Origin of the sequence: Reyranella sp., assembly GCF_036558665.1 — a bacterium.
GTDB lineage: Bacteria > Pseudomonadota > Alphaproteobacteria > Reyranellales > Reyranellaceae > Reyranella.
Genome location: NZ_DATBFE010000124.1, coordinates 57,672 through 99,960 on the forward strand (window position 1 = coordinate 57,672; position 42,289 = coordinate 99,960).

Below are 42,289 nucleotides of genomic sequence, written 5' to 3' on the forward strand. Positions count from 1 at the left end.
GGCTTGCTCGGTCCAGTAGGCCTTGCCTTCCAGCATGTAATAGTCGAACCCGAGCTGGTCGAGCTTCTGTTGCCAGCCGGGACGCGGCGAAACTGCTTCGCGCCTCATATGTCAGCTTGCGCTGCTGCCATGCGCGGCGGCCGATCCACCGAAGCCGCCCCGCTGGCTGGTGGTGGCCTGGCCCGGCGCCGCCGCGCCCGGCGCAGTCGTTCGCGGCGCCGAGAATGTCGCGCCCCGATAGAACGGATTGCCCCAGAACCAGAAGCCCGGCCAGCCACCCACCGCCGTGCCGATGCCGGGCGTACACGAGTAAAGCAAGGCGGCGCCCGCCACGCCCATCAGCACGAGCTTGACCGCGCGCGAAGCGCGAGGGCCGCGGGCATCGGGATTGGACTGAGACATGAAGATCAGCTCGTGAGGCAGGCCGCATTGATGAGGCCGAAGCAGGCGGCGAACCCGCCGGCGGCGATACCGGCGGCATTGCGATCGGCTTCGACGGCCTCCTTGAGATGCGGCAGCAGCAGGCGCATGGCGACGTGCACGATCACCTGCACCGCGAGCGCCACCAGCGCCCACAGAACGAGGTCGATCAGGCTCGCCGAATGAGCGATTGTGTTGGCGAGCGGCATGCAGAAGCCCAGCAAGGCGCCGACGAGGGCGATGGCCGCGGCGGAATTGCCGCCACGGATCAGGGCGAACTCGCGCCACGGCGTGATCAGGACATAGATCCAGAGGAAGAGCGCGGCGAGAGCGAAGCTCACGATGATGTAGCGCAGGAAATTCGGGAAGACGGCGACCAGCCAGGCAAGCTCGGGCATCGCCCAAGTGTCCGTCGCTCAGCCGTGCATGGTCAAGCCGCCCGACACACTGATCGTCTGGCCGGTGATGAAGGCTGCATCATCGCTCGCCAGAAAGCACACCGCGCCCGGGATATCCTCAGGCTGGCCCACGCGCTTCATCGGGATCGCACTCACCAGCGCGGCGCGGATCTTCTGCCCGCGCTCGTCCGCGCCGGCGACAGCCGCCAATAGAGGTGTATCGGTCGGGCCTGGGCAGACCGTGTTGAGGGTGATGCCTTTGCGCGCCACTTCGCGTGCTACGGTCTTGGTAAAGGCGATGAGGCCGCCCTTGCAGGCCGAATATACCGCCTCCAGCGAGGAGCCGACGCGCCCTGCATCCGAGGCGATGTTGACGACGCGCCCGTGACCCCGAGTCACCATGCCCTTCAGCACCACATGGCTCATATTGAGTGCGCCCCTGAGGTTGATGGCGATGATCTGGTCCCAGAGGTCGGGCGTGGTGTCGACGAAATTGACGAAGCGATCCCAGCCCGCATTGTTGACGAGGATATCGGTCGGACCTACCTCGTTCTCGAACTGCATGATCGCCTTGCCGACGGCCTCGTAGTCGGTGATGTCGACGCCCGAGGCCAACCCCTTGATCTCGACCGCCACCTTTTTCGCGCCGTCGATGTTCTTGTCGAACACGCCGACGCGAGCGCCGTAGCCCGCAAAGCGCCGGCAAATGGCGCCGCCGATCGCACCGCCACCGCCGGTGACGATGACATTCTTGCCGTCCAGTCCGCGCATGATCTTCTCCTCAGAGCGGCGAGTAGGGATCGAACCTCGGTTTGCGCTTCTCCAGATGCGACGCGAGGCCTTCCTTCACCTCGGTGCCCATGAAGCCCAGCATCTCGAGCGCGGTCGAGGCATCGAACGACGGTCCCATCATGCGCAGCCAGTTGTTGAGCGCGTACTTGGTCCAGCGGATCGAGGTCTGGGCGCCCTCCGCGAGCTTGCTGGCGACCTCGAGCCCCTTGGCTTCGAGCTGGTCATCCTCGACGCAAAGCGATACGAGGCCGATGCGCTCGGCCTCCTCGCCGTCGACCGATTCGCAAAGCAGCAGATAGTACTTGGCCTTGGCCATGCCGCAAAGCAGCGGCCAGACGATCACCGCATGATCGCCGGCCGCGACGCCGAGCCGCGTGTGGCCGTCGATGATGCGCGCCTTCTTCGAGGCGATGGAGACGTCGGCCAGGATGCCCGCAACGAGGCCCGCGCCGACGGCGGGTCCGCGCATCGTGCTGACGATCGGCTTGGAACAGTTGATCACGTTGTAGACGAGATCGCGCGCCTCCTTCCACATCGCAAGCAGCGCGTTGTAGTCCTTCATGTTCTTTTCGATGATGTCGAAGTCGCCCCCGGCGGAGAAGACCTTGCCGCCAGCGCCCTGAATGATGACGCAGTTGACGGTGTCGTCGCCGTCGATGTCGCGCCAGACGTTGACCAGCTCGCGGTGCATCAGAGCGTCGGTGGCATTGTACTTCTCGGGCCGGTTCATCGTGACCCGCAGCACCTTGGGATGCGGGCGATCGAACAGAAGGCGTTGGTAGCGCTTTTGCCAGTCGGACATGCGGTCTCCTCCGTTTGCGGAGAAGCCTAACGCCTGGGCTGGCGTCCCGCTAACGCTTGTTGCCGGCGCTCCAGTTGCCACCGGAGGCGAAGCGCACGGCTTCTTCCGCGGCGCGAACGAGGGCGCGCGCCTTTTGCACGCTCTCCTGATACTCGGCCTCGAGATCGGAGTCGGCCACGACGCCGACGCCTGCCTGTACATAGAGCGTGTTGTCCTTCACCAGCCCGGTGCGCAAAAGGATGCATGTATCCATCGAACCGTTCGAAGCGAAATAGCCCGCGCAACCGGCATAGATGCCGCGGCGCACCGGCTCGACCTCGTCGATGATCTCCATGGCGCGTACCTTGGGCGCACCCGCGAGCGTGCCGGCCGGAAAGCCCGCCTTGAGGGCGTCGATCGCTTCCAGCCCCTCCTGCAGCGTGCCTTCGACGTGGCTGCTGATATGCTGGACGTGGCTGTACTTCTCGATCGTAAACTGCTCGATCACCTTCACCGAACCGATCCTGGCGACGCGGCCGACGTCATTGCGCGCCAGATCGAGCAGCATCAGGTGCTCGGCGCGTTCTTTCGGATCCGCGAGCAGTTCGTCGGCCAGGCGCTTGTCTTCCTCGGGCGTAGTCCCGCGCGGACGGGTGCCTGCGAGCGGCCGGATGGTGACGGTGTTGTCGCGCAGCCGCACCAGGATCTCGGGGCTCGAGCCCACGATCGAGAAGTCGCCGTAATCGAAGAAGATCAGGAACGGCGAGGGATTGATCCGGCGCAGCGACCGGTAGAGTGCGAGCGGCGCCAGCTTGAAGGGCAAGGAAAAGCGCTGTGACGGCACGATCTGGAAGGCATCGCCGGCGAGGACGTACTCCTTGCAGATGTCGACCATCTTCTTGAAGGCGTCCTTGGACATGTTGGCCTGCGGCTCGGGCAGGCCGTCCAATGCGTCGGCATTCTCGCGGCGATAGGGCAGGGAGCGCTCGAAGTCGGACACGGCATCGGCCAGCCGTTCCTCCGCGGCCTCGTAGGCGGCGCGGGCTCCGATGCCGGCCTGCGGCCAGACCGGTGTCACCATGATCACGTTGTCTTCCAGCCGGTCGAAGATGCAGATCAGGGTCGGGCGCACCATGATCGCGTCGGGCAAGCCGACCGGATCCGGGTTCTTGTCGGGCAGCCGTTCCATATCGCGTACCATGTCGTAGCCCAGAAAACCGAACAGGCCCGAGGCCATCGGCGGCAGCCCCGGCGGCAGTTCCATCTGGCAATCGCGAATGAGCGCGCGCAGCGTCTCCAGTGGGCGGCCCTCGAGCGGCTCGAACGCATGCGCGTCGGTGCGGGCACGGCGGTTGATTTCCGCCCTGTCGTTGCGGCAGCGCCAGATCACGTCCGGCTTGAAGCCGATGATCGAATAGCGGCCGCGGACGGTGCCGCCCTCGACCGACTCGAGAAGGAAGGAATTGGCCCTCCCGTCTGCCAGCTTGAGGTAGGCCGAAACCGGCGTCTCGAGGTCGGCCACCGCTTTGGTCCAGGCGAGCTGCGGCTTGCCCGAAGCGTAAATCCTGGCAAACGCGTCGTAGTCGGGCGCGAGGGACATGGCGTTATTGCGGCTGCTGCGACTGGAAGGCGGCCTGGAAAACCTGCTCGTTCACGGTCACGCCGTACTTCGCGCGCAGCGCCGCGAGAAGCTGAGCCACCAGATCGTTGGCGATCATGGTATCGAGCTGGCCGCCGAAGCGATCGAGTTGAGCCTTCTCCTTGACGAGATCGACGGGCTGGATCTCTTTGGTCCTTACGATGACGTTGCCGTCGCCGGTGCGCACCGCCTGCACCTTGCCGACCGCAAGCTTGAACAACGCCTGCGTCACCGGCGGGCTGAGATAGTTGCCTGTATCGGCATCGAAACGGGTGACCGCCTTGGTCGTGCGCATCTCCAGGCCGAGGTCCTTGGCCACCGCGCCGAGGTCGCTCCCTGAAGTGGCCTTTTCGACGGCCTCTTTGACTTTCTGGTTGGCAAGCTTCTTGCGTTGCTCGGCCTCCCAAGCCTCCGTCACCTTCGTTTCCACCTCGGAAAGCACAGGGGCACGGGACGGCGTGATCCGGTCGGTGTGGACGACGAAATATTCGCCCTTTCCGGTTTCGAGGAGGTCGCTGTCGCTGCCTTCGCGCGTCGAGAAGGCGGCCTTGATGAGCTCCGCGGCGCCGGCGCCGATCACGACCTGCTTGCCCGACGGGTCCTGTCCGCGCGCATCGACATTGTCCACCGAATGGACCTTGAGCCCCAGCGCCTTGGCAGCGTCGGCCATCGAACCGGCCTTGCCCATCTCGCGGTCGAAGTCGTTCACCAGCTTGATGAGCTGATCGGGCGCGAGCTGGTTCTTGAGCTCCTTTTCGAGCTTGTCCTTGACCTCGTCGAAGGGTGTGAGCTTGCCGGGCTCGATCTTGTTGATGCGCACCACATGCCAGCCGAGCGGCGATTTGATCGGCTCGGACGCGACACCCTCCGGCAGCTTGAAGATGTCGTCGGCGAGCACGCCGGCCGGCAGGTCCTTCTTCTGGATGGAGCCCAGCTTGATCACGCCATCGGTGCTGCCGGTCACCTGCTTGGTCGCGTCCTCCAGTGACTTGCCGCCCTTCACGGCGGCGATGATGGCGTTGGCCTTGTCTTCGCTGTCGGTCATGGCCTGATCGACGTCGCGCTTCTCGGGCGTGCCGAATTCGGCCGCACGGGACTCGTATTCCTGCTTCACCTGCTCGGGCGTCACCGTGACCTGGTCCATCACGTCGGCATTGGTCATCATCACGTAGGAGAAGGAGCGGTACTCGGGGATCTGGAAGCGGGCCTTGTTGGCGTCGAAGTATTTCCCGAGTTCGTCCGCCGTCGGCTTGGGGACGGCCGCGACGATCGAGTCGGGCACGTAGACGGTTTCGGCGACGCGCTTCTCGCTCTCCATCTTGAAAATGTCGTCGCGCAAGACCCTGGGAGCGAGCCCCTCGGTACGCACCGTGCCGAACAGTTCGGAGGAACCGATCTCGCGCCGCACGTCGGCGACGTACGCAGCTTCGTTGATGCGCGCCTGCTGCAGGAGATTGCGGTATTTGACCGGATCGAACTTGCCGTTGGAGCCGTGAAAACTCGGATTCTGGGCGATCGTGTCACGCACCTGGTCGTCGCCGACCACGATGCCGTAATCCTTCATGGCGGTGTCGATCACCGCCCGTTGCACGACATCCTCTAGCGCACGCACGTTGAGGCCATAGCGGGCGGCCTGCTCGGTGTCGGGCCGCTGGCCCGTCTGGCGCTGAATCTGGTCGAGCTGACGGTTGAAACGATCACGCACCTCGTCGATGGAGACCGCCGTGCCGCCCACCCAGCCGTAGACCGGAATATGGATGCCGCCGACGTGTGCGACTTCGGTGTTGCGGCCGCCCATGCGCAGCATGTCCCCGATGCCCCACAGCGCAAAGCTGACGATCAGCGTGCCGAGCAGCAGGGTCATGATGATGTAGCCGGCGTATTTTCTGAATCTGTTCACGTGACGAGCTTCGCGAGGAAAGGGCGGCCAGGGAGCCGGAATGGCGCGGCGCATGCCTACCACCCGTCTACTGGACAGGCAACCAACCGGCCTTTACCGCAAGCCTTGCGGCGGCTAGACACGCCGGCACGCAAAAAGAGGAAAATCGATGGCGCGCACGCGACGGCCACTGATCGCCGGCAACTGGAAGATGAACGGTCTGCGAGCCGACGCCATCGTCCTGGCCAGGGACATCGCCGGGGGTTTCAGGCAGGCCGGCTGGACCGACCGCGACCTGCTCGTCTGCCCGCCCGCCACGCTCGTTGTGACGGTTTCCGAGGCGGTGAGGGGAAGTGGCGTGCTGGTCGGCGGCCAGGACTGCCATGCCGAGGCAAGCGGCGCGCACACCGGCGACATCGCCGCGGAGATGCTGCGCGACGCGGGCGCGAGCTGCGTCATTGTCGGTCATTCGGAGCGCCGCACAGACCATGGCGAGACCGACGCTGTCGTGCGCGCCAAGGCACAAGCTGCATGGCGTGCAGGCCTGCTTCCCATCGTTTGCATCGGCGAGACACTGGCCGAACGCGAGTCGGGACGTACCTTTGCGGTGCTCGCCAACCAGCTCAAGGGCAGCATCCCAAACGGCGCCACGGCGGCGAATCTGGTCGTCGCCTACGAGCCGGTTTGGGCGATCGGCACCGGCAAGACGCCAACGACCGGTGAAGTGGCTGACGCCCACGCGCACATTCGGAAGGAGCTGGGCGGCGTGATGGCCGAGGCAAGCGGAGTCCGTCTTCTCTATGGCGGCTCGGTGAAGGCCAGCAATGCCAGCGACCTGTTGGCGGCCGACGACGTCGACGGTGCCTTGGTAGGCGGAGCCAGTCTCAAAGCAGATGAGTTTTTGGCTATCGCCAAGGCGGTCCAAAGGAGCTAGAAGCGCCGGCTTGACCGGGAGCCCAAACTAGAAGCTGGACGGAATGGACGCGGTACGAGGCTTTCTGCACGATTGGCGAGTGGTGCTGCTGATCATCCATGTCGGGGTGACCGCTGCGATGATCGTCGTCATCCTGCTCCAGCGCAGCGAGGGCGGCGGCCTCGGCATGGGACGTACGGACGCACTGTTCTCGGTGCGCGGCCAGGCCAACGTGTTGTCGCGCATGACGGCGATCTTCGCCGGCATCTTCTTCTTCCTGAGCCTGCTTATGGCGTGGAGTGTCGGGGGCCCGGCGCGTTCCTCGACCTCGATCATGGACAAGCTGCCGGCCGGCACGTCCGCTCCTGCCGCGCCCGCGCCCGGTGCGCCGGCCCCGGGTGCCACTCCTGGTCCGCCAGCGGCGCCCTCCGCGCCGAACCGCTAGGAACAACGACTTTGGCCGACCGTTCCCTCGTCGAAGTACACCGGGCGGGGGCGATATCCCCATGGCCGCACCCACCCAGATTTAGTAGTCTGTAGGCCCATGACGCGCTTTATCTTCATAACGGGCGGCGTGGTTTCCTCGCTTGGGAAGGGTCTATCATCGGCAGCACTGGGGGCGCTGCTGCAGGCGCGCGGCTACCGCGTGCGGCTGCGCAAGCTCGATCCCTATCTCAATGTCGATCCCGGCACCATGAGTCCCTATCAGCACGGCGAGGTGTTCGTCACCGACGACGGCGCGGAGACCGATCTCGATCTCGGGCACTACGAGCGCTTCACCGGCGTCGATGCCCGACAAAGCGACAACGTCACCACTGGCCGCATCTATTCGACAGTGATCGCCAAGGAGCGACGCGGCGAGTATCTGGGCGCCACCGTGCAGGTGATCCCGCACGTTACCGACGCCATCAAGGAATTCGTCGTCGCCGATAGCAGGGACGAGGATTTCGTCCTGGTCGAGATCGGCGGCACGGTGGGTGACATCGAAGGTCTGCCGTTTCTCGAAGCGATCCGCCAGCTCGGCAATGAACTGGGGCACGAGCGCACCATGTTCGTCCACCTGACGCTTCTGCCCTGGGTACCGACCGCCGGAGAGCTCAAGACCAAGCCGACCCAGCACTCGGTCAAGGAACTGCTGAGCGTCGGCATCCAGCCCGACTTGCTGGTTTGCCGCTCCGGCGACAAGGAAATCCCGGCCAACGAGCGGCGCAAGATCGCGCTGTTCTGCAACGTCAGGCCCGAGCGCGTGATCGAAGCCCGCGACGTCGATACCATCTACCAGGTCCCCATCGCCTATCACGATCAGGGCTTCGACCGCGAGGTCTGCCGCTATTTCGGTCTCGATGCCGACAAGGAGCCCAACCTCGATCGCTGGCGCGGCGTGGTGCGCGGCGTGCGGGAGCCGGAAGGCAAGGTGACGATCGCGGTCGTCGGCAAGTACACGGTGTTGCTCGACGCCTACAAGTCGCTCAGCGAGGCGCTGACCCACGGCGGCTTTGGCAGCAACGTCAAGGTCGGGCTGGAGTGGATGGACTCGGAGATCTTCGAGCGCGACGACGCCGTCAGTCACCTCGACAACGTGCACGGCATTCTCGTGCCCGGCGGCTTCGGCGAACGTGGCACCGAAGGCAAGATCCATGCAGTGAAGTTTGCGCGCGAACGCAAGGTTCCGTTCTTCGGCATCTGCTTCGGGATGCAGATGGCGGTGATCGAGGCCGCGCGCAACCTGCTCGGGATCGAGGATGCGTCGTCGAGCGAGTTCGGACACACCGAGCACGCGGTCGTCGGACTGATGACCGAATGGATCCGCGGCAACCAGCTCGAAAAGCGGTCCGCCAACGGCGAGCTGGGCGGCACGATGCGACTCGGTGCCTATCCGGCCCACCTGCGGCAGGGGACCAAGGTGCACGAGATCTATGGACAGGACGTGATCAGCGAACGTCATCGCCACCGCTACGAGGTCAACGTCAACTACAAGGACCGGCTGGAACAGGTCGGCTTGCGCTTCTCCGGCATGTCGCCCGATGGCATCTTGCCCGAGATCGTGGAAATCCCCGATCACCCCTGGTTCATCGGTGTCCAATACCACCCGGAGCTGAAGTCCCGGCCTTTCGCGCCGCATCCGCTGTTCACGTCCTTTGTCAGCGCGGCCAAGAACCAGAGCCGGCTGGTCTAGGCAGTCGACCGCCGGGTCGCATTTCGGTCACGTTTTCGGCTGAGGTTGGAGTGCATGACTCGCGTTTTCTTCCTCGTGGTTCTCGCTCTCGCAACGGCGGCCGGCGGCGCCCACGCGCAGTCGAACTCGCGTGACGGGAGGCCGGAACGGCGCGACCCGATCTTCCTCAGGTTCCCGGAAATGGCGCAGCGCTACTGGGTCAACACCGAGACCATGGCCGCAAGCCACAAAGCGGTCGCCATCCCGCTGCCGCGTCAGTGTGCCTTCGTCTATGCCGACTCCTATACGCGCGGCCAGATGAGCGAGCGCGAGGTCCAGGAGACCGCGGTATCGGCCTGCAATCGCAAACTCGCCGAACTCGGGCCGCTCGGCGAGAACTACACTGTCAAGTGTCAGTGCCAGGTGGTGATCAGCGACAATTCCTACCTCGTGCCGCGCGATATCATGCCGGACCAGGCGTACGGCCCGGTCTCGATCTTCTACCGCGACAACCAGGGGAGCATTGCCCGGTTGAACGGCACGGCGCGCTATGGCGCCTTGATCGGCCACGACCGGTCGGTGACGTTCACGGTCGACAATATCAAGGCCGAGCCGGTGTGCGAGGGCACCTTCACCAACGAATCGACGGGCGCCGGCCGGTTTTCGCTCTCCTGCTTCAATGGCAAGTTCGGCGGCAAAGGCAGCTACGACAGCCGGCTGGGCGCGCCGAACGACCATATCGTCGGCCGTGGCCAGACTGCCGCCGGGCAGCCGATCGTGTTGGTGATAGGCCTTCCGGCGCAACTCGCCGCCAACATGTACGGCGGCATCTGACATGACGCTCCGGATGCTGGGCACGCTGCTGTTGCTGTCGATGCCGGCCGCAGCCTTCGCCCAGAGCGCAGGCGAGGTCGAGCGCTGCTTCCACAATCCATCGGCATGCTCGTCGAGTGCGCCGGCACCGGCCGCACCTGCGCCAGCCGCCGCGCGCCCGCCACCATCCGCGCCCGACTACGCGACGGTCCTGAAGAGTCCCGAGGCGGAGCGACGCAAGCTGCAGGAGTCCTTGCACACGCTCGACAAGTACAGCGGTCCGATCGACGGCAATCTCCAGTCCGACGCCTCGGAGAAGGCGATCGCGAGCTGGCAGAAGGGGCATGGCTATGCGGCTATCGGCAAACTGACACCGAGCGAAGCAGTGGCCCTGAACAACGAAGCGGCGCGCGTACCGATCAAACGCATCAACCCCGCACCAGCTACCGCGGCTCCATCGCCAGCGCCTCCGGCTTCGTCCAATGCCGATGCCCTCAAGGCTCTGCAGGCTCGCCTTGCCGAGCGCCGCCGGGCAGCCGAACCCAAGGCACAGGCCGCTGTCCAAGCCCTGGTGCGCGACCTGACAGCCTATATCGCCGCCGATGGCAAGGGCGTCGCAGGTGAGCAGTTCGCCGCCTTCGCCAAATGGTATGCCGACAACAAGGCGGCGGGCCGGGGCTTCGGCGACGTCAAGCCCACGGTCGAGGACTACGGCGACGCCAGGTCCGGCGAAGCGACGACGGCGGAGATCACCTTCCAGACCCTGCAGGGAGACGCCACCGTTTCCCAGTGCATGATGTTCGCCTGGGTCGAGGCCACGCCGCGCAAGGACACGCAGGTATTCTCCTGCGATGATGTCGCGGGCCTCGAGAAGTGGAAGACCGACGAGTCGCTGAAGAGCGCGTGGCGCTAGCCGCTAAAGCGTGGTGACGCCGATCATCGAATCGCGGGTCACGAGCGTCGCGAGTTTCGCTTCATCGAGGGCTTCCGTGCCGGCAGGCCGCATCGGCAGCACCAGATAACGCATGTCGGCCGTCGAATCGTGGACGCGCACGGTCACATCGTCGGCGAGATGCGTGCCGAATTCCGCGAGCACGGCGCGGGGTTCATGGACGGCGCGGCTGCGATAGGCACGGCTCTTGTACCAGTCGGGCGGAATGCCCAGCACCATGCGCGGGTAGCAGGAGCAGAGTGTGCAGACTACGAGATTGTGCACCCGGGGCGTATTTTCGACCACGATAAGCCGCGTCGGCTGATCCATCTGCACGCCGGCTTGCTCGGCCGCGGCGCTGCCGTTCTCGAGCAGCCGCGCCTTGAAGGCGGCATCGACCCAGGCGCGCGCCACGAGCCTGGCGCCGAGATGAGGCCCCCGCGCATCCATTCGCTCGACCGCCTCGCGAATCTCGTCCGCGGTGAGAATGCCCTTCTCGATCAGGAGCTCGCGGACCGCGATCTCCAGCATCTTGTGATGGGTGAGCGTGTCGTCGTGGTCGGGCCGCGGCGCATGCGGAACGGGCCCTCCGTGCGTATGGGTGATGTCGTCCATCATGACTGCGTCCTCACTGCGGGCTCGAGCCAGTGCTCGTAGAGTTCGACGTCGATCGTGTCCTTCGCCGGCCCCCGGTAGTCGGGCCAGATGTCCTTCTGGACGAAACGCACGCGGTAGAGGACCTGCTTGGGCTCGCCGCTGCGCCCGTAGGCCAGTTCCTCGGGGTTCCGGAACTCGCCGCAGATACGCTCGACCGTCCCCGACTTGCCGCGAATGTAGTAGGGCGTGCGAATATGGCCCGGCGGATTGCCGCGCCGTACATTGACCGGGGCGCCGACGGCAAAACGCGGCCTCATGGCTTGTCGATCCTCGGCCCGTCCGGCCGCCGTTCGATGTCGGCGAGCTTGCCGCGCAGCTCCTCGATGCTGATGGTGCCGCGGTGGATCAGCGCCGACGTGATCGAGCTGATCCAGCGCTCGTAGTAGCTCAGCCGATCGTAGGCGTCCCCGGGCAGGGATTCGATGCCCTTGCGCAGTTCGTCAACGGTGAAACGGCGCTTGCGCGAGAGCAGTACCATCAACGCGTCGACGCGTTTTTCCCAGAGCTGGTAGTCGTGTTCCACCCGCTCGACTGGCCCCGCCTGGAGGCCGCCCATGTCATGAATGCCACGCATGAACCGACTATAGGAAAACTGCGCCGCGCCGTCACTTGCCGCAGAGAAGACGCGCGGCTAGACAGGCCGCGCCCAAACCGGAGAAATGTCCCATGAGCGCCATCGTCGATATCCGCGCACGAGAAATCCTCGACAGCCGGGGCAATCCCACCGTCGAGGTCGAGGTCGAGCTGGAAACCGGCGCGATGGGTCGGGCGGCGGTGCCGTCGGGCGCATCGACCGGCGCGCACGAGGCCGTCGAGCTGCGCGATGGCGACAAGAAGCGCTACGGTGGCAAAGGCGTCCTAAAGGCAATCGGCGCTGTCAATGGCGAGATCATGGATCTCCTGTCCGGCCTCGATGCGGTCGATCAGATCAAGATCGACCGCGCCCTGATCGATCTCGATGGCACGCCCAACAAGGGGCGGCTCGGCGCCAATGCGATCCTGGGAGTCTCGCTTGCCGTCGCCAAGGCGGCCGCCATGGATAGCGGCCTGCCGCTGTTTCGCTATGTCGGCGGCAGCCAGGCATCGCTCCTGCCGGTACCGATGATGAACATCATCAATGGCGGCGCACACGCCGACAATCCGATCGACATCCAGGAATTCATGATCATGCCCGTGAAGGCCGACCGTTTCGCCGATGCGCTGCGCATGGGCTCGGAAGTCTTCCACGCGCTGCGCAGCCAGCTCAAGGACGCCGGCCACAACACCAATGTCGGCGACGAAGGCGGCTTCGCTCCCAATCTTGCCACCGCCGACGAGGCGCTTGCCTTCATCATGAAGGCGATCGAGAAGGCAGGTTACAAGCCCGGCGAGGACGTAGTGCTGGCGCTGGATCCGGCGTCGACCGAGTTCTTCAAGAGGAGCAGGTACGAGCTCGAAGGCGAGGGGAAGTCGCTCGATGCGGGCGGCATGGTCGAATACTACGCCGGCCTCGTCAGCCGCTATCCGATCGTCTCGATCGAGGACGGCATGGCCGAGGACGACATGAAGGGCTGGAAAGCGATCACCGACAAGCTCGGCAGGAAGATCCAGCTCGTGGGCGACGACCTGTTCGTCACCAATCCCAAGCGCCTGGCCGACGGCATCAGGAACGGTCTCGCCAATGCCATCCTTGTGAAGGTGAATCAGATCGGCACGCTCACCGAGACCATGGACGCCGTGTCGATGGCCCGCAACGCAAGCTACGGCGCCGTGATGTCCCACCGCTCGGGCGAGACCGAGGATTCAACCATTGCCGACCTCGCGGTGGCGACGAACTGCGGCCAGATCAAAACCGGGTCGCTGTCACGCTCGGACCGGCTCGCCAAGTACAACCAGCTTCTGCGCATCGAGGAGCAGCTCGGCACGCAGGCCCGCTATGCCGGCAGATCGATCCTGCGCGGGGCCTAGGACGTCCTGAACGCGACCTCGTAGTGGGTCGCGAACTCGTCGAAAGTGGAAAGCGCAGCGCGGCCTTCCGGTTCGACGATCGCGGTGGTGACATGGTCGCCGGCGAAGGCTTCGATCGAGTCGAGCGAATCCCAGAGCGTCAGGACGACGAACTCGGTTTCGCCCTCGCCCTCGATCCCTCGCCGCAGGAGCCAAGCGCCGCGATGGCCGGCCAACCGGCCGAGCGACGGGAAGACCGTCTCCGTCGCATGCTTCTCATAGGCGCTGGCGGTCGCGGCCGGCGCCCGGCCGCGCCAAAAGCGAACGATCATGTGAGTAGACTCCCGAGATTTCACCCTTTCTGGCGAAAGCGCTGTCGCCAGTATTGGCCGAAATTGCCGCGGGGGCGCGAACGTTGACAGTCTTCGCCGCGCGGATTTGAGTCGGCACATGGCGCGTCGCGATTGCCGCAACTCGACACGGTACTGGTGGGACCGCCATCTCCCGGGACTGAGCCTGCTCTGCGCCGACTTCACAACCCACGAATATCCGCCTCACACCCATGACGCGCTGGTCGTGGCGGTAACGGAGCAGGGCGGGTCCGTGATCCGCAGCCGCGGCCAGGTCGAGGACGCACATCCCTCGACGCTGTTCGTCTTCAATCCGGCTGAGCCGCATGCCGGCTGGATGGGTTGGAGCAAACGATGGCAGTACCGCTCGATGTACCTGACCCACGCCGCGCTCGATCAGGTGGCGAAGGACCTTGGGATCGAGTCGGTACCGTATTTCACGCGTAACCTGTTCGGCGATCCCGACCTGATCGAGGGGTTCCTCGCGATGCATCGCGCCATCGAGCAAGGGCGCGACGTTTTTTACGAACGCGAACTCCTGATCGGATCGTTCGGCAAGCTCTTCCGACGGCATGGCAGCGGTCGCGATCGCATCAAAGCCGCTCCTCGCGATCGCGTATTGTTCGACCGTGCCGCCGAGCGCATGCGGGCCGAATACGGCACGGAACTTCGGCTGGAGGATCTCGCCCAGCAAATCGGCCTCACGACCTTCCAGCTCATCGGACTTTTCAAGCGGACGGTCGGGCTGACGCCGCATGCCTACCTGACCCAGATCCGCCTCGGCATGGCCTGCCGTCACCTGCGCCGCTCGTCGGCTTTGGCCGAAGTCGCGACGGCCGTCGGCTTCTACGATCAAAGCGCCCTCAACAAGCACTTCAAGCGTTGCTATGGCATCACGCCGCTCCAGTTCGCGCGTGCGGCGATGGCGTAGGCAATTTTCGCCAATACGGCTGGTTTGCACCGCCGTATCAGCCCTGGATGCATCTCTTTTGCCATGAGCATCCTGAAACGCTGTCGCTCGAAACCGAGATCGTCGATGCGCGGCCCGGCCGGGTCGTTTTGGCACAGTCGCCCTTCTATCCGGGTGGAGGAGGGCAACTCGCCGATCGCGGCGTCATCCGCTGGAAGAGCGGTGAAGCGAAAATCGTCGGCTTCGAATACTCGTCGGGAAAACTCTGGCACTTGCTCGATACGCAAAGCGACGTGGCCGGCGGCGCCGTCCAGGCTGCCGTCGATCCGGATTTCCGGCGCAGGATGCGCCAGCTCCATACCGACACGCACATCCTGAACGCGCTCGTCTTCCGGGCCTTCGACGGCGCCCTCGTCACGGGCGTGCAGATGGCAGACGACGGAAGCGCGCGCATGGATTTCGACGTACCCTATGCCGACAATGATCGTCTGCGCGCGCTCGAGGGGCCGATCAACGACCTCATCCGCCAGGATATCCCGGTGCGCTTCGCCTACGTGCCGATGCACGAGGCGCAGGCCGAGCGGGGCCTGATCCGCAGCCGCTCGGTGGCGCCGCCGCCGACTCCGGACGGCAAGGTTCGGATCGTCGAGATCACGGGCCTGGACCGGCAGGCGTGTGGTGGGACGCATCTCGGCTCGACCGGCGCTTCGCCGCCGATCCGCATCCTTAAGGTCGACAACAAGGGTCGTCACAACAGGCGCGTGAGGATCGCCCTGGCCGAATAGGCTTGACTTTGCGACACCATATGTTGCCTTATCACCTCAGGCACACAGCATATGTTGTTGAGACCACGACAGATTTTGGCGCCAGTGATCTTCGCCACGGTGTTCGGCTATTTCGGCTATCACCTCGTGAACGGCGATCGCGGCCTGCTGGCCATGGTTCATCTCCAGCGCGAGAATCAGATCGCCGACCAGAACCTCGCCGAGGCCGAGGCGACACGGAAGATCTGGGAGCTCCGGGTCTCCGAACTGCGCAACCAAAGCCTCGATCCCGACATGCTGGACGAGCGTGCCCGCATCCTGCTGAACTATGCCGGCAAGGACGAGATCATCGTCTTCACGCCAACACGATAAGGCCGGTTCGCCTCGCGGCTGCCTGAAACAAACTGTCCGATGCGATTGTGCTCAAGCAAACAATCGCTCAATTGTTGCGGCGCACGCAGGCGAGTTCTGAATTTTTCCTGATAGATCAATGACATCGACGGCGGCAGTGCTATAAGCCGGACACGGGCTTTTGGAGGGGACTGCCATGGCGAAGCCGGTCGCGAAGGCGAGGGAGGAAACGCTTCCAGCCAAGACCAAGTCTGCGTCGAAGTCGTCCGGGCCGGGCAGCAACAGCGTCAGTCCCGATCAGCTCAAGGGTTTCTACCACGACATGCTGCTGATCCGCCGCTTCGAGGAGCGCGCCGGCCAGCTTTACGGCATGGGCCTGATCGGCGGCTTCTGCCATCTCTATATCGGCCAGGAAGCCGTCGTGGTGGGCATGCAGTCCACGATTCGCGGCAAGGATTCCATCATCACTTCCTATCGCGACCACGGCCACATGCTGGCCGCAGGCATGGATCCCAAGGGCGTGATGGCCGAGCTCACCGGCCGCAGCGGCGGCTACTCGAAGGGCAAGGGCGGCTCGATGCACATGTTCAGCCGCGAGAAGAATTTTTTCGGCGGCCACGGCATCGTCGGCGCCCAGGTGCCGATCGGCACGGGTCTCGCCTTCGGGCACAAATACAACGGCGACGACAATGTTACGCTTACCTACTTCGGCGACGGCTCGGCCAACCAGGGCCAGGTCTATGAAGCCATGAACATGGCGGCGCTCTGGAAGCTGCCGGTGGTCTACATCATCGAGAACAACCGCTACGGCATGGGCACCTCGGTCGAACGCGCCTCGGCCATTACCGAGCTTTATCGCCATGGTGAGCCGTTCGGCATTCCCGGCGAGCAGGTTGACGGCATGGACGTGCTGGCCGTACGCGCGGCCGGCGAGAAGGCGGTGGAGCACGCGCGCAGCGGCGCGGGCCCCTATCTTCTCGAAATGCAGACCTATCGCTATCGCGGGCACTCGATGAGCGATCCCGCCAAGTACCGGACCAAAGAAGAAGTGGACAAGTATCGCAGCGAACGCGATCCGATCGACCATGTGCGCAAGCTCCTGCTCGACGGCAAGATGGCCGACGAGGCTGCGCTGAAAGCCGTCGACGCGGCGATCCGCAAGACCATTGCCGATGCCGCCGAGTACGCGCAGCACAGTCCCGAGCCCGATCCCGCGGAGCTGTGGACCGACGTGTTGGTCGGAGCCTGATTCATGTCGACTCCGGTTCTGATGCCCGCCCTCTCTCCCACCATGACCGAGGGCAAGCTCGCCAAGTGGCACGTCAAGGTCGGTGATGCGGTCAAGTCGGGGCAGGTGATCTGCGAGATCGAGACCGACAAGGCGACGATGGAAGTCGAGGCGGTCGACGAGGGGACCGTGGCGCAGATCCTCGTGCCTGAAGGTACCGAGGGCATCGCGGTCAATGCGCCGATCTGCATTCTCGCGGCCGAAGGCGAAAGCATTGCTGATGCCGCAAAGGCCGCGCCGCCTGCGGCGTCCGCAGCGAAGGCGGATGTTCCCAACACCGCGGGCGCGCCGAAGGCCGAGCTTCCGCCGAAACCGGCCGGGCCGCCGATCGTCGCCGCACCGGCCGCGGAGCCGGAATGGAAAGGCAAGACCGTCCGCCTGACCGTGCGCGAGGCGCTGCGCGACGCGATGGCCGAAGAAATGCGCCGGGACGACAAGGTCTTCCTGATGGGCGAAGAGGTCGCTGAATATCAGGGCGCCTACAAGGTGAGCCAGGGCCTGCTCGAGGAATTTGGCGCCAAGCGCGTGATCGATACGCCGATCACCGAGCATGGCTTTGCCGGCCTCGGCGTCGGCGCAGCGTTCGCAGGCCTGCGGCCGATCGTGGAATTCATGACCTTCAACTTCGCCATGCAGGCGATCGACCAGATCATCAACTCGGCGTCCAAGACCCTCTACATGTCGGGCGGCCAGATGGGCTGCCCGATCGTCTTTCGCGGCCCCAATGGTGCTGCATCGCGTGTCGCCGCCCAGCACTCGCAGTGCTATGCTAGCTGGTATGCGCATTGCCCGGGCCTGCGCGTGCTGGCGCCCTGGAGCGCGGCCGATGCAAAGGGCCTTCTGAAGGCCGCCATCCGAGATCCCAACCCGGTGATCTTTCTCGAGAACGAGATTCTCTACGGACAGCAGTTCGAGGTGCCCGAGGACCCGGACTTCGTGCTGCCGATCGGCAAGGCCAAGATCGAGCGCCCGGGCAAGGACGTGACCGTCGTCGCCTTCTCGATCATGGTCGGCAGGGCGCTGCAGGCGGCAGAGGAGCTCGCCAAGCAGGGCATCGACGCCGAGGTGATCAACCTGCGCAGCCTGCGCCCGTTCGATACCGAGACGATCGTCGCCTCGGTGAAGAAGACCAATCGACTGGTCTCGGTCGAGGAGGGCTGGCCGTTCGCCGGCATCGGCTCGGAACTGGCGGCGCAGATGATGGAACATGCCTTCGACTGGCTCGATGCGCCGGTCAGACGTGTCGCCGGCCTCGATATTCCGCTGCCCTACGCGGCAAATCTCGAGCGGCTGGCACTGCCGCAGGCAGAAAAGATCATCGAGGCCGTCCACGCGGTCAGCAATCGCTGAGGGCAGGGGGGAGCATGTCGATCAACATCCTTATGCCTGCGCTCTCACCCACCATGACCGAGGGCAAGCTCGCCAAGTGGCACGTGAAGGTGGGCGACACCGTGACGTCAGGGCAGGTCGTGTGCGAGATCGAGACCGACAAGGCGACAATGGAAGTCGAGGCGGTCGACGAGGGCAAGATCGGCCAGATCGTGGTCCCTGAAGGCACCGAGGGCGTCAAGGTGAACGCCGTCATCGCGATCCTGCTCGAGGAGGGCGAGACGTCGGTGCCGGCCGGCGCGGCGGCAGCTTCGCCGCCGCCTCAAGCACCGGAGGCGAAAACGGAACCTGCTCCAGTGCCGGCCGCGCTGAAGCCTGCTGCAGCCACAGCGGCACAGCCGGCCGCGGCGGCGGCCGTGGCGCGCGGCCAGCGCATCTTCGCGTCGCCTTTGGCCAGGCGGATCGCAGCGGAGAAGGGCGTCAATCTCGCGGCCATCAAAGGTTCCGGCCCCAATGGACGCATCGTCAAGGCCGATGTCGAGGGAGCGAAACCGGGCGTGGTGCCGGCACCGACTGCTCCTTCTGCGCCGCGCCCGATGCCGGGCACTCCCGCACGGCCGCTCATCACGGCGCCCGGCGACCAGCGCGTTCCGCACACGGCGGTACGCAAGGTCATCGCCCGGCGCATGCTCGAATCCAAGCAGACCGTCCCGCACTTTTATCTCACGGTCGAACTGGAGATCGATGCCTTGCTCGCGGGGCGGCAGGCGATCAACGACGTGGCGCGCAAGCTGGGCGCCAAGGTCTCGGTCAACGACATGATGATCAAGGCCTGCGCCAAGGCGTTGCGCGACCATCCCGAGTGCAATGCCTCCTGGACCGAGGACGAGATGATCCAGTATGGCGCCGTCGACATTTCCGTCGCGGTGGCCACCGATCGCGGCCTGATCACGCCGATCGTGCGCAATGCCGACATGAAGGGGGTGGCGCAGATCTCGGTCGAGATGAAGGATCTCGCCGGCCGCGCCAAGACCGGCAAGCTCAAGCTCGAGGAATTCCAGGGCGGCGGCTTCACGATCTCCAATCTCGGCATGTTCGGTGTCAAGGAGTTCGCCGCCATCATCAATCCGCCGCAGGCGATGATCCTCGCCGTCGGCGCGGGTGAGGAGCGGGTCGTGGTGCGCAACGGCGAGATGGCGGTACGTCAAATGATGAGCTGCACGCTCGCGGTCGATCACCGCGTCGTCGATGGGGCCATGGGCGCGCAGTTCCTGCAAACCCTGCGAGCCTACGTCGAGCAGCCCGCCGCGATGCTGGTCTAGGAGCCCGAGCCATGGCCGATACGAACTTCGACATCGTTGTCGTGGGTGGTGGACCGGGCGGCTACGTCGCTGCAATCCGCGCCGCGCAGCTCGGCATGAAGACCGCCGTCGTCGAGCGCGAGCATATGGGCGGCATCTGCCTCAACTGGGGCTGCATTCCGACCAAGGCGCTGCTACGCACCTCGGAAGTCTATGGACTGATCAAGCATGCCGATTCCTTTGGCCTTTCGGTCAAGGACGTCTCCTATGACGCCAGGAAGATCGTCGAGCGCTCCCGCAAGGTCGCCAGCCAGCTCAGCAACGGCGTCAAAGGATTGATGCGCAAAAACAAGATCACGGTATTCGACGGCACGGCCAGGCTCGACGGCACCGAGGGCGGCCAGCGCAAGCTCGCCGTGGCGATGAACGACAAGAGCAAGGTCGCGCTGACGGCCAAGAACGTGATCCTGGCGACAGGCGCGCGCGCAAGGCAGCTGCCGGGACTGGAAACCGACGGCAAGCTTGTCTGGAGTTACAAGGAGGCGATGGTCCCACCGGAGTTCCCGAAGTCCCTGCTGGTGGTCGGCTCGGGCGCCATCGGGATCGAGTTCGCCAGCTTCTTTCGCACCATGGGCGCCGAGGTGACGGTGTGCGAGGTTCTCGATCGCATCCTGCCGGTCGAGGACGAGGAGGTCTCGGCCTTCGCCAGGCGCGCTTTCGAGAAGCAGGGCATGAAGATCCTGACGAGCGCGACCGCATCCATCGTCGGGAAGGGCGCCAACAACGTCACGGCCGCGATCACTTCTGCCGGCAAGACGCAGGAAATCACGGTCGACCGCGTGATCAGTGCCGTCGGCATCGTCGGCAACGTCGAGAATATCGGCCTCGAAGGAACCAAGGTGAGGGTCGAGAAGACTCATATCGTGATCGATCAGTGGGGCTTCACCGGCGAACCCAACGTCTATGCGATCGGCGATGTCGCGGGGCCGCCGTGGCTTGCGCACAAGGCCATGCACGAAGGCGTGATCGCGGTAGAGAAGATCGCGGGCGTGAAGGGCGTGCACCCGATGGCCACGACCAACATCCCGGGCTGCACATACTGTCTGCCCCAGGTGGCGAGCATCGGCCTCACGGAGACCGCGGCCAAGGCCAACGGTCGCCAGGTGAAGGTCGGCAAGTTTCCCTTCATCGGCAACGGCAAGGCGATCGCGCTTGGCGAACCGGAAGGCTTCATCAAGACCGTGTTCGACGCCAAGACCGGCGAGTTGCTGGGCGCGCACATGATCGGTGCCGAGGTGACCGAGCTGATCCAGGGCTACAGTGTCGCCAAGACGCTGGAGACGACCGAGGCCGAGCTGATGGCCACGGTGTTCCCGCACCCGACACTGTCCGAAATGATGCACGAGTCGGTACTGGCAGCCTACGGCCGGACGCTCCATATCTAGCCGGCATGGACACTGCGCTCGACAAAGCTCCGCTTGGCCGCGCCGAACGCCATCCCGAGAAGGCGCATCGGCCGGACAATCCCGTTCCGCGCAAGCCGGAATGGATCCGCGTGCGCGCGCCCAATTCGCCGGAGTATGCCGAGACCAGGCGCCTGATGCGCCAGTACGGCCTCGCGACGGTGTGCGAGGAGGCCGCCTGCCCTAACATTGGCGAGTGCTGGAAGCACAAGCACGCGACTTTCATGATCATGGGCGACGTCTGCACGCGTGCCTGCGCGTTCTGCAACGTCGCGACCGGCAAGCCCGGTGCCCTCAATCCGCATGAACCTGCAAATATCGCGGAGGCCGTCGGCAAGCTCGGCCTCGGCCATGTGGTCGTGACCTCCGTCGATCGCGACGACCTGGAAGACGGAGGAGCCGGGCACTTCGCTCGGGTGATCGCGGCGCTGCACGGGTCGGCGCCCCTGACCACGGTCGAAGTGCTGACCCCCGATTTCATGCGCAAACCCGGGGCGATCGAGACCGTTGTCGTCGCGCGACCCGACGTGTTCAACCACAACCTCGAAACCGTGCCGCGCCTCTATCCAACGATCCGGCCGGGCGCGCGCTATTTCACCTCGCTTCGCCTGCTCGCGCGCGTGAAGGAGATCGATCCGGCGATGTTCACCAAGTCCGGCCTGATGGTGGGCCTCGGCGAGACGCGCGAGGAAATTCTCCAGGTGATGGATGATCTGCGCGCCGCCGACGTCGATTTCCTGACGGTTGGTCAGTACCTTCAGCCGACTCCCAAGCATGCACCGCTCGATCGCTTCTGGACTCCCGCCGAGTTCGAGGAGCTGGCGGCGCACGCGCGAGCCAAGGGTTTTCTGATGGTGTCGGCCTCGCCGCTCACGCGTTCGAGTTATCATGCCGGCGACGACTTCGCCCGCCTGCGTGCCGCGCGCGCGGGCCAGCCAAGATCCTGAAGCGCCGTGGCGACGACGCGGCATTCCGAGCGAAAGATCGTACCCTTCGCTCCCCAGCAGATCTTTGATCTGGTCGCGGACGTTCCGCGCTATCCGGAATTCCTGCCTTGGTGCACGGCAGCGCGGGTCCGCCGGCATGAGGCCCCCAACGTCGAGATCGACGAGGTCGCCATCGGCTTCGGACCGTTCCACGAGAAGTTCGTCTCTCGCGTCATCCTGAGGACCGAGGATGCGGGCCAACTGCGTATCGAGACGGTCGGCATCGAAGGGCCGTTTCGGACCTTGTCGAGCCGATGGACGTTCCAACCCCATCCCGGCGGAACGCAGATCGATTTTTCGCTCGAGTTCGAGTTCCGGTCACTGCTCTTGCAGCACACGGTGCGCATGCTGTTTGCGGAGGCGGTCAGGCGCATGGTGACGGCCTTCGAGGTCCGCGCCCGGCAGCTCTATGGCAAGGTCAGCGTTCCGCCAAGGACGCCAGCAGCGCAAGTGCGGTGATCACCGAAACGCGACGGATGCCGTCGCGGTCGCCGTTGAAGATGTGGCGCTCGGCGATCGGCTCGTGGCCTTTTCTCAGCGCGCCGAAGTGCACCAGTCCCACCGGCTTCTCGACCGTACCGCCACCAGGGCCGGCGACACCCGTCACCGAGACCGACAGATCGGCCGCAGAATGCCGCAGTGCCCCGGATGCCATCGCGCGGGCGACCGGTTCGCTCACGGCGCCGTGCTTCGTGATCACGTCCCAGCGCACGCCGATCATGTCCCGCTTGGCTTCGTTGGAATAGGTCACGAAGGCGCGATCGACCACTTCGGATGAGCCTGCGATCGCCGTCAACGTGGCGGCGATCAATCCTCCCGTACACGACTCGGCGGTGACGACCTTCAGCCCGCGACGGCGACAGGCATGCAGCACGCGCTCGGCCGCTTCCCTCAGCTCGTGATCGAACATCAGCTCCTCGGAATCTCGACCGTGGCGACGGCCTGGGCTGCAATGCCCTCGCGTCGGCCCGTGAAGCCCAGGCCCTCGGTCGTCGTCGCCTTGACGCTCACGCGATCCGGGGAAACGGCGGCGATCCGCGCGATGCTGGCAACCATCGCCTCGCGGTGTGGCCCGATACGCGGCGCCTCGCACACGAGGGTGAGATCGAGATGCACGATCCGGCCGCCGCGCGCCGCCACGAGGTCGACTGCACGATGCAGGAAGCGATCGGAGGAAACGCCGCGCCATTGCGGATCCGATGGCGGGAAGTGCTGGCCGATGTCGCCGGCGCCGATCGTGCCGAGCAGGGCGTCAGTCAGGGCATGAAGCGCCACATCGGCATCGGAGTGCCCGGCCAGCGCCTGCGTGTGCGGAACGGCGACACCGCACAGCATCACCGCGTCGCCGGGAGAGAAGCCGTGGACGTCGAAGCCGAAGGCGGTGCGAGTCTCCACGGCAGTTGCGCGGCGGAGGTCGTCGGTGGTCGTAATCTTCCTGTTGTCCTCGCTGCCTGCCACCATGACCACCTTCAGTCCCGCCCGTTCCGCGACGGCCGCATCATCGGTCAGAGCCGTCGCTTCGGCTTCGGCCAGAGATGCTACGGCCCGGTGCGCGGCAAGCAGCGGGGCGAAGCGAAAGACCTGGGGTGTTTGCGCCCGCCACAGATTCGCGCGCGGCACCGTCTCGGCTACGGCTCCCTCACGATCCGTCCGCTTCACGGTATCCGCCAAGGGCACACCGAGGACCGCTCCATCGATGCCGGTCGCCGCCGCCGCCGTCAGGCAGGCCGTTATATCCGCAGGCCGGACAAAGGGCCGTGCTGCGTCGTGGATGGCGACAAGTTCCGGCTCATCCTCAGCCAGCGCTTCAAGGCCCTTCAGGACCGATTGCTGGCGGCTCGCGCCGCCCAGCACGGGGCTGGACAGTCTCAGGTCCCGGCTGGCGGCGGCATAAAAGCCCTCGTCGCCCGGCGCGATGACGACCCGGATGGCACCAATCTCGGGCGCCGCACGATAGGCAAGGAGGGTGTGACGCAACACGGGCTGGCCATTCAGGATCGCGTACTGCTTGGGCAAGGGACCGCCGAAGCGGTTGCCGCGGCCGGCGGCGACGATCAGGGCGGTGCAAGTCGGCACGGACGTTTAGATAACATCGGCGTGGCTTGGGCGCACTTCGCCCCTCTTGCGCACCGGGGCTGGACCCGCTAATGCTCGGCACAATAATTGTGCACTGCACAAGTTGCCTATAAACTGATCACCAATGCCGCAGCAGCCCCGTCTCCGCCCTCTCGATATCGGTCCGGTCCGCATCGACGACCCGGTCATTCTGGCGCCAATGTCGGGCGTGACCGACATGCCGTTCCGCCAGATGGTAAAGCGCGGCGGGGCCGGGCTCGTCGTATCGGAGATGATCGCCTCGGCGGCGATGGTCCGGGAGAACCGCAAGACCTTGCTGATGGCGAAGAACTCGCCGGAAGAATTCCCGATGTCCGTGCAGCTTGCCGGCTGCGAACCCGAGGTGATGGCGGAGGCGGCCAGGCTGAACGAGGATCGTGGCGCGGCCATCATCGATATCAATTTCGGCTGCCCGGTGAAGAAGGTCGTGAACGGCCACGCCGGCTCGTCGTTGATGCGCGACGAGGTCCACGCCGCGAAGATCCTCGAGGCAACCGTAAAGGCCGTCACGCTCCCGGTAACGCTGAAGATGCGGACGGGATGGGACTCCGGCAATCGCAACGCACCGACGCTGGCGCGCATCGCCCAGGAGTCGGGCATCAGGATGCTGACGGTGCACGGTCGCACGCGCTGTCAGTTCTACGACGGGAGTGCCGACTGGGCATTCATCCGCGAGGTGAAGGCGGCGACCACTTTGCCGGTGATCGCCAACGGCGACATCGACTCGCTCGACGACGTCGACCACGCGCTGGAGCAGTCGGGCGCTGACGGCGTCATGATCGGCCGCGGGGCGTACGGGCGGCCGTGGTTCCTCAACCAGGCGATCCATTATCTGCGCACCGGCGAGCGGCTGCCCGAACCGTCGCTGGCCGTGCAGTACGCCGCTGTGCGTGGCCATTTCGAATCGATGCTCGAGCACTATGGGCCCGAGACGGGCGTGCGCATGGCGCGCAAGCATCTTGGCTGGTACTCCAAGGGCCTGCCGGCCTCGGCTGAATTCCGCGCCGCCGTGAACCGCGAGACCGAACCGGACAAGGTGCGCGCCCTGCTTGCCGCGTTCTTCCTCCCGGCTGTCGAGCGTCAGGCAGCGTGACCATGGTTCTGCGGCCTCTCAAGCGCGCCAGCCTCGCGAGCGACCAGTTTCCGGGAGCCATCCTCGACTCGCTTACCGAAGCCGTCATCGTCGTCGATGGCGACGGCCTGGTGCATTACGCCAATCTCTCCGCCGAGCAGTTCTTCGGCGTTGGACGGGCGCGCCTGGTGGGTCATCCGCTTCGCCAGTTCATCCCCGACGACACGCCGCTCTTCTCGTTGCTGGAGCAGGTTATGGCGAGCGGCGGCGCCGTTGCCGAAAGCGGTGTCACGCTGTCGTCGCCGCGCATCGGCAGTCATTTCTGCGCGCTGCGTCTTGCTCCGATCGTCGAGACCGAAGGTCTGGTTTCGATCTCCCTGGTGGAACAGTCGATGGCACGCAACATCGACCGGCAGATGTCACATCGCAGCGCGGCGCGGTCGGTAAGCGCCCTTGCCGCGATGCTCGCCCACGAGGTCAAGAACCCGCTGTCCGGAATCCGCGGGGCGGCGCAACTGCTCGAGCAGTCGGTGCCCGACAGCGAGCGCGAGCTCACCAATCTGATCTGCGAGGAGACCGACCGAATCGTGGCCCTGGTCGATCGCATGGAAGCCTTCGCCGATGGTCGTCCCATCGAGCGCGGACCGCTCAATATCCATCAGGTTCTCAACCATGTCCGCCGCCTGTCGCAGAACGGCTTCGGAAAGGGCGTGCGCTTCATCGAAACCTACGATCCGTCGCTGCCCGACGTGGTCGGCGACCGCGACCAGCTCATCCAGGTCTTCCTCAATCTGGTGAAGAACGCCTGTGAGGTCCCGGGCGAGGGCGAGCGCGAGATCGAGCTTTCGACGGCCTACCGCCATGGGCTGCGTCTGGCGGTGCCCGGCCAGCAGGCGCGGGTCAACCTGCCGCTGGTCGTGTCGGTGCGCGACAATGGCCGCGGCGTACCGGACGAACTGCGCAGCCACCTGTTCGACGCTTTCGTGACCAACAAGCCGACCGGCACGGGCCTCGGGCTGGCCCTGGTGGCCAAGATCGTCAACGATCATGGCGGCGCTGTCGAATACGACAGCGAGCCGGGCCGGACCACTTTCCGGGTCATGCTGCCGCTGCAGCCGCAACAGCCCATGCCATGAGCACCACCGCCACCATCCTGGTTGCCGACGACGACCGGGCGATCCGTACCGTCCTGCATCAGGCGCTCGGCCGCCAGGGCCATGTCGTTCGCAGCACCGGCGCTGCCGCCACGCTCTGGCAGTGGGTCCAGGAAGGCGAGGGGCAGCTCGTGATCACCGACGTGGTGATGCCGGACGAGAACGGCCTCGATCTGGTTCCGCGCATCCGCAAGCTGCGGCCGGATCTGCGGATCATCGTCATGAGTGCGCAGTCGACCCTGCTCACGGCCGTGCGGGCCACCGAGCGGGGTGCGTTCGAATATCTGCCGAAGCCTTTCGACCTCAACGAACTCGTCTCGGTCGTGAATCGGGCGCTCACGGCTCCCGCATCGTCGGCATCGCGAAGCATGCCGCCGCCCGAGGAGGGCGAGCGCCTGCCGCTCATCGGCCGTTCGGCGGCGATGCAGGAGATCTATCGGGCGCTCGCCCGCCTGATGACCGCGGACCTCACGGTCATGGTCGCGGGCGAGTCGGGCACCGGCAAGGAATTGGTCGCACGCGCGCTGCACGACTACGGCAAGCGGCGCAAGGGGCCGTTCGTGGCCCTCAACATGGCCGCGATCCCGCGCGAGCTGATCGAGAGCGAGCTGTTCGGGCACGAGCGCGGCGCCTTCACAGGCGCGGTGCAGCGCTCGGCCGGCAAGTTCGAGCAGGCGGCGGGTGGAACGCTCTTCCTCGACGAGATCGGCGATATGCCGCCCGAGGCGCAGACGCGCCTGCTGCGCGTCCTCCAGGAAGGCGAGTACACGACGGTCGGCGGCCGCACACCGATCAAGGCCAATGTCCGCATCGTCGCCGCTACGCACCGCGACCTGCGCCGTCTCATCCAACAGGGGCTTTTCCGCGAAGACCTGTTCTATCGCCTCAATGTGGTGCCAATTCGTCTGCCACCCTTGCGCGAGCGACTGGATGACATTCCGGAGCTCGCCAACCACTTCCTGCGCATGGCTACGGTCGACGGGCTGCCGGCGAAGGTCCTGTCGCCGGACGCGATGACACGGCTGCGGCAGCATCGCTGGCCGGGCAACGTGCGTGAACTGGAAAATCTCATGCGGCGCCTGTCCGCGCTCTACTCGGAAGAGGTGATCGGGCCGGAGACCATCGAGAACGAGCTCGCGGACGCCATTCTGGCGCCCGAACCGGAGGCGACGGCCGGTCGCGATGTGGTGAGCGACTCGACGTTGATGGATGCCGTCGATCGTCACCTGCAAGCCCTGTTCGCGGCGCACGGCGACCGTCTGCCTCCGGACGGCATCTACGATCGCGTGATTTCCGAGGTGGAGCGGCCGCTGCTTTCGCTGGCGCTCGGCGCCACGCGCGGTAATCAGTTGCGGGCCGCCCGCCTTCTGGGGCTCAATCGCAACACCTTGCGCAAGAAGATCAAGGACCTCGACGTCCCGGTGGTTCGCGCGCCGCAGGTTCGCCGAGGCGGGTGACTTTGGTGACAGCATCGCCGGGCGTTTCACGCTTCAGCGAGCGTATGAATGCGATCGGCCGTGCTTTGACCGGCCGGGTCGCGGCCATTTCGCTTGCGACGCTCGCCATCCTTGCCGGCGCGGCGACCTATGCCTGGTTGACCGGTTTTGCGCCGGCAAGCTTCAGCACCACGGGCTGGATGACCGGCCTCCTGGTTGCCGACCTGGTCGTCGCCACGGCTCTGGTGGCGGTCTTGGCAGTACGGCTGACGCAGCTCTGGCTCGATCGCCGGCGCGGGGCGGCAGGATCGCGGCTGCACATGAGGCTGGTGTTGGTGTGCAGCCTGTTCACGGTGACGCCCACGCTCATCGTCACCATCATCCTGTCGCTGCTGGTCATCAATCTGACCGATTTCGTGGTGAAGCCATCGCAGGCCGCCTACGAGACGGCGCGCGCGATCGGCGAGCCGGTGCGGCGGGCGCGTGAAGAGGAAATCCTGCGCGACATCGCGGCGATCTCGGCGCCGCTGCAAAGCCTCGGCGTCGAGGCGCTGCGCAACAAGGAGACGACGGCCAAGACCCTGGCGCAACTCATCGAGGGCCGGCCGCTGGTCGAGGCCGACGTAATCGATGCCGACAAGGGCCTGATCGCGCGCGCCGTTGCGCCCGATGCGAAGCCCATCGCGAACCCTGTTCCGGCGGCGAAGTATCTGTGGCAGGCCGTCAACCAGGCCCGTCCGGTGCAGTTCGAATCCGAGCGCGGCGCCTACTTCGTCATGCAGCTCTTCGTCGACGAGCCGCTCTTCCTGGTGACCGGTCACGCCGTCGATCTCCGCGTCGTCGACTATATCAAGAGCATCGACTTCGCCGGCAAGTTCTACGCCCAGATCGAGCAGGCGCTGCGGCGCAGCCAGCTCATCATCTTCGTCGTCTGCGGAGCGATCGCGCTTCTCATGCTGCTGGCGGCGGTCTGGCTCGCGATCCAGGTCGCGACCCGGCTGACCGCGCCGATCGGCGGCCTGATGGCGGCCGCGGAGAAGGTTCGCGGCGGCGATCTCGGGGCGCGGGTGGAGGAGGGGCCGCCGAACGACGAGCTTGGCCAGCTCGCGCGCTCGTTCAACCGCATGACCAGCCAGATCGAGCAGCAGCGTGGCGAGCTGGTGGCCGCAAACGAGGAGCTCGATCGCCGCCGCCGCCTCACCGACGCGGTGCTGGCCGGCGTGTCGGCGGGCGTATTGAGCGTCGACGGTGCCGGCATCATCACCCGCAGCAATCTATCGGCACTCGATCTGCTCGCTCTACCCGAGGACGGCGTTCTTGGCCGCCAGCTGGTCGACGTCATGCCCGAGATCGCGCCGCTTGTGGCCCAGGCGGCCGAGCGCCCCGACCGCCTGACCCAGGGACAGATCGAGATCGTGCATCGCGGCGTGCGCCGCATCCTCCTGGTGCGCATCAGCGCGGCCTCCGACTCGGGCTCGGTCGTCACCTTCGACGACGTGACCGAGCTCATGTCGGCGCAGCGCATGGCGGCCTGGGGCGACGTGGCGCGCCGCATCGCCCACGAGATCAAGAATCCGTTGACGCCGATCCAGCTTTCCGCCGAACGCCTGCGGCGGCGCTATCTCAAGCAGATCAAGGAAGACCCGGAGACGTTTTCGACCTGCACCGACACGATCATCCGACAGGTCGGCGACATCGGCCGAATGGTGGACGAATTCTCCTCCTTCGCCCGCATGCCGCGGCCCACCGTGCAGCCCGAGGATGCGCGCGAGCTCTGCCAGCAGGCCTTGTTCCTCCAGCGCAGCGGCAATGCCGACATTCGCTACCACGCGCATCTGCCGGACCATGCCGTGCCCTTGATCTGCGACCGCCGACAGGTAGGGCAAGTGCTGACCAACATCCTGAAGAACGCCGCCGAAGCGATTGAAGGGCGCGACGCCCGTGACACTGAATCGCTGCCGCCGGGAGAGATTTCACTCACTCTCCATGACGACAGAGCGAGCGTCCGCATCACCGTCGAGGACAATGGCAAGGGACTTCCCAAGGAAGGGCGCGATCGCCTGACCGAACCCTACATGACGACGCGCAGCAAAGGTACCGGTCTCGGCCTTGCGATCGTCAAGAAGATCATGGAGGACCATGGCGGCCAGCTCCTCCTCGAGGACCGCGAGGGTGGCGGGGCGCGCATCAGTCTGGTATTCCGACGAGACGCGAAGGAAGTCGCGTCGGTTCAGTCGCGCGCGACAGCCGCACAATGATCCGTGAACTGTCGCGGACTGCTTGAAGAGTCATGGGCCACGATATTCTCATCGTCGACGACGAGCGCGATATCTGCACGCTGATCGCGGGCATCCTGGAGGATGAAGGGCATACCGCCCGGCGCGCGCACAACAGCACCGAGGCGATCGATGCGGTGCGCCAGCGTCGGCCGGCGCTCGTGATCCTCGACGTCTGGCTTCAGGGCAGCGAGCTGGACGGCTTACAGCTGCTCGACGTCATCCGCCGCGAGGAGCCCCCCATCCCGGTAGTGATGATCAGCGGCCATGGCACGATCGACACGGCCGTGTCCGCCATCAAGAGCGGTGCCTACGACTTCATCGAGAAGCCGTTCAAGGCCGACCGCCTTCTCCTGGTGGTCGATCGTGCGATCGAGACCGACCGGCTGAGGCGGGAGAATGCGAGCCTGCGCCGGCGCGCCGGCGGCGAGGTCTCCTTTGTCGGTTCTTCGGCCGCAGCCGCCAATGTGCGCACTCAGATCGAGCGTGTGGCGCCGACCGGCAGCCGCGTCCTGATCGGCGGTCCGTCCGGCGTCGGCAAGGAGACCGTGGCGCGGCTGATCCACCAGGGGTCGAAGCGCGCCGACGGGCCGTTCGTCGTGGTCAACTGCTCCACCCTGCCGGCGGAGCGACTGGAGATCGAGCTTTTCGGCACCGACGGCGAGACGGACCAGGACACGCTGCACGTCTCCGGCGCCTTCGAGCTGGCGCACGGCGGCACGTTGCTCCTGAAGGAGGTTGCCGACTTGCCGCTCAGCCTGCAAAGCCGGTTGGCGCGGGTCCTCCAGGAGCAATCGTATCTGCGCGACTCCGGCAGGACGCGCGTGGAAGTCGACGTGCGCGTGCTTGCTTCGACGGCGAATGCCTTGCAGGACCGGATCACGGGCGGCCAGTTCCGCGAGGAACTGTTCCATCGCCTCAATGTGGTGTCATTGCGGGTACCGCCGCTCAGCGAGCGTCGCGAGGACATTCCTGAGCTGGCGACCGATCTGCTGCGACGTGTCGCCGACGCCACCGGTCTTCCCGAGCGGCCGCTCGGAGAGGACACCTCCGCAGCGCTGCAGGGACACGACTGGCCTGGCAACGTGCGGCAACTGCGCAATGTCATCGAGCGCCTGCTGATTCTCGCGCCGGCCGGCGGCGGCGCAATCCGGGCGGACGTGCTGCCCAACGACGTCAGCGAGGATGCGCCCTCGGTGCTGCGCTGGGAGAAGGGCGGCGAGATCATGCAATTGCCGCTGCGCGACGCGCGCGAGGTGTTCGAACGCGAATACCTGCTGGCGCAGGTCACCCGCTTCGGCGGCAACATCTCGCGCACGGCCACGTTCGTCGGCATGGAGCGATCGGCGCTGCACCGGAAGTTGAAGTCACTCGGCCTGCATGGAACAGGCGGCGATGAGCGCGTGGGCGTCGAGCCGGCAGCCTGAACGAGAGGGGAGAAGAAGGTTCATGGCGCGTTACGCCTATGTCAACGGCCGCTATGTCGATCATCGCCAGGCAACCGTCCACATCGAGGATCGGGGCTATCAGCTTGCCGACGGCGTCTACGAGGTGGTCGGCGTGCGTGACGGCAAGCTGATAGATGAGAAGCCGCATTTGGATCGTCTCGACCGCTCGCTGAAGGAGCTGCGAATCGCCTCGCCGGTGTCGCGCAAGGCGCTGGTTTTCATCATCCGCGAACTGATGCGGCGCAATCGACTGCGCGACGGCCTGGTCTACATGCAGGTGACGCGCGGTGTCGCGCGACGGGATCACGGCTTTCCGACGACGGCGGTGAAGCCGGCCCTCGTGCTCACGACCAAGAACACCCGTCATCTGGACGCCGATGTCGGCCCCGGCATCGCGGTCAAGACCCAGCCCGACATCCGCTGGGAGCGTTGCGACATCAAGACGGTGGCCCTCCTGCCGAATGTGCTGGCCAAGCAGGCGGCACGGGAGAGCGGTGCCTATGAAGCCTGGCTGATCGATTCAACCGGCTGCGTTACGGAAGGCGCCTCGACCAATGCCTGGATCGTCACCAGGGACAGTGAACTCGTCACGCGTCAGACCGATACCGGAATCCTCGCGGGCATCACCCGGGGCACGCTGAAGTCGATCGCCGACAAGCTGCAGCTCAAGCTCGTCGAGCGCCCCTTCAGTCTGGCCGAGGCGAGACAGGCGCGGGAAGCATTCATCACCAGTGCGACGTCGTTCGTCACGCCCGTCGTCAGGATCGACGGCGAGCCGGTGGGCGACGGCGAGCCCGGCCCGACGGCGCGAAGGCTGCGCGAGGAATATGTCCGGTTCGCCGACGCCGGTGAGGCGGTCACTTGAGTGCAATCGCCGCCTCGCGGCCGCCGCGCGCCATCCTGTTCGATTGGGACAATACGCTGGTCAATACCTGGCCGACCATCGTCGAATGCTATCGTGATACCTTCACCGCGCTCGGCCTGCCGCCGTGGACCGAGCAGGAAGTGCAGGAGCGGGCCCACGGTTCGCTTCGCGATGTCTTTCCAGCCTTGTTCGGCGAGCGCGCCGGCGAAGCCGAGCGAGTGTTCTATCGGACTTTCCACCGCATCCACCTGGAGCGGCTCGAACCGTTGCCGGGGGCCAAAGTGCTGCTGGCCCGTGCGTGCACGATAGGCTGCTACGTCGCGGTCGTGAGCAACAAGGTCGGAGACAATCTCCGCGCGGAGGTCGCGCATCTGGGCTGGGGCCGATGGATATCGAAAGCGATCGGCGCCAAGGATGCCCGGCGCGACAAACCGGCGCCCGATCCGATCTATCTCGCTCTCGACGGCACGGGAATTGCCCCCGATGAAAGCGTATGGATGGTGGGGGACACACTTGCCGACCTGAAATGCGCCCACGCCGCCGGTTGCCTGCCGGTCTATTTCGGAGGCGTGGAACAGATTTCGGAGCGGCTGAAGGAATTTCCTCCACGTCTGCACGCACGCAATTGTCATGAACTGGCGGCATTGCTTTGATGGGAACGTCGCCTATATTTGGTGCAACTCGGTAGCGGGAAGAGACCCGCGCCCTCAACCGGTGGCCGTCAGGTGTGCCGGGCGCCCAGCAAGAGGCCAAAAAACATGAGCGAAAAGGCACAAAACGTTCAGGATGTCTTCCTGAACCATCTGCGCAAGAACAAGACGCCGGTCACGATCTTTCTGGTCAACGGTGTCAAACTGCAGGGAATCGTCACCTGGTTCGACAATTTCTCGGTGTTATTGCGCCGCGATGGTCATTCGCAGCTCGTCTACAAGCATGCGATCTCGACCATCATGCCGGTCACGCCCGTGCAGTTGTTCGACGGGGACAAGGCCGAAGGCTGATTTGACCGACCATATCGAGCGCAACGGACACGACAAGCGCCAGCGTACGCCGCACGATACGGCGCGACCCGCCATGGCTACGGCGGTGCTCAGCCCTTATTGGTCCGCGGAACGAGCCGATCGACGCGACAGCGGCGCCAAGCTGGAAGAGGCGGTCGGTCTGGCGCGCGCCATCGACCTCGATGTGCGGCTTGCGCAATCCATACCGCTGCGCCGGATCGCGCCGGCGACGCTTGTCGGCAAGGGCGCCGTCGAGCGGGTAGGGAAGGCCGTGGAGGAACAGGGCATCGGCCTCGTCGTCGTCGACGACAAGCTCACACCCGTCCAGCAGCGCAACCTCGAGAAGGCCTGGAACGCCAAGGTCATCGACCGCACCGGCCTGATCCTCGAGATCTTCGGCGAGCGCGCCCGCACGTATGAAGGTCGCCTGCAGGTCGAGTTGGCGGCGCTCGATTACCAGCGCGGCCGGCTCGTGCGATCGTGGACCCACCTCGAGCGTCAGCGCGGCGGCTTCGGCTTCCTGGGCGGCCCCGGTGAATCCCAGATCGAGATCGACCGGCGCCTGATCGGCGAGCGCATTATCAGGATCAGGCGCGATCTCGAGGCGGTGAAGCGCACCCGCGCCGTCAATCGCGCGAGCCGCCGCAAGGCGCGCCTGCCGACCGTGGCGCTGGTGGGTTACACCAATGCCGGCAAATCGACCTTGTTCAACCGCCTGTCCGGCGCCGATGTAGCGGCGAAGAACATGTTGTTCGCCACGCTCGATCCGACGATGCGCGCGATCAGGTTGCCCAATGGCCATGAATGCGTGATCTCCGACACGGTCGGCTTCGTGTCCGATCTGCCGACGCATCTGGTCGCCGCCTTCCGCGCAACTCTGGAAGAGGTGATCGAAGCCGATCTGATCGTTCACGTCCGCGACATCGCCCATCCCGACAGCGCGCGCCAGCGTGCCGATGTCGAGGAGGTGCTGCGGATGCTGGGTGCGATCGAGGAGGGTGGCGGAACCCCCGTGATCGAGGCGCTGAACAAGATCGATGCACTGCCGGCAGAGCAGAACAGTCTCCTGCAGACGAAGGCGACAACGGGGGCCGAGCGCACCAGGCAGTTCCCGGTCTCGGCGCTCAGCGGCGAGGGCGTCGACGCACTCCTGCGGGCCATCGAGGGATTCCTCGGCCGCGAGGCGGCGGCCCGCGAAGTCTCGGTGCCCTTGAGCGACGGCGCGACGATTGCCTGGCTCTACCGGCACGGTGAGGTGCGCAGCCGCCACGACGACGGCGAGACGGCCCGGCTGACGGTAGCGCTGGATGCCGCCGCCGCCGCCCAGTTCGAGCGGCGGGTGGCGCGTTGACACCCTCGGCCAGCGCTTCCTATAAGCGGCGCGGGTTCGTCAAACGAAGGAAAAGGCCATGAAATTCAGCCCGTTACATGATCGGCTCCTGCTGAAGCCGATCGCCGCCGAGACCAAGACCAAGGCCGGCATCATCATTCCCGATACGGCCCAGGAAAAGCCGATGCAGGGCCAGGTCGTGGCCGTGGGCAAGGGCAAGCGGCTCGACGACGGCCGCCTGCAGCCGCTCGGCGTCAAGGTCGGCGACAAGGTGATCTACGGCAAATGGTCCGGCACCGAGGTCAAGCTCGACGGAGTCGACCACGTGATCCTCAAGGAAGAGGACCTGTTCGGGATCCTCGGCTGACGACATGCTGAGCGACGGCGATGTCCAGCGCGTCGCCGAATTGATGCGCGAGACGGCGGCAGCCGAGCTGCTGCCGCGGTTCCGCAATCTCGCCCAGGAGGAGATCCGCCAGAAGCGGCCGGGCGATGTCGTCACGGTGGCCGACATCGCCTCCGAGCAACGCCTCGCCGCGGGGCTGGCGAGGATCCTGCCCGGCGTGCCGGTCGTGGGTGAGGAAGCAGCCGAGAAGGATGGCGGGCTCCTCGACCTGATCGGCCGTCCGGGCGAGAGTTGCTGGATCGTCGATCCCCTGGACGGCACTTCCAACTTCGCGGCCGGCCGCGACCGATTTGCCATCATCGTCTGCCTCGTCCATGGCGCCGAGACGGTCGGTGGCTGGATTCTCGATGTGCCCAACGGCCGGATGGCGATCGCGGCCAAAGGGCAGGGCGTCACGCTGGAGGGTGTCGCCGTGGCCGGTCTGGCGCGACGACGGCGCCCGCCGCGCGGCTATATCGGCTATCGAATGCGCAAGGAATTCGATCGTCAGCTGTCGCCCGAACGGCGCCGCTCGCTGGGCAGCCTGACCTCGCTCAATTGCGCCGGTCGCGAATATATCGAGATCCTGGCCGGCCGATGTGAATTCAGCCTCTATCGCCGGACCAAGCCTTGGGACCATGCGGCCGGCGCATTGATGGTCACCGAGGCCGGCGGTGTCGCCGTCCGGTTCGACGACACGCCCTACGGGCCGGCGGGCGGCATCGAGTCGGGGATCATCACCGCCGCGTCTTCTGAGGTCCTGGAAGAGGTCAGATCGGCATTGGACGCCGTGCGGATGCCGCTTTTGGCGAGACGGCCACCATCTTAGCCTATCCCTTGCTCTTGGCCTCCTGCCAGAGCGACTCCATCTCCTCCAGCGTCGCCTCGGCCGGCTTGCGGCCCTGATCGGCCAGGCGGCGCTCGATATAGCGGAAGCGGCGCTCGAACTTGTCGTTGGTGCCGCGCAGCGCGGCTTCGGGATCGACCTTGCAATGGCGGGCGAGGTTCGCCACGGCAAACAGGACATCGCCCATCTCGTCGACGATGCGCAACTGGTCGAGCGGTCCGGCGGCGATTTCGGAGCGGAGCTCGCCGAGTTCCTCCTCGATCTTGTCGATCACCGGCCCGGTCTCCTTCCAGTCGAAGCCGACCCGGGCCGCCCGCTTCTGAAGCTTCTCGGCCCGCAACAGGGCGGGCAGGGCGCGCGCCACTCCCTCCAGAGCGCCTGTCGGTTCGCTTCCATTGCGGGTTCTCTCGGCGGCCTTCCGGGCTTCCCAGGAGATAGTCTGGGCGTCCGCATCGGCGATCTTGAGGTCGCCGAAGACGTGCGGATGCCGGTCGACCATCTTGTCGGCGATCGCGCGGGCCACGTCGCTGAAGGTGAACGCCCCAGCCTCTGTCGCCATCTGTGCGTGATAGACGACCTGCAACAGGAGATCGCCCAGTTCCTCCTTGAGCGACGGCATGTCGTCCCGCTCGATGGCATCGGCCACTTCGTACGCCTCTTCGATCGTGTAGGGCGCGATCGTGCGAAAGGTCTGGTCGATGTCCCAGGGACAGCCATGCCGACGATCGCGCAGCCAGGCCATCACGGCCAGAAGCCGCGCGAGCGGCTCCTTGGGTAGCTTCTCGGGGGTTGGCCGGTCGGAAGGCATGATTCCTAATTATCGTATAATATATATTATGACAAATTATCTAAAAGATATATAAAACATGATATCACCATGAATAATGGATATTCTGATTAAGAAGCGCGAGGAGATTGAGGCCGCGTCGTCCCTGGCTGGCCGGCACGCCCAGCGTCATCAACGCGCCCCCCTTTGGATTGGACGGATTGACCGTTACGAGATCGAACACGGTGCGCGGCTCCGTGTCGCCGCGGCTCGGCGGGACATTCTCGTAGATCACGAGGTACGAGCCATCGCCGAGCCTGCGCGCCTGGGCCTTGGTCGGCGGCCGCCGCGCCTCGATCGTGCCGACTTTGGTCGTCGCATATTGCTCCGCGTCGTTCACACCCTCGAACGTGAAGTCGAGCCGCCAGACGATCAGCCGATAGCTCTTGTCGGCGTTATAGGCGACGCCGCGCTCCTGGTCCTCGATCGCCTGCCAGCCCAGCGGCACGGCAAGATCGATCTTGACGGTGTCGAAATGAAGCCGCGCCAGCCCCTTGGCATTGTCGATCTCCAGCACCCGCGCGCGCGCCGGCCCAGGGCTGTCCGGAAGCATCGAATCCGTGCGATTGAAGCTTGCGCCACGATCGGCGATGGCGAAGTCCCTGAATGTCAGTCCGCCGGCATCCAGACCGCTCTGGGCGTGTGCGGGACCGGCCCACAAGGCGAAGCCAGCCGCGAGGATCGCCCGTCGGCCGGACTCCTTTTGTTTGACCTCTCGCGTCACCTGAGGAATTGCCATTAACAAATTGAATTGTCGTCAATATTTATCATCAGACCGTCATAACAGGGCCAGACGTGAGCCGGCGTGCGCCGATTGAGTTCAGCATAGTCCATATCGATGTGGAGATTGGTCAAAAAGGCTCGTTTGACACCCGCGCGTCCGATCCATTCGAGAGCGAGATCGAGATGGGCATGGGTCGGATGCGGGCGGTAGCGCATGGCGTCGACCACCATCACCTCGACGCCCTGCAGGATGTCGAAGGCGGCGTCCGGCATCGCCACCACATCGTTGACGTAGGCGAAGCCGCCGAACCGGAAACCGAGCGACGGAATCGTGCCATGATCCAGCGGAATCGGGATGACCGGCACGCCACCGGCCGTGAAGGGCCCCTGGATCTCGTTGGCCAGGTAGAGCGAATTGTAGAACCCGCCCTCCTCGGCCTCGAAGCAGTAGCCGAAACGCCGGCGCAGCACGGCAAGCGTGCGCTCGTCCGCCCACGCCTCGATCTGCCCCTGGCGGAAGACGTAGGGACGCAGATCGTCGATGCCGTGGCACTGGTCGGCATGATCATGCGTCCACAGAACCGCATCGACGCGCTCGACCCTGGCGGCGAGAAGCTGTGCGCGCACATCGGGCGAAGTGTCGACCAGGACCGTCTTGCCTCGATCCTGCACCAGGATCGAGCAACGGGTACGCCGGTTGCGCTTGTCCATCGGGTCGGCCGCGCCCCAGTCGCCCAGCCCGCCGGCGCCGCCCACGCGCGGCACGCCGCCCGACGTTCCGCAGCCCAGGATCGTCACGCGCATGCCGAGCGCTCTGCCTTGGCGAACAGCCGGAAGAAGTTCCCGGTGGTCGCCGCCTCGAGCTCGGCGAGGCTCACTCCCTTCAGCTCCGCGACCCTGGCGGCGGTGTGCGCGACGAAGGCCGGCTCGTTGGTCTTGCCGCGCCTGGGCACCGGCGCGAGGTAGGGCGCGTCGGTCTCGACCAGCAGGCGATCGAGCGGCAGCTCGCGCACGATCGCCCGCAGGCCTTCAGCGGCCTTGAAGGTCACGATGCCCGAGATCGAGATGTACATGCCGAGCGCCAGGGCGCGCCCAGCCACCTCGGCGCCCGAGCTGAAGCAATGGATCAGGCCCGCGAAGGCGCCCTTCGCATATTCCTCTTCCAGGATGTCGGCCGTCTCCGCATCGGCGTCGCGGGTATGAACGATCAACGGCAGGCCGGTCTCGCGCGCCGCCGCGATATGGCTGCGAAAGCTCTCCGCCTGCTCGTCGCGCGGGCTGTGCTCGTAATAGAAGTCGAGGCCGGTTTCGCCGATGCCCACGACCCGGGGATGACGGGCCGCCTCGATCAACCGGCCGGGTGTCCGCTGCCCCTCCTCCTTCGCCTCGTGCGGATGGACGCCGACCGAGCACCAGACGTTGCCGTGCCGCTCGGCGATGGCGCGCACGCGATCGAACTGGTCGAGCCGCGTGCCGATGGTCAGCATCCCGCCGACGCCCGCGGTCCGGGCGCGCGCCAGAACGCCCGTTTCATCGCTCGACAACTCGGGGAAGTCGAGATGGCAGTGGCTGTCGATCAACATGTCAGCCGGCGGCCTGCGACGCCGCCTCGACGAAGCGCGGGAAAACGCCCTGCGGTTTCGGCAGCTGCGTTCCCGGCTCGAGCTCGCGGTCGAAGGCGGCGAACGTCCTCGCGTCGGCGGCTACGGCGAGCTGGTCGAGGATCTTCGCCGTCGAGTCGGGCATGAAGGGCTGCACCAGCAGCGTGACGCGGCGAATGGTCTCGACCAGCACCCAGAGCACCGTGTCGCGCCGCGCCGGATCGGTCTTGGCGAGCGCCCACGGCGCCTGCGCATCGACGTAGCGGTTGGCGTCGGCAACGACCTCCCAGATCACGGCCAGCGCGCGATGGAAGGCCTGCTGTTCGAGCTCCGTCCGCACGACGGCAAGCAGCCGGCGTGCCCGATCGAGCAGAGCCTTGTCCGCCTCCTGGAGAGATCCCTTCGGCGGAATCTTCTCGCCGCAGTTCCTGGCGATGATCGACAGGACGCGCTGGCAGAGATTGCCGTAGGCGTTGGCGAGATCGCCGTTCAGCCGCCCGATCAGAGCGCGCTTCTGGAAGTCGCCGTCGTTGCCGAACGGCACCTCGCGTAGCAGAAAGTAGCGCACCGGATCGAGGCCGTAGGTCTTCGCGAGCTCGACCGGATCGATCACGTTGCCGAGCGACTTCGAGATCTTCTGGCCCTCGTTGGTCCACCAGCCGTGGGCGAAGACGCGCCGCGGGGGCTCGAGCCGGGCGGCCATCAGGAAGGCCGGCCAGAACACGCAGTGGAAGCGGATGATGTCCTTGCCGACCATGTGCAGGTCGGCGGGCCAGAATCGCCACAACGGGTTGCTCGTGTCCGGATAGCCGCACTCGGTGATGTAGTTGGTGAGCGCGTCCAGCCACACATACATGACGTGCTTGGGATCGCCCGGCACCGGAACGCCCCACGAGAAGCTGGTGCGCGAGACGGAAAGGTCCTGCAGCCCGCCCTTCACGAAGCTCACCACCTCGTTGCGCCGGCTCTCCGGGCCGATGAAATCCGGGTTCTTCTCGTAGAAAGCCAGCAGCCGCCCGGCCCATGCCGAGAGCCTGAAGAAGTAGGACGGCTCCTCGACCCATTCGACCTCCGCGCCGGTCGAGATGGCGCGCCGCTTGCCGTCCGGCCCGACCTCGGTCTCGCCTTCGACGAAGTAGGTTTCGTCACGGACCGAATACCAGCCGGCATACTTGCCGAGATAGATGTCGCCCGCCGCCACCAGCTTCTCCCACAGCGCCTGGCAGGCGGCATAGTGCCGCTTCTCGGTCGTGCGGATGAAATTATCGGGACTGTAGTTCATGGCCCGGACGAGATCGCGGAACGACTGGCTCACCTTGTCGGTGAAAGCCTGCGGCGCCATGCCCGCCGCCGCCGCGGCCTTCTCGATCTTCTGGCCGTGCTCGTCGGTGCCGGTAAGGAAATGGACGTCGCGCCCGTCGAGCCGCATGAAGCGCGCCAGCACGTCGCAGGCGAGGCTGGTGTAGGCGTGCCCGATATGGGGCACGTCGTTCACGTAGTAGATGGGCGTCGTGATGTAGTAGGTGCGACTCGACATGATGACTGAACTCCGGACCGCCGCCCCTCCCGGAGCGCCGGGTCCAGCGCCTTAGCGCATCGCCGATTGGAGAGCCAGGAAGCTGCCGAGCACCGTCTGCTTGCGGTCGAGATTGACGGCATCGGCACGGGACAGCAGAAGGGCGATCTTGTCCCATGCCTCCATCCAGCGATCAAGGCTCGCCGCGGCGAGCAGCCTCGCCTGCAGGCCGCGTTCGGCCGGCACGATCGGCGCTTCCTGGCCGCCCACCGCCGCCCGGCGGGCGAGTCCCTTCAGCCATCCATCGAGCAGATAGTTGAGCGAGCGCCAGTCGGCGTTCGCTTGTTCACCGCGGCGCGCGAAGCGCTCGGCGAAACCGTGCAGGCGTGCCATGTCGAGCTCCGGCAGGGTGGCCAGCAATTCGACCATGTCGCGATAGAGGCCGAGGCTGCCGGCGCTCGCGAGCTCAAGCGCACGACCGATGCTGCCATCGGCGAGACCGGCGAGCGCCAGCCTCTCCTCCTGCGCGGTGCTCGCGGCATAGATGCCGAGCAGGCGCACCACCGTCTCGTCGGCCAGCGGCGGCAGCGCGAGCCGCCGACAGCGCGAACGGATGGTCGGCAGCAAGCGCCCGGGCGCATGCGCCACGATCAGCAGCACCGCCCTGGGCGGCGGCTCCTCGAGGATCTTCAGGACGGCGTTGGCGGCGTTGCGATTCATCTCGTCGGCGGGATCGACGATCGCCACCCGCCAGTCGCCCAGCGCCGGCGTCATGTGCATGAACTCGCCGAGATCGCGCACGTCGTCGACGACGATTTCGGTGCGGATGCGATCGGTCTTGGGATCGAGCGTTCGGCGCAGATGGAACAGGTCGGGGTGCGAGCGTGCGTCGACGAGCGCGCGGCCCGGCGCATCGGGCGCGACGTCGAGCAGGTCGGTGCTGCCCGCGAACAGGCCACCCTGCCCGCCGGCAAGCAGGAAGCGCGCGAAGCGCCAGGCGAGCGTCGCCTTGCCGATGCCGCGCGGGCCGGTGAGCAGCCACGCGTGATGCAGGCGGCCGCTCCGCTGCGCGGCCAGCATCGTTCGCTCGGCCGCCTCGTGTCCGGCGAGGCGGTCGTTGCGCCACGGCGGCGGCCAGTCGTAGGGCCATTCGAGCTTCTCGAGCTCACCCGCATCGACACTCGTCCTGGCGCGCGCCATCGCCTCAGGCTCCGAGCCGCTCGGCGACGGTGCGCGCGATATCCTCGGCCACTCGCTCGACGTCGCGGCTCGCGTCGATCACGACGCAGCGCCTCGACTCGCGTTCGGCGATCTCGAGGAAGCCCGCGCGCACCCGGTCATGGAAGGCGCTCGGCAGGCTTTCGTAGCGCGTCTCCACGCCGCGCCGGCTGGCGGCGCGTGCGAGGCCCGCTTCGACAGGCAGGTCGAGAATCAGCGTGAGGTCGGGCGTGAAATCGCCGACGGCGACCTCGTACAGCCGCTCGAGCGCCGCGAGGTCGAGGCCGTGGCCGTAACCTTGGTAGGCGCGGGTCGAATCGGCGAAGCGGTCGCTCACCACCCACGCGCCGCGCTTCAACGCCGGCCACACCGTCGTACGCAGATGCTCGCGCCGGGCCGCGAAATGCAGCAGCGCCTCGGTCGTGCCGTC

At 65.7% G+C, this 42,289-nt stretch carries 46 protein-coding genes (1 of these 46 running past the window's edge); 26 read left to right on the forward strand and 20 right to left on the reverse strand.

The window, feature by feature from the left end; translation table 11 throughout:
* The 7 genes in view from VH499_RS18220 to VH499_RS18250 are tightly spaced (at most 49 nt apart) and all read right to left on the reverse strand, a layout consistent with a single transcriptional unit that may run on beyond the window.
* Nucleotides 1-108: the 5' end (the start) of a glutathionylspermidine synthase family protein gene (locus tag VH499_RS18220; protein WP_332054167.1), read on the reverse strand. The gene continues 1,023 nt to the left of window position 1, outside the view; 108 of the gene's 1,131 nt are visible here — the first part of the coding sequence; its start codon is at nucleotides 106-108; its stop codon lies off the left edge, out of view.
* Nucleotides 109-111: 3 nt separating this feature from the next.
* On the reverse strand, nucleotides 112-402 hold the full coding sequence (locus VH499_RS18225) for a hypothetical protein (RefSeq protein ID WP_332054168.1): 291 nt from the start codon (nucleotides 400-402) through the stop codon (nucleotides 112-114).
* 5 nt (nucleotides 403-407) lie between these two features.
* Nucleotides 408-818, reverse strand: coding sequence for a DUF350 domain-containing protein (locus tag VH499_RS18230; RefSeq protein WP_332054169.1), 411 nt, complete (start codon nucleotides 816-818; stop codon nucleotides 408-410).
* Nucleotides 819-836: 18 nt separating this feature from the next.
* Nucleotides 837-1,589 carry an SDR family oxidoreductase gene (locus tag VH499_RS18235; RefSeq protein WP_332054170.1) on the reverse strand — a complete coding sequence of 251 codons (753 nt, stop codon included), beginning with the start codon at nucleotides 1,587-1,589 and terminating at the stop codon, nucleotides 837-839.
* 10 nt (nucleotides 1,590-1,599) lie between these two features.
* Nucleotides 1,600-2,412: an enoyl-CoA hydratase/isomerase family protein gene (locus VH499_RS18240; RefSeq protein WP_332054171.1), complete on the reverse strand. Its 813-nt coding sequence runs from the start codon at nucleotides 2,410-2,412 to the stop codon at nucleotides 1,600-1,602.
* Nucleotides 2,413-2,461: 49 nt separating this feature from the next.
* Nucleotides 2,462-3,991, reverse strand: coding sequence for an anthranilate synthase component I (trpE, locus tag VH499_RS18245; RefSeq protein ID WP_332054172.1), 1,530 nt, complete (start codon nucleotides 3,989-3,991; stop codon nucleotides 2,462-2,464).
* Nucleotides 3,992-3,995: 4 nt separating this feature from the next.
* Nucleotides 3,996-5,930 carry a peptidyl-prolyl cis-trans isomerase gene (locus VH499_RS18250; RefSeq protein WP_332054173.1) on the reverse strand — a complete coding sequence of 645 codons (1,935 nt, stop codon included), beginning with the start codon at nucleotides 5,928-5,930 and terminating at the stop codon, nucleotides 3,996-3,998.
* Between the two features lie 148 nt (nucleotides 5,931-6,078).
* Here VH499_RS18250 and tpiA point away from each other — a divergent pair, with 148 nt between their 5' ends.
* The 5 genes from tpiA (at nucleotide 6,079) to VH499_RS18275 (ending at nucleotide 10,703) form a co-directional block, all read left to right on the forward strand.
* Nucleotides 6,079-6,843 (forward strand): triose-phosphate isomerase, encoded by a 765-nt coding sequence (gene tpiA / locus VH499_RS18255; protein ID WP_332054174.1) that lies wholly within the window; start codon nucleotides 6,079-6,081, stop codon nucleotides 6,841-6,843.
* A gap of 43 nt (nucleotides 6,844-6,886) precedes the next feature.
* Complete coding sequence (gene secG / locus VH499_RS18260; RefSeq protein WP_332054175.1) at nucleotides 6,887-7,267, forward strand: preprotein translocase subunit SecG; 381 nt, start codon at nucleotides 6,887-6,889, stop codon at nucleotides 7,265-7,267.
* A 99-nt stretch (nucleotides 7,268-7,366) separates the two neighbouring features.
* A complete protein-coding gene (locus VH499_RS18265; protein WP_332054176.1) occupies nucleotides 7,367-8,998 on the forward strand; it encodes a CTP synthase in 1,632 nt (543 codons plus the stop codon).
* Nucleotides 8,999-9,052: 54 nt separating this feature from the next.
* A complete protein-coding gene (locus VH499_RS18270; RefSeq protein WP_332054177.1) occupies nucleotides 9,053-9,811 on the forward strand; it encodes a hypothetical protein in 759 nt (252 codons plus the stop codon).
* Nucleotide 9,812: 1 nt separating this feature from the next.
* A complete protein-coding gene (locus tag VH499_RS18275; protein WP_332054178.1) occupies nucleotides 9,813-10,703 on the forward strand; it encodes a hypothetical protein in 891 nt (296 codons plus the stop codon).
* Nucleotides 10,704-10,706: 3 nt separating this feature from the next.
* On the opposite strand, the gene nthA is transcribed toward VH499_RS18275, so the two are convergent.
* From nthA to VH499_RS18290, 3 genes are read right to left on the reverse strand one after another with little or no spacing between them, the layout of a single operon-like run.
* A complete protein-coding gene (gene nthA / locus VH499_RS18280; protein WP_414709811.1) occupies nucleotides 10,707-11,336 on the reverse strand; it encodes a nitrile hydratase subunit alpha in 630 nt (209 codons plus the stop codon).
* Entirely contained in the window at nucleotides 11,336-11,635 is a 300-nt protein-coding gene (locus VH499_RS18285; RefSeq protein ID WP_332054179.1) for an SH3-like domain-containing protein, read from the reverse strand. The genes nthA and VH499_RS18285 overlap by 1 nt, the downstream gene beginning before the upstream one ends.
* Entirely contained in the window at nucleotides 11,632-11,952 is a 321-nt protein-coding gene (locus VH499_RS18290; protein ID WP_332054180.1) for a nitrile hydratase, read from the reverse strand. The genes VH499_RS18285 and VH499_RS18290 overlap by 4 nt, the downstream gene beginning before the upstream one ends.
* Nucleotides 11,953-12,044: 92 nt before the next feature.
* On the opposite strand from VH499_RS18290, the gene eno reads away from it, so the two are divergent.
* A complete protein-coding gene (gene eno, locus VH499_RS18295) occupies nucleotides 12,045-13,325 on the forward strand; it encodes a phosphopyruvate hydratase (RefSeq protein ID WP_332054181.1) in 1,281 nt (426 codons plus the stop codon).
* Here the strand turns inward: eno and VH499_RS18300 are convergent.
* Nucleotides 13,322-13,636 carry an antibiotic biosynthesis monooxygenase gene (locus VH499_RS18300; RefSeq protein WP_332054182.1) on the reverse strand — a complete coding sequence of 105 codons (315 nt, stop codon included), beginning with the start codon at nucleotides 13,634-13,636 and terminating at the stop codon, nucleotides 13,322-13,324. The genes eno and VH499_RS18300 overlap by 4 nt on opposite strands.
* Before the next feature lie 118 nt (nucleotides 13,637-13,754).
* On the opposite strand from VH499_RS18300, the gene VH499_RS18305 reads away from it, so the two are divergent.
* From VH499_RS18305 to VH499_RS18345, 9 genes are all read left to right on the forward strand, one after another.
* Nucleotides 13,755-14,585 (forward strand): AraC family transcriptional regulator, encoded by an 831-nt coding sequence (locus VH499_RS18305; protein WP_332054183.1) that lies wholly within the window; start codon nucleotides 13,755-13,757, stop codon nucleotides 14,583-14,585.
* Between the two features lie 47 nt (nucleotides 14,586-14,632).
* A complete protein-coding gene (locus tag VH499_RS18310) occupies nucleotides 14,633-15,349 on the forward strand; it encodes an alanyl-tRNA editing protein (protein WP_332054184.1) in 717 nt (238 codons plus the stop codon).
* Nucleotides 15,350-15,433: 84 nt separating this feature from the next.
* Nucleotides 15,434-15,700, forward strand: a complete 267-nt coding sequence (locus tag VH499_RS18315; protein WP_332054185.1) for an FtsB family cell division protein — start codon at nucleotides 15,434-15,436, stop codon at nucleotides 15,698-15,700.
* A gap of 175 nt (nucleotides 15,701-15,875) precedes the next feature.
* The gene (gene pdhA, locus VH499_RS18320) at nucleotides 15,876-16,928 is read left to right on the forward strand and encodes a pyruvate dehydrogenase (acetyl-transferring) E1 component subunit alpha (protein WP_332054186.1); all 1,053 of its coding nucleotides are present in this window, start codon (nucleotides 15,876-15,878) and stop codon (nucleotides 16,926-16,928) included.
* Between the two features lie 3 nt (nucleotides 16,929-16,931).
* Complete coding sequence (locus tag VH499_RS18325) at nucleotides 16,932-18,317, forward strand: pyruvate dehydrogenase complex E1 component subunit beta (protein WP_332054187.1); 1,386 nt, start codon at nucleotides 16,932-16,934, stop codon at nucleotides 18,315-18,317.
* Nucleotides 18,318-18,331: 14 nt separating this feature from the next.
* Nucleotides 18,332-19,618, forward strand: a complete 1,287-nt coding sequence (locus VH499_RS18330) for a pyruvate dehydrogenase complex dihydrolipoamide acetyltransferase (RefSeq protein WP_332054188.1) — start codon at nucleotides 18,332-18,334, stop codon at nucleotides 19,616-19,618.
* Nucleotides 19,619-19,629: 11 nt separating this feature from the next.
* A complete protein-coding gene (lpdA, locus tag VH499_RS18335; RefSeq protein WP_332054189.1) occupies nucleotides 19,630-21,042 on the forward strand; it encodes a dihydrolipoyl dehydrogenase in 1,413 nt (470 codons plus the stop codon).
* A gap of 5 nt (nucleotides 21,043-21,047) precedes the next feature.
* A complete protein-coding gene (gene lipA / locus VH499_RS18340; protein ID WP_332054190.1) occupies nucleotides 21,048-22,007 on the forward strand; it encodes a lipoyl synthase in 960 nt (319 codons plus the stop codon).
* A gap of 6 nt (nucleotides 22,008-22,013) precedes the next feature.
* Nucleotides 22,014-22,505, forward strand: a complete 492-nt coding sequence (locus VH499_RS18345) for a type II toxin-antitoxin system RatA family toxin (protein WP_332054191.1) — start codon at nucleotides 22,014-22,016, stop codon at nucleotides 22,503-22,505.
* Here the strand turns inward: VH499_RS18345 and VH499_RS18350 are convergent.
* Complete coding sequence (locus VH499_RS18350; protein WP_332054192.1) at nucleotides 22,465-22,956, reverse strand: CinA family protein; 492 nt, start codon at nucleotides 22,954-22,956, stop codon at nucleotides 22,465-22,467. The genes VH499_RS18345 and VH499_RS18350 overlap by 41 nt on opposite strands.
* Nucleotides 22,956-24,122 carry a bifunctional 2-C-methyl-D-erythritol 4-phosphate cytidylyltransferase/2-C-methyl-D-erythritol 2,4-cyclodiphosphate synthase gene (locus VH499_RS18355; RefSeq protein WP_332054193.1) on the reverse strand — a complete coding sequence of 389 codons (1,167 nt, stop codon included), beginning with the start codon at nucleotides 24,120-24,122 and terminating at the stop codon, nucleotides 22,956-22,958. The genes VH499_RS18350 and VH499_RS18355 overlap by 1 nt, the downstream gene beginning before the upstream one ends.
* 124 nt (nucleotides 24,123-24,246) lie before the next feature.
* Here VH499_RS18355 and dusB point away from each other — a divergent pair, with 124 nt between their 5' ends.
* The 11 genes from dusB (at nucleotide 24,247) to VH499_RS18410 (ending at nucleotide 35,957) form a co-directional block, all read left to right on the forward strand.
* Entirely contained in the window at nucleotides 24,247-25,254 is a 1,008-nt protein-coding gene (dusB, locus tag VH499_RS18360) for a tRNA dihydrouridine synthase DusB (protein WP_332054194.1), read from the forward strand.
* Between the two features lie 2 nt (nucleotides 25,255-25,256).
* Complete coding sequence (locus VH499_RS18365) at nucleotides 25,257-26,369, forward strand: two-component system sensor histidine kinase NtrB (protein ID WP_332054195.1); 1,113 nt, start codon at nucleotides 25,257-25,259, stop codon at nucleotides 26,367-26,369.
* Entirely contained in the window at nucleotides 26,366-27,844 is a 1,479-nt protein-coding gene (gene ntrC, locus VH499_RS18370; RefSeq protein ID WP_332054196.1) for a nitrogen regulation protein NR(I), read from the forward strand. The genes VH499_RS18365 and ntrC overlap by 4 nt, the downstream gene beginning before the upstream one ends.
* A gap of 5 nt (nucleotides 27,845-27,849) precedes the next feature.
* On the forward strand, nucleotides 27,850-30,081 hold the full coding sequence (locus VH499_RS18375; RefSeq protein WP_332054197.1) for an ATP-binding protein: 2,232 nt from the start codon (nucleotides 27,850-27,852) through the stop codon (nucleotides 30,079-30,081).
* A 32-nt stretch (nucleotides 30,082-30,113) separates the two neighbouring features.
* Nucleotides 30,114-31,526 (forward strand): sigma-54 dependent transcriptional regulator, encoded by a 1,413-nt coding sequence (locus VH499_RS18380; protein ID WP_332054198.1) that lies wholly within the window; start codon nucleotides 30,114-30,116, stop codon nucleotides 31,524-31,526.
* 22 nt (nucleotides 31,527-31,548) lie between these two features.
* Complete coding sequence (locus VH499_RS18385) at nucleotides 31,549-32,412, forward strand: D-amino-acid transaminase (RefSeq protein WP_332054199.1); 864 nt, start codon at nucleotides 31,549-31,551, stop codon at nucleotides 32,410-32,412.
* The gene (locus VH499_RS18390) at nucleotides 32,409-33,065 is read left to right on the forward strand and encodes an HAD family hydrolase (protein WP_332054200.1); all 657 of its coding nucleotides are present in this window, start codon (nucleotides 32,409-32,411) and stop codon (nucleotides 33,063-33,065) included. Before VH499_RS18385 ends, VH499_RS18390 begins: the two co-directional genes overlap by 4 nt.
* Before the next feature lie 105 nt (nucleotides 33,066-33,170).
* A complete protein-coding gene (hfq, locus tag VH499_RS18395; RefSeq protein WP_085932944.1) occupies nucleotides 33,171-33,413 on the forward strand; it encodes an RNA chaperone Hfq in 243 nt (80 codons plus the stop codon).
* Nucleotides 33,414-33,486: 73 nt separating this feature from the next.
* Nucleotides 33,487-34,764 carry a GTPase HflX gene (gene hflX, locus VH499_RS18400; RefSeq protein ID WP_332054214.1) on the forward strand — a complete coding sequence of 426 codons (1,278 nt, stop codon included), beginning with the start codon at nucleotides 33,487-33,489 and terminating at the stop codon, nucleotides 34,762-34,764.
* A gap of 58 nt (nucleotides 34,765-34,822) precedes the next feature.
* Complete coding sequence (locus tag VH499_RS18405) at nucleotides 34,823-35,110, forward strand: co-chaperone GroES (RefSeq protein WP_332054201.1); 288 nt, start codon at nucleotides 34,823-34,825, stop codon at nucleotides 35,108-35,110.
* Between the two features lie 4 nt (nucleotides 35,111-35,114).
* Nucleotides 35,115-35,957: an inositol monophosphatase family protein gene (locus VH499_RS18410; RefSeq protein ID WP_332054202.1), complete on the forward strand. Its 843-nt coding sequence runs from the start codon at nucleotides 35,115-35,117 to the stop codon at nucleotides 35,955-35,957.
* Nucleotide 35,958: 1 nt separating this feature from the next.
* Here VH499_RS18410 and mazG read toward each other — a convergent pair whose 3' ends face one another.
* The 7 genes from mazG to tmk form a co-directional block, all read right to left on the reverse strand.
* Nucleotides 35,959-36,783, reverse strand: coding sequence for a nucleoside triphosphate pyrophosphohydrolase (gene mazG / locus VH499_RS18415; protein ID WP_332054203.1), 825 nt, complete (start codon nucleotides 36,781-36,783; stop codon nucleotides 35,959-35,961).
* Nucleotides 36,784-36,847: 64 nt separating this feature from the next.
* The gene (locus VH499_RS18420; protein WP_332054204.1) at nucleotides 36,848-37,540 is read right to left on the reverse strand and encodes a hypothetical protein; all 693 of its coding nucleotides are present in this window, start codon (nucleotides 37,538-37,540) and stop codon (nucleotides 36,848-36,850) included.
* Nucleotides 37,540-38,328: an MBL fold metallo-hydrolase gene (locus tag VH499_RS18425; RefSeq protein WP_332054205.1), complete on the reverse strand. Its 789-nt coding sequence runs from the start codon at nucleotides 38,326-38,328 to the stop codon at nucleotides 37,540-37,542. Before VH499_RS18425 ends, VH499_RS18420 begins: the two co-directional genes overlap by 1 nt.
* Nucleotides 38,319-39,107 (reverse strand): TatD family hydrolase, encoded by a 789-nt coding sequence (locus VH499_RS18430; protein ID WP_332054206.1) that lies wholly within the window; start codon nucleotides 39,105-39,107, stop codon nucleotides 38,319-38,321. Before VH499_RS18430 ends, VH499_RS18425 begins: the two co-directional genes overlap by 10 nt.
* Before the next feature lies 1 nt (nucleotide 39,108).
* Complete coding sequence (metG, locus tag VH499_RS18435; RefSeq protein WP_332054207.1) at nucleotides 39,109-40,662, reverse strand: methionine--tRNA ligase; 1,554 nt, start codon at nucleotides 40,660-40,662, stop codon at nucleotides 39,109-39,111.
* A gap of 51 nt (nucleotides 40,663-40,713) precedes the next feature.
* Nucleotides 40,714-41,841, reverse strand: coding sequence for a DNA polymerase III subunit delta' (locus VH499_RS18440; RefSeq protein WP_332054208.1), 1,128 nt, complete (start codon nucleotides 41,839-41,841; stop codon nucleotides 40,714-40,716).
* 4 nt (nucleotides 41,842-41,845) lie between these two features.
* Nucleotides 41,846-42,289 (reverse strand): dTMP kinase (tmk, locus tag VH499_RS18445; RefSeq protein WP_332054209.1); only part of this gene is annotated, 444 nt, incomplete at its 5' end.

Excerpts from the sequence above, each read along its gene's own strand:
- lipA (WP_332054190.1), top strand. The coding sequence starts at position 21,048 with ATGGACACTGCGCTCGACAAAGCTCCGCTTGGCCGCGCCGAACGCCAT.
- VH499_RS18425 (WP_332054205.1), bottom strand. The coding sequence starts at position 38,328 with ATGCGCGTGACGATCCTGGGCTGCGGAACGTCGGGCGGCGTGCCGCGC.
- VH499_RS18405 (WP_332054201.1), top strand. The coding sequence starts at position 34,823 with ATGAAATTCAGCCCGTTACATGATCGGCTCCTGCTGAAGCCGATCGCC.
- VH499_RS18420 (WP_332054204.1), bottom strand. The coding sequence starts at position 37,540 with ATGGCAATTCCTCAGGTGACGCGAGAGGTCAAACAAAAGGAGTCCGGC.
- VH499_RS18230 (WP_332054169.1), bottom strand. The coding sequence starts at position 818 with ATGCCCGAGCTTGCCTGGCTGGTCGCCGTCTTCCCGAATTTCCTGCGC.
- dusB (WP_332054194.1), top strand. The coding sequence starts at position 24,247 with ATGCCGCAGCAGCCCCGTCTCCGCCCTCTCGATATCGGTCCGGTCCGC.
- VH499_RS18385 (WP_332054199.1), top strand. The coding sequence starts at position 31,549 with ATGGCGCGTTACGCCTATGTCAACGGCCGCTATGTCGATCATCGCCAG.
- trpE (WP_332054172.1), bottom strand. The coding sequence starts at position 3,991 with ATGTCCCTCGCGCCCGACTACGACGCGTTTGCCAGGATTTACGCTTCG.
- ntrC (WP_332054196.1), top strand. The coding sequence starts at position 26,366 with ATGAGCACCACCGCCACCATCCTGGTTGCCGACGACGACCGGGCGATC.
- metG (WP_332054207.1), bottom strand. The coding sequence starts at position 40,662 with ATGTCGAGTCGCACCTACTACATCACGACGCCCATCTACTACGTGAAC.
- hflX (WP_332054214.1), top strand. The coding sequence starts at position 33,487 with ATGGCTACGGCGGTGCTCAGCCCTTATTGGTCCGCGGAACGAGCCGAT.
- mazG (WP_332054203.1), bottom strand. The coding sequence starts at position 36,783 with ATGCCTTCCGACCGGCCAACCCCCGAGAAGCTACCCAAGGAGCCGCTC.
- VH499_RS18290 (WP_332054180.1), bottom strand. The coding sequence starts at position 11,952 with ATGCGTGGCATTCATGACATGGGCGGCCTCCAGGCGGGGCCAGTCGAG.
- eno (WP_332054181.1), top strand. The coding sequence starts at position 12,045 with ATGAGCGCCATCGTCGATATCCGCGCACGAGAAATCCTCGACAGCCGG.
- VH499_RS18275 (WP_332054178.1), top strand. The coding sequence starts at position 9,813 with ATGACGCTCCGGATGCTGGGCACGCTGCTGTTGCTGTCGATGCCGGCC.
- VH499_RS18350 (WP_332054192.1), bottom strand. The coding sequence starts at position 22,956 with ATGTTCGATCACGAGCTGAGGGAAGCGGCCGAGCGCGTGCTGCATGCC.
- VH499_RS18330 (WP_332054188.1), top strand. The coding sequence starts at position 18,332 with ATGTCGATCAACATCCTTATGCCTGCGCTCTCACCCACCATGACCGAG.
- VH499_RS18285 (WP_332054179.1), bottom strand. The coding sequence starts at position 11,635 with ATGAGGCCGCGTTTTGCCGTCGGCGCCCCGGTCAATGTACGGCGCGGC.
- lpdA (WP_332054189.1), top strand. The coding sequence starts at position 19,630 with ATGGCCGATACGAACTTCGACATCGTTGTCGTGGGTGGTGGACCGGGC.
- VH499_RS18300 (WP_332054182.1), bottom strand. The coding sequence starts at position 13,636 with ATGATCGTTCGCTTTTGGCGCGGCCGGGCGCCGGCCGCGACCGCCAGC.
- VH499_RS18235 (WP_332054170.1), bottom strand. The coding sequence starts at position 1,589 with ATGCGCGGACTGGACGGCAAGAATGTCATCGTCACCGGCGGTGGCGGT.
- VH499_RS18305 (WP_332054183.1), top strand. The coding sequence starts at position 13,755 with ATGGCGCGTCGCGATTGCCGCAACTCGACACGGTACTGGTGGGACCGC.
- VH499_RS18325 (WP_332054187.1), top strand. The coding sequence starts at position 16,932 with ATGTCGACTCCGGTTCTGATGCCCGCCCTCTCTCCCACCATGACCGAG.
- VH499_RS18265 (WP_332054176.1), top strand. The coding sequence starts at position 7,367 with ATGACGCGCTTTATCTTCATAACGGGCGGCGTGGTTTCCTCGCTTGGG.
- VH499_RS18225 (WP_332054168.1), bottom strand. The coding sequence starts at position 402 with ATGTCTCAGTCCAATCCCGATGCCCGCGGCCCTCGCGCTTCGCGCGCG.
- VH499_RS18270 (WP_332054177.1), top strand. The coding sequence starts at position 9,053 with ATGACTCGCGTTTTCTTCCTCGTGGTTCTCGCTCTCGCAACGGCGGCC.
- VH499_RS18310 (WP_332054184.1), top strand. The coding sequence starts at position 14,633 with ATGCATCTCTTTTGCCATGAGCATCCTGAAACGCTGTCGCTCGAAACC.
- VH499_RS18430 (WP_332054206.1), bottom strand. The coding sequence starts at position 39,107 with ATGTTGATCGACAGCCACTGCCATCTCGACTTCCCCGAGTTGTCGAGC.
- VH499_RS18440 (WP_332054208.1), bottom strand. The coding sequence starts at position 41,841 with ATGGCGCGCGCCAGGACGAGTGTCGATGCGGGTGAGCTCGAGAAGCTC.
- tpiA (WP_332054174.1), top strand. The coding sequence starts at position 6,079 with ATGGCGCGCACGCGACGGCCACTGATCGCCGGCAACTGGAAGATGAAC.
- secG (WP_332054175.1), top strand. The coding sequence starts at position 6,887 with ATGGACGCGGTACGAGGCTTTCTGCACGATTGGCGAGTGGTGCTGCTG.
- VH499_RS18410 (WP_332054202.1), top strand. The coding sequence starts at position 35,115 with ATGCTGAGCGACGGCGATGTCCAGCGCGTCGCCGAATTGATGCGCGAG.
- VH499_RS18240 (WP_332054171.1), bottom strand. The coding sequence starts at position 2,412 with ATGTCCGACTGGCAAAAGCGCTACCAACGCCTTCTGTTCGATCGCCCG.
- hfq (WP_085932944.1), top strand. The coding sequence starts at position 33,171 with ATGAGCGAAAAGGCACAAAACGTTCAGGATGTCTTCCTGAACCATCTG.
- VH499_RS18365 (WP_332054195.1), top strand. The coding sequence starts at position 25,257 with ATGGTTCTGCGGCCTCTCAAGCGCGCCAGCCTCGCGAGCGACCAGTTT.
- VH499_RS18380 (WP_332054198.1), top strand. The coding sequence starts at position 30,114 with ATGGGCCACGATATTCTCATCGTCGACGACGAGCGCGATATCTGCACG.
- pdhA (WP_332054186.1), top strand. The coding sequence starts at position 15,876 with ATGGCGAAGCCGGTCGCGAAGGCGAGGGAGGAAACGCTTCCAGCCAAG.
- nthA (WP_414709811.1), bottom strand. The coding sequence starts at position 11,336 with ATGGACGACATCACCCATACGCACGGAGGGCCCGTTCCGCATGCGCCG.